The following is a 57,671-nucleotide window of genomic DNA, read 5'->3' as shown; positions in this document are numbered from 1 at the left end:
CTAGCCCAACAGTCCGTGCACAGCCCTGCGATAGAAGGGTGACGCCACCGGGCCGTCAAGCAGCGGGTCGCGCGTCTCGTGCATCCATTGCGCCAGCTTGGCTTCCAGCTCGGCCTCGATGCGTGCGTATTCCGCGTGGCCGGCCAGGTTGGACCGTTCATTGGGATCCAATTCAAGGTCGTACAGCTCAGCGGGCGCATGCACCGACGGCTCCAATCGGCCGACCAGGTCACGATAGGCGCCTCCCCCCGCAACGTCAGCCGGCACCTCGACACCCAGCCCGGCCTCGAAGTTTCGGATGTATTTCCAGCCATCGGTTCGGATGCCGCGCATGGGGTCGTAGTAGCTGTGGTAGGTCTTCTCGACGAACAGCTCGGCATGACCCGGGGACGCGCCGGCAGCCAGCGGCAGCAGCGAGGCGCCGTGCAGATAGGACGGGGCCTCCGCGCCAGTCAGCTCAATCAGCGTTGGCACGACATCCATGATGCTGGCCATGCCGTCAGGAGCAGCCCCGCCGGTCAGCGGAGTTCCCGGCAGCCGCGCGATCAGCGAGATTTCGACGCCCGGATCGTAGAGCGTGCACTTGGCGCGGGGGAAGGCGATGCCGTGGTCGCTCACGAAAAGCACCAGGGTCCCATCCAGCAACTCGCGCTCTTCCAGCGCCTTGAGGATTTGGCCGAGGTGCGCGTCGGCTCGATTGACGCAGCCTTGAAAGTCGGCCAGGTCGGCGCGCGTGCCCGGCGCATCCCGCAGGTAGGCGGGCACGGTGATCCCCCTGGCGTCGAACGGCGCGCCGCCGAAGCCGTGATCGCTCACACGGTGAGTCTCGGTAAGGCCAATCTGCACCACGAAGGGACGCTCGGGATCGGCGTCGATGAACGCGGCCACCCCGGCAATGATCGACGCAACGTCGGGACTCTCGTCGTACACGTCATTGCCGATGCGCCGGGGATCGCGCGCGGCGTGCTCCACGCCCCAATGGCCGCTGCGGTAGCCGGCCGTGCGCAGGATCTGCGGGATGGTGCGCTCGCGGGAATCCAGGTCCCAGCGATGCTCGCCGTGGGTGAGACCCATGGTGCCGTTGGCGTGGGGATAGCGGCCGGTCGTGAGGCTCGCCCGGCTCGGCGAGCACTGCGGCGCCGTGGTGTAGGCATCGAACCGCACCCCTTCAGCCGCCAGACGATTGAGATTTGGCGTCTCCACGGTTGCGACGCCATATGGCTCAACAAACCGTCCCGTGTCGTGGGTGGTGACGATCAGGACATTTGGACGCTGCATGCTCGCCAATGTAAGTGGCGGCAGACGGGCGCGCACATCGTGCGAGTTGGGCAGTTGCCGACCGCGCCCGATCCTGCACTTGGCTCACTGCTACTATCCGCACGCCAACCCAAGCGCATCCCTCTCCCCTGATCAACGCCATCAACCAACGCCAGCCGCAAGCCAGCCATCAAACGCAAGGCGCTGGTCGAACACATATCATCCCACCAATCATTTTCACGATAGCCACCCTCGTATTCACATGGCCCCTTGCATCTAATCTGACCGGACACAAGATCTATATCGGCTCGGATCCAATCCTGATACACGCCCTTATGGAATGGCAACGCTATGCAATCTTCAACGATCTACCCAATTTCTTCAATGGCAACTTCTACTACCTGACACCTGGCGCTCTTTTCTTCGGCGATCTTCTGTTGGGATCGCTTCCCGTCTACATAGTTGCCGCCTGGATCCTGGGACCCGCCGGCGGATTCAACGTCATGTACATCTCCCTCTTCGTCTTCAATGGCTGGGCCATGCACCTTCTCGTCCGGCGGATCACGGACAGCTGGGCGGCCGGCATGGTCGCAGGAACAGTCTTCAGCTTTGCAATTCTGCCGCAGCTATTCATTCCCAATCATCAATTGCTGATGGCGTGGTGGACTCCGCTCATGCTTTGGTTCTTGTTCGGAGCCCTCAAAGAAAATCCCGGCAAGAACTTCCTCGGCGCGACGATGTCATTGTTCCTGCAGTTTGCGACTTCCATCTACTGGGGGTTCTTTGCGGCTTGGATATTCCTGTTGTTCCTTCTCATAAGCCTGTTGTGGGGTCGCTTCGAGAACGGCAGATTCGGCGCCATCCGATCGTTGAGCGTGGGCGGCCTGCCGGCTCTCGTCCTGTCGGCATTGCTTGGATTCGGCTACTTGCAGTTCTATCTGTCGTGGAGCGCGATTCGACGTATCGACGAGACCGTCAATCAGTCCGGTGTGCTGCCGGAGTATTTGAGTTCATGGGGAGGCGGATGGTGGATCCGGTCGGCCTTTTGGACCGATGCCGTCTCACACCCTCCCTATTTCGTTTCCGGCCTGGCGGGCGCTGTATTCGCGGCCCTAGGTCTGGTGTATGTGATTGCGAAAACGCGACAGCGAATGGCCATTGTCCTGGCGGCGTTGATAGCCATCACATGCTTCGTGTTGTCTCTTGGTCCCATATTGCATTGGGACGGGGAGTTAACCGACACCTCGCTTCCCTATGAGTTCGTGTTCGAGCATATTCCGGGCGTTCAGTCGCTGCGGGCGGTGAATCGATGGGCCTTGGGGGCCCATCTGGGGCTCAGCATGCTGGCGGGGATTGGATTTGCGGCTATATGGGCTCTCGCCGGTCGCTTCGGACACTGGCGACTGCTCTTAGTTCCGGCAGTAGCCGTGCTCCTGGCCCTGGACGTCGGCCGGCCGTCGTTTAGCCTTCATCATCAGCCGGAAGAGAGCGAGTTAAAGGCCTTTCTTCGGACACTCCCGCGCGATCCGACAATCGTGGTCCCGATACTCAAGAATCCGGAAACGAAGTCGAGGTACATGACGTGGAGCGCGGAGAGTTCGGTTCTGCCGCTGCTGAACGGCTACAACGGCTATATTCCGCCGACTCAGGAGCACCTGGCGGGCCTGGTGAACGGGCTGAATCACACCGACGCTCCGCGAATCTACGCAGCGCTTCACGCCCTGGGAGTGCGCACGGTCATTCTCAATTCCGACGAGATGCACAAGGGCAGCCCCGAAGCTTGGACGCGGGCACTTGCGGACCTGCCGGTCGCCGGGTCGCGGACCGACGTCGGGCGGTTCGTCGTGCTCCGTTTGGGGGATCACGGATTCGCGAGCCCCGTGTCGTCCTGGGACTCGATCTCAGGGCGAGTGTTTCTGGGAGACCTTGCGGCAGGCCGGGAACTGGTCGCGCCTCTCAACCTGCTCAATGCCAACGCCGCGCCGTGGCTAAGCCCGGTCCCCCAGGGAACCTACGAGCTCGACGTGCGCTGGGAGCCAAGCTCCGGTGCAGCGCCGCTGACCCGGGTCGCTCAATTCCAGCCGCCGCCGGTGATCCAAGCAATGGGCGCGGTCGCTGTCCCCGTGAGACTCAGCGCCCCCGATGCTCCCGGTGCCTATCGGCTGGTGTTGGGATTCGAAGGATTCGAATTAGCCGAGGCGACCGTAACCGTGAGGCCGCCTGAGACCTTCGACGCCCCGGTTTGGAACCCTGTCTTGGACACCCAGGTGCAGGTGCTCGACCTTACCCAGACCGTTGTATCCGGCGAGTCTGCCCGCATCGTTGCTTCAGCGACCAACCTTGGGTCCGAACGTTGGGACGGCCATTTTCGCTTGGGATACTCGTGGGTGTTCGAAAGCGGTCCCTCCCCTTCGAGCGCCCCTCAGCAACTCGAAGACCGGCTATTCATCGACCTTGATGGATTCTCACGCTGGGACCCGGTCGTGCCCGGATCGGCGTATACCTTCGCCGGTCCCATCGATACGCCAACGCACCCCGGCAGATATTCCCTGACTATCGGCATGGTCAAGGAAGGCGTCGCATGGTTCGACGACAAGGTGTCCTTTGACGTTGAGATCGTCGAACGCGATGGCGCCTAGCCGGCCACACAGAAATGGGCGCGGGTCCTAAGCCCATCCCATCGCTGACGCGGTCAGTGCCGACGGTCGCGCCGGCCACTGCGGAGGTGCGGCTACTCCTTGGACTCCATCCGCGCCAGGATGTCACGAATCTCGGTGAGCAATTCGGTGGTTCCCGTGGCCGGCGTGGGCGCGTCTTCGTCCGGCTCAGCCCCCAGCACTCGTTGACGCTGCATGAGAATCGCATTGCGAAACTCCTCGGCGTCGACTACGCCAACCAAATCTCCCTCGCTGCTGGCGTACTGCCCGGACTGGCCCGCGGTTTCCACTCGCAAGCCGCGCACCTTGAAGCGGCGCATGATCGGGCCGTCGTGTAGACGCAGGTCGGTGACCCGGTTGAGCGGGATAGTGGATTCACGGCGATTGAACACGCCCTTCCGAATCTCGATGGCCTGTGAGGTCAGGCGGGCCGACAGGCGCCGGTGATACTCCGGGGCGTACCAGAGGCTGAAGATCAGCCAAAACGGGATCAGCGGGATCCCGACGATCGTGATGGCGAAATACAGTGAGATCAGCAACCGGTAGTAGGGAATGACCCCGCCCTCGAACTCCGCGTCGCGCAGCGTCTTGCCGGTGGCTCCGGGGTGGTCGAACGATTCTGATTTCACTCCTGGGTCCTCCTTGGACTTCCAGTCGAGCAAGCGTTGATCGTCTGCGGCAGGCTATCACTGTATACGGGCAAATCGGCGTCCGACCATTCCGCGCCGCTAGACTCCATGAGGCCACAGTCACGTCGGAGCCTTAGCCATGTCGCCTGAAAGCCGTCTTGCCGCTTTGGGGATCGAATTGCCGGACCTGCCGCCGCCGCTGCCGGACGCGCCCTACATCCCAGCCGTCGTCACGGGCGATCTGGTGTGGGTCTCGGGCCACTCGCCGGGAGGGGACTGGCGTCCGGGACAGGTGGGCACGGACTACACGGTCGCGGAAGCCAAGCAGGCGGCGCGGGCGGCGGGCATCGGATTGCTGGCCGCCGCGCGCTGGGCGGTCGGCTCGCTCGATCGCATCGATCGGGTCGTGCGCATGCTGGGTCACGTGAACGCCGCGCCGGGCATGGACCAGGCCAGCGAAGTCGTCAACGGCTGCTCGGAGCTCATGCTCGAGGTGTTTGGCCCCGAAGGCCGGGGCGTTCGCTCGGCGGTGGGCGTGGGCACCATGCCGCGCAACGTCCCGCTGTCCGTCGAGGCGGTGTTTCAGCTCAGGCGCTAGCGTGGCGTCCCCGGCGGGCGTCCTGTCCAGTACGCGACTCACGTGCCGGTCGCGCATGTATGGCTTGACTCAACCCTAATTTATGTCAAGTGACGGCGATTCGTCCGGTTCATGAGCCAGGCGAATGCCTCGCGCCTTGACGGCCCGCGCCGGCCGCCCCACCATGCCAAGCGCGCGGAATTGCCTCGCCGACCCATCCGGCGAACGCGTCGTCCAGCAAGGGGTTGACGTGTCCAGCGACAACCAGTTCGGCATTCCTGGCGTCCCATTTCCTGTCGGCGTGGAGTACTACCGCGCGCCCGTTCCCAAGCCCGAGCTGTGGGACGACGACTTTGCCCGCATTCGCGCCGGCGGCATGCGGATCATCCGCACCTTTAACTATTGGAACCATCTCGAACCTCGCCCAGGCCAATACGAGACCGACGACATCGACCTGCTCTTCGATCTGGCGCACAAGCACGACTTGCGGGTGTGGCTCGACCTCCCGCTGGCCACGCACGGCGCCTGCCCGGAGTGGTTGACGCGCGAGCACTACGACATGCGCGTGGTCAGCTACCGCAACCACGTCTCGCTGACCAGCGCCAGCCCGGCCTATCCGCAGGGCAGCCAGATTCACTGCTACGACCATCCGGCGTGGCGCGAATACGGCGAAAAGCTCTTGCGCTACATGATCGGACGATACAAGGACCACCCGGCCCTGCTGGTGTGGGGCCTTTGGGACGGCATCGCGCTCTCGGCGGCGTGGAGCAAGACCTCCGACGGCCTCCCGTGCTATTGCCCCAGCACGCTGGCCCGCTACGACGCCTGGCTGAAAGAGCGCTTCACGCTCGACGAGCTAAACGCGCGTGTGCACCGCCGCTATCGCCGCTGGGAAGACGTGCAGCCGCCGCGCTCGAACCAAAACGTCGTCGAAATGCTGCTGTACAAGCAATTCCACTACGAGAACCTGGCCGGCCATCTCCAGTGGGTCATGGACGTCGCCAACGACGTGGACCCGGTGCATGAAAAGCGCTCGCACGGCGCCTGGTATCCGCGCCCGCAGGACACCGCGTGCGCGCCGGTGGCCGACAGCTGGGGCATGTCCATGTCGTCCAACAATCTGCTGACCTCCGAAGATCCCTACAAGCTGTCGGAGCGGGCTTTCGGCTACGACTGGTCACGCAGCATTGGCAAGAACGGTCGCTGGTGGAACGAAGAGATCTACTCGGGCATGTCGCGCGGCGGCGTCACCTGGCGCAAGCAATCGGCGCCCGAGGAACCCACCATGCTGCTGTGGATGTGCCTGGCCTCGGGCGGCGCGGGCGCCATGTACTGGCAATATCGCCCCGAGTACTTCAGTTTCGAGTCCCCGGGCTACAACCTGATTGCTCTGGACGGGCAACCCACCGCCCGCTGGCAATCCACCACCGAGGCCCTATGCCAAATGGCCGGCATGGAGGACCACCTGCCGCTCAGGTGCGGTACCGCGGACGTTGCCGTCGTCTACCACGGCGAGTCCCAAGAGCTCTTTAGCTACAACGACGAAGACGACCGCTATCTGGACGACCTGCGCGGCGTCCACCGCACGCTCTGGGCCAACGGCATTCCGGTCGACATCGTGTCTCCCGGCATGGACTGGTCGCCCTACCGGCTGATCTTCCTGACCAACGCAGCGCTCATGACCGACGAGCTGCGCCAACGCATCGAGCAGACACTAGACGACAACCCCGACGTGCAGCTCGTGGCGGATGGGAGCTTTGGGCTCTACCAACCCGATGGGCAGTCGTCCTACGGGCCGCCGGAGGGATTCTCCGAACGTTTCGGCGTGCGGGTGGCGGACTTCAACGCCATCACCGAGCAGGACATCGCCGAAGGTCGAAACGTGCTCCAAGTGGCGGCTGGAGCAATCTCGATCAGCACGCCGTGCGGCTATGCCGTCCACGAGCCCAAGAACGGCGCAACGGCTATCGCCTCGCTGGAAGGCGAAACGGTGGCCGTGCGCAGCGCCGACGGGCGGTTCACCTGGTGGGGACTGTCGCTGTCAGCCGGCTTCGGCAACGCGGGCCACCCGGACCTGGTACTCCCGCCCGTGCGCGAGGCCGCCATCGAAGCGCCGCTGGCGATCGAGGACTCGGGCGTCGTGCCTGTGGTCCGCGGATCGGCCAAGAGCGGGGACGTGGCCTTTCTCTTCAATCTCGAGCGCTCCTCGGCCACCGTCACCGTCCGCCCCACGCGCGGCCCCAACACCGTGCGCAACCTGCTCACGAAGACCGAGATTCCACTCAACGACGGCGCATTCGAGATCACGATCCCGGCTTGGAAGCACGCGGTGGTGCACCTGGCGTTGGAAGGATCGCGGTGAGGCCAGGCGCCTTAGCCAATCGGTTCACCCTGGGCTCGTCCAATGGGCGTCGCACGGATCGGTCGCCGCCAATTCCTGGCAGGCGTGAATCTAAGTCACGCGAATGCGGAACCAGCGGATGTTGCGGATGCCGTCTTCCTGGCACCAAAGGACGGCAAACACGTCACCGTTGGGCAATGAGAGCATCTGTGGGAAACCGAACTGCAGATCCACCAGCTCGTCCGCACCGGCGCCTTCGCCCGCCATGCCCGACGGCGCGCCCTGCCAGACCGCCAGGTCTTCCAGATTGACCCACATTTCGCCGTCGATGCGGACCCGCTGAGCCCATAGCCCGGGACGGTCGTCGCGCCGGTAGAGCGCCAGCACCGTGCCGTCCGCCAATACGTGAAGCTTGGTGGTTTGCCCCCGCAAGCCCGTAGCCCGTGGTTCCGAGAACTTCCAGCCATCCGCCGAAATCACATAGGGCGTCGGTTCGCTGTGTCCCGAGATTTCGTCGTAGGCCCACGCGACCTGCAAAAGCCGCCCGTCGGGAAGCTCCACGACGGATTGCTCCCACGAGAACACGTGGCGGTCGTATTGGTCCAAGACATCGAAATAGGTTGGCCAGGTCGCACCGCGGTCGAACGAGACGAGCGCGATGGCCTTCATGCCATTCGGCGCGTCGCCGTCCCAGCCTTTCCAGGTCGCCGTAGGCCACAGCCAGCGGCCGTCGCGCAGCATGATCACCGCGTGGCAGATCTCGAACGACGGTCCCTCAAGGGGCGGCTCGATGGTCTCGGGGCCGCTCCACGTGTGCCCGCCGTCGGCGCTGCGTAGCACGATCAGGTCGACCGGCACGAACCCCAACGTGTCGCGGTTCACCAGGCTGTCGTCGTCGGGCCTACGGTGGGCGCGAGCACCGGTCGCGATCAACTCATCGGGCCCCACGCGGGCAATGCGTGCGAAGCTGGTCACCCGGCCTTCAACGGAGTCGTGAAACATGCGGGCCGGCGCCGACCACGTGCGCCCCTCATCGGTCGAACGAGCGATGTAGGTCGCGTAGTCCAGGCTCTCGGCATGGTCGGCGATGTCGAAGGCGGCTACCAACTCACCCGAGTCGAGCAAGACAGCCGTCGGGTGCCAGGTGTGCAGCGGCGGCGCCTGCGATTCCGGGCTGCGAAAGACGAGACCGGACTCGATGACCTCGATCACAAGCGGTCTCCGGGGGTCGCCTGTGCCGAGTATAGGCGGCCGGTATCCAGGCGGGTCGCGACTACAATCCCACCCTGCGACATCACGCGGCGGACAGCAGATTGACTCGCGTTGGCATCGACATCGGCGGCACGTTCACTGACCTGTTCGCCGTGGCGGACGACGGGCGCACCTGGTCGGCCAAAGTCCTGACCACGCCGGCCAATCCGGCGGAAGGCCTCATGGACGTGCTCGACCGTTGGCAGGCCGCCTCCAGCGTGAAGGAGATCCGCGAGATCGTCCACGCCACCACCGTCGCCACCAACGCCGTGCTGGAGGGAACCACGGCGCGGCTGGGCCTGGTGACGACCCAAGGCTTTCGCGACGTGCTGGAGATTGGGCGTCACCAGCGGCGCGACCTCTACAACCTATTTCTGGAAAAGCCTCCAGCCTTGATCCCGCGCGAGCGGCGGCTGGAGGTGCGCGAACGCATCGGCGCCCACGGTTCAATCGTCGAACCCCTCCACGTGGCCGACGTGGTGCGCGCCGCCCACCAACTGAAGGACCTGGGGGCCGAGGCGATCGTGGTGGCGTTTCTGCACAGCTACGGCTACCCGCAGCATGAGCGGGAGGCCGCCGCCGTCATTGCGGACGAGACGCGCCTGCCGGTGGTCGCCAGTCACGCCGTGTGCCGCGAGTATCGCGAGTACGAGCGCTTCAGCACGGCGGCGGTGCATGCGGCGGTTCTGCCGCGGGTTGCGACCTACATCGGCGACATCGACTCCCGGCTCACGACGCGCGGCATCAGCGCACCGCTCTCGGTCATACAATCGAGCGGCGGCATGGCGCCCGCCGCCACGGTGGCCCGCGAACCGGCCTCGATCGTCGAGTCAGGACCGGCAGCGGGGGTGATCGCCGCCGCAGAGGTCGGAAGGCGGCTGGGAGCGTCCAACGTGATCTCGTTCGACATGGGCGGCACCAGCACCAAGGCCACCCTGATCCGCGATGGTCACGTCACCATCAACAACGACTACGAGATCGGCGGGGGAGTGCACGGAGGCTTCGGCACCGGCTATCCGCTTCGCACCCCGGTGATCGATCTTGTCGAGATCGGCACCGGCGGCGGCTCGATCGCCGGCGTGGACACCGGCGGCTCGCTCTACGTGGGTCCGGCCAGCGCCGGCGCGGAGCCGGGGCCGGCCTGCTACGGCCGCGGCGGCACGCGTCCCACGACCACCGACGCCAATGCCGTGCTCGGTCGCCTGCGGCCCGATCGGTTTGCCGGCGGTCATATCCAGTTGGACGTTGACGCCGCGCGGCGGGCGGTGGCCGAACACGTCGCCGGCCCGCTGGGCATGAGCGTCGAGCCCGCGGCGGAGGGCATCCTGGCGCTTGCTGGCGCGAAAATGGGACGGGCGTTGGAGCTCGTCTCCGTGGCGCGCGGTCACGATCCGCGGGAGTTCGTGATGGTGGCGTTCGGCGGGGCCGGACCCATGCACGCGGCGGACCTCGCGCGCGAGCTTGGCTGCAACCGGGTCGTGATTCCGCCGGAGGCCGGGGTGCAGTCGGCGCGCGGCCTGCTCGTGGCCGAAGCTCGCCGCGACTTCTCCACCGCCATGCTCAGCGCCGAAACCGAGCTCGAGCTTCCCGAGGTGGAGCTTCGCTTCGCCGACATGCGCGACCAAGGCGTGCGCGAGCTGCGTGAAGCCGGATTCGAGGACCAGGCAATTGGCGCCCGTCTCGGCGTCGATGCTCGCTACACCGGCCAGGCCTACGAGGTGCCGGTGTGGCTCGACGAGCCGGCGGCGTTCGATGGCGACATGCGGCGCCAGGTGGGTCGCGAATTCCACCGAGCGCACGCACGGCTGCACGGGCATCGAGACGAAGGCGCGCCGATCGAGTGGGTCACGCTGCGCGCCAGCATCACGGCCCGGACGGTACGTCCCGGCTCGACCGAACTTGCGCTCCCGGCGGAGCCGCTGGCCCGGCGCCAACTCGGCGTTCAGCCGATGATTTGGGCCGGGGATAGCCACGACGCGCCCGTGTTTGCACGCGAGAGTCTCGGCCGCGACGACCAAATCGACGGCCCGGCCCTGATCATTCAAGACCAGACGACGCTGGTGGTGCCGCCCGCCACATCGGCCCACGTGCACGCGACGGGCGACATCGTGCTTGAGGTCGCACCGACATGAGCGCCGCCGTCGACCCGATCACGCTCGCGCTCATCCGAAACCGCCTGGTGGCCGGCGCGGAGCAGATGGCCGTCACGCTCTGGAAGAGCTCGTTTTCGACGGTGATCCGCGAGGTCCTGGACTACTCGACCGCTATCTTCGACGCGGAAGGCCGCATGGTGGCGCAGTCGTCGCAGATTCCGTTCCAGATGATGACCATGTCCGCGCCGATGGGATATCTCATCCGCACCGGCTACGACTGGCAGCCGGGCGACGTCGTGCTCCTGAACGACCCCTACGCCTGCGAGGCCCAGCACCTGCCAGACTACATCGTATTTCGGCCGGCGTTCAGCGGCGACGAGCTGATCGGATTTGCCGGCGCCATCGGCCACATGTTGGACACGGGCGGCGGCGCAGCCGGTGGGTATTTGGCCTCCGCCACCGAGATCTATCACGAAGGCTTGCGCATTCCGCCCAGCAAGATCATTCGCGGTGGTGAGCTCAATGAAGAATTGCTCCAGCTCATCCTGTTGAATGTGCGAGAGCCAGAAAAGCTCCGCGGCGACCTGACGGCCATGTGGGCCTGCACCTCGCTCGGAGAGGCGACGCTGCACGCACTAGCCGACGAGTACGGCCCCGCGACGGCCCGCGCCGCCATGGCCGAAATCCTCGACAGCACCGAGCGCCAGGTGCGGCAGCGGCTGGCGCTCATCCCCGAAGGCACCTACCGCGGCGTCGACCACGTGGACGACGACGGCATCACGGACGATCCGCTGCGCATCGAAGCCACCGTCACGCGTCGCGGCGACGCGCTTGAGGTGGACTTTGCCGGAACCTCGCCGCAACCCGCCGGACCGGTAAGCGCCACGATGGAAATGACGCGCAGCAGCGTCATGTACGTGGCCATGGCGACCATCGGCGAGGACATTCCCAAGAACGACGCCTGGCGCCGACCGATCACGGTCCGGGCGCCGGAGCGATCGCTGGTGAATGCCGGGCCGCCGGCGCCGGTTGCCAGCCGCGTCACCACCTGCCACCGGATCGTCGACGCCATGATGCAGGCGTTGGTGCAGGCGATTCCCGACCGGGTCACCGCCGGCTATTACGGCGCGAGCAACATCTGCAATATCGGCGGCTTCGACCCCGACACCGGCGCGCCCTGGGTTCACTTCGAAATCGAGGTTGGCGGCTGGGGAGCGAGGCCCACGTCAGACGGATTGGATGCTTACAGCGCCCACGTCCACAACCTGGCGACGACGCCGATCGAGGTCGTGGAGTCGAATCCGCGCCTGCGCGTCGAGCACTACTCCCTGCTCCCAGGCACCGGCGGGGCGGGAAAGTTCCGGGGCGGCTTGGGTCTGCGGCGTGACATCCGGGTGCTCGTTGAGGGCGCCCGGCTGAACCTGCTGGGCGATCACTACAAGTTCGCCCCGCTGGGCATGCTGGGCGGTGAGCCCGGCGTCTCGGGTCGCTACGTGCTGAATCCCGACACCAAAGACGAGCGCCGGCTGCCGAACAAGGTCTCCAACATGCCGATCGCCGCCGGCGAGGTGATCTCCATGCAGACCTCGGGCGGCGGCGGCTACGGCGATCCGGCCGAGCGTGACCCGGACTTCATCGAGCGAGACCGCAGGGAGGGAAAGATCTAGCTCGTCCCCGCCCGAGCACTTGGCTTGCGATGGCACCGATCTGTCATTTCGAGTGGAGCGAGAAATCTAAGAGATGGGGAGCAGGCGCAGCGTCCTCGGATTCCTCACTGCGTTTCGGTATGACACTTCCAGATCCCGGAATGGATCGCCGGTCGTCGCCCGCTGGCTAAAGCCTCGCGTCCTCGTCGAGCGGCCAGATTGGCCTTCGCAGGCGCCTGAAGGGCAGTTTGCGCGCGTCGTGCGGCTGGCAGCTGGGGAACTCGACCCGGTGAATGCTGTCCGATACCCGCGAGAACGCGGCCCGAAAATGATTGATGGACTTGAGACCGATCCAGCGAAGGGAGGCTGGGTCGAATCCCATCTGGCGAATCGGCTCCAGGTCATAGATCTGGCTGCGCTCGGTCATCACGGCCACGTGCACGCCGCCGCGCCGGAGCACCGCCGTTGGGCCGTAATCCTCGAGGATGCCGGCATGCATCGGGCCCTCGATGGTGAACCGGCCGTCCCACAGGTGCTCGACGGTCGCGGTGATGGGCACCGGCGCGCCCTGGGTAGCGATCGACTTGCCGCCCACCTCGACGGTCAGCTCAGCGCCGACTCCGGCAACCGTCGCGGCCGCCGCCACTTCGGGGTCCCACATGCAGGCCAGCAGTGCGTTCTGAAGGTCGGCCTCGAGGAACGCCCGCAGCATGCCGGTGGAGTCGCCGGGCGTTCCCGCGCCGGGGTTGTCCTGTGGGTCCGAGATCACTGCCGGCCAGCTGTCCATCGCCTGCGCGGTCTGCACGGCCTCGTCGAAGCTCACCATGTGTGCGTCGAAGTGCCCGCGCTGTGCGAACACCCACTCGCCGAGCGCGCGCGACTCGCGGTCGGCCAGCGCCTGGTCGCCGTCCGCGATGACGATCACCGAGGACCCGGCGTGCTCGATGTCGGCCCAGGTGAACCCCGGCGCCACGGAGGCCGTGAGGATGCCCGGTTGCGCCTCCAGCTCGTGAGCCCGCTCGATGATCGACTTGAACGGCTGCAGCCCCGTGAACTGCCCCGCCACCCAGAGCTGCGGCAGCTGGGTCCAGCTCATCGCGGGCTGAATCTCACCCCGCAGCGTGCGCACGATCAGGTCGGCGGCCTCGCGCCCGCGCTCGCGCAGATCGGTGTGCGGGAAGTTGTCGCACGGGATGATGACGTCGGCCATCTCGACCATCTGCGGCGTGATGTTGCAGTGGAGGTCGAGCGTCACGAAGATCGGCCGGTCGGGCCCCATGACCTCGCGGATGGCCTCTAGCAGGTCGCCTTCGGCATCCTCGACGCCCTCCGCAACCATCGCGCCGTGCAGGTCGAAGAGTCCGCCGTCGACCGGCATGGCGGCCTGCAAGCGTTCGACGAACTCGCCCTTCAGACGACTCCACGCCGACGCCTCGATTGGGCCTGATGGCTGCGTCGCGGTCCACAGCAGCCCTACGAGATCGAATCCGCGCTCCTCGGCGCTGTCCAGGTAGCCGGCAGGCTCGCGGTTGGTATCGCGGTGCGCCTCGAGGATCTCCTGCCCGCGCACGATGCCAAGGGCCGAACCTTCGGAGAATGCTTCGTAGGGGGTGGGAATCGGCGTGAAGGTGCTGGATTCGTGGGCAATGGTGCCGGTGGCGATGCGCATGGCGCCTCAAGAGTGCCGGTGATCGGATGCGATGGTACGCGAGCCGGCGGGTATCGGCCGCTGAGCCAAATGCGCCCGAATCAACACCACGCTGTCAAGACGCCGATGCCGCCTCGTGCATCAGGGCCTGATAGCGCTCCACGGCTTCCGGCACCAAGTCGCCGAGGCCCAGGCCGGGACCTTGCGGCAGCATCACGTGCCCGTCCACCAGCTCGGGCGGCGTCTCCACGAGCTCGTAGTTGGCCAGTGCCGTGGCTCGTTGCGTGATGAGGCCCTCACCGCGATAGCTGACCAGCGCCGGGTATTCGATCATGGGTTCCAGGCCCACCACGCTCAGGATCTGCGTGTGGCAGGTGACGGTGAAGACCGTCCACGGGCCGTGGGGCACGCACATCATGCCCGCGGCCTCGGCGTCGCGCGCCACCTGAAGCGTCTGCGTGATCCCCATCTGCGCGGCGTCCGGCTGGACGATATCGAGCGCGCGACGCCGGATGAATGGCTCGAACTCCTCGGTCGTGGTCAGGCTCTCGCCGGTGGCGATGTGGACGGACGTGGCCGCGGTCACCTCGGCGAAGCCGTCCACGTCCAATGGGTGCAAGGCCTCCTCGAAGAAGTACACGTCGTACGCTTCGAGCTTACGGGCGGCGGCAATGGCGTCCGCAACAGTCCAATCGGGGTCGAAGTAGGCGGGGCAGCCGAAATCGACACTCAGGCGGACATCGGGCCCCAGCGCCTCGCGGGCCGCGGCGAGCTTGGCCATTCCGTCGTCGTCAAAGTCGTCGCCCCAGCCGAACTTGACCGCCTTGAAGCACTGCTCGCGGAGCGTCGTGCACTCGCTGGCGATCTCCTCCGGCGACTTGTGCCGCAGCTCGCGCTCACGCTCCGTCTCGTCGCTCTTCTTGCTTGCGGCGTAGAACATCGTGGACGCGGAGCCATAGGCCAGCACGCGGTCCCGGCGAGCGCCGCCCAGCAGCTCGTGCACCGGCTTGCCGGCGGCCTTGCCGGCGATGTCCCACACCGCCATGTCGATGGCCCCCATGGCGTTGGCCTGCAAGCCGCTGTGATCGGCCCGTCCCCGCTGCGCCGGCCAACGTTCAACCATCCGCCGCCACAGCGCCTTGGGATCGGTAGGATCCTGTCCCACCACAAAAAGGCCCAGCCCATCGCTGGGATCTTCGATGATCGCGTCGATCATGCCCGGCGGGGACGCCGTGGACCCTAGCCCCACGATTCCCGCATCCGTGTGAACCTCAATCAGCGTCAATCGCGCGGGATGGTGAAGGAGTGAGCGGATTTCCGTTATGCGCATCGTGGGTGCCCCCAAGCGCCAGCCTCAGACTGACTCATGATTCCCGTCGAACCAGCATCACATGATCGAGCATCAGGCGCGGCCGGTCGCCAATCTCGTGGTTGAAGATTTCCAGCTGCAGCTCTTTGCCGGCGAGTTGGCGCAAGGGATAGATCACCATTTCAAAGGCCCTCCAGTTGTCACCGCGCCAAACGGCCACTTCTTCTCCATCAGCCAGCAGGCGCAGGCCCACGAAGTCATGCCGTTCCCCGGCGATGAGGAACATCAGGTATTGATCGTCTCTCGCCGTGAATACCGGCGAGTACGCCTCCCCCGTGCGCTCCCATTTTCCCGGGTAGTACGTCGTGAGAAACCCAGGGCCCACGTGCCCTTCAACGGGGTACACGCGGTCGTAGAAGGGACCCAGAATGTGATTGGTGACCGCTTTGCTCTCGCGTCGCCAGCCATCCAACCCCCGGTCCTCGAAGCGCCCGAGAAACTCCTCGCCCACGTAGCGCACGTCGTCCTTGATCACGCGATTGCCGGCCGGGTCGTCCTGCGAGAAGCGGTTTTCGGCTCGCAGACCTAAGTCGCCGAATCGGGCGTTCGCCCACGCGTGATCGTAGGCGTCAAACGGCATCCAGATTCCTGGGCCAACTTCGACCGCATAGTTGGCCCGAGCCAGTGCCTCGGCTTCGGTTGCAACGGACGAATGGAGCCGGATGTTCACCCCCCGCCGCTGCAGATAGCCCGGCGGCGGACTGCGGTCGTGAGCAACTCGCCGCTCGCTGTCGGTCGGTGTCACCGGGTTGCGGGCGACCGTCGCATCGACTAGTCCAAAGCTGTCGACCACCTCCAACGTTGGCACGAAATAGGGGGCAATCCCGACGGCTCCCATGACCGTCACCGCATCGCTGGGGATAACCTGACCGGAGAAGTCTTCGTAAGGCTTCCATTTGCGAATTCTATGGGCATGGTGGCTGCGTTGATGCGTTCGGAGGCCCACCAGCCGTTTCTCGGACTCTGAGCGCAGGTCGTTGGAGACGGCCACCAACACCGGCATACCGGGCGCGGCCAACAACCAGGCCGTGTTCTGGTTTCCAAGCGCGATCTGCAGAGATTGGCTGCCATCGAGCTTGGCCACCGCCTTGCCCTCGAATAGCAGTGCTGCCTGAAGGGCGTTGGCGTAAAAGAGCAGCGGTACGAAAAGCGCGACCGCCAGCGTCCGAGGACCGGCCCACCGCAGGCGCCGGGACAACTGCCGCAATGAGTTCGACAACCACGCACCCACCCGCACGACACCCTCCGCCGCCGGCACCGCCAGCAATGGCCAGTAGTGGTCCATCGGGCGGTATTCGAAGTAGTCGCCCCCGATCTCGAAGAGGTAGGCCATGTGCGTTCCCACCAGCAGCAGCACCAGGGCATAGATTCCATCCCGGTGCTCTCGCCACCGACCCCGCAGCGCCACCACTGCCAGCGGGATCAGCAGATACAGCCCCGTTTCCATCGCCGCGGCCCACAAATACCGAAACCCCGACTCGTACCACGGACCCACGTGCTTCGCGTAGTAGGTGTTCGGCAGCCATTCGCCGTAGTACCGATACCGCGCCAGAAAGTGCCCGCCAATCAGCACGACGAAGGGGCCGGCCAAAGCCAGCGTCCCGCGCCAGTCCCACTTTCGCGCCGTGAACCACCGGTGCGCCACGAACCAGCCGACGCAGCAAGCCGCCACGAGCAGGCCTTCGGGCCGCGTCAACGCCGCGGCGGCCAGGCTCAACGAGGCCGCCAGCAGCGCCCAGCGGTTGGCCCCGAACACGCTCAAGGCGGCCACCGCAACCAGGGCGAAGAACGTGAACTGCCGCGTCTCCAGCCCGCCGCCCGAGGTCCACACGGCGAACGTCGCGCTGCTGCCGATCAACCCCAGCGCCATCCAGGCCACCAGCCCGCGATGCCGCAGAAACGGCATCCGGGCTACCCACCACAGCATCACGGCAATCGTGCCCACGGTATAGATCACCGACAGCCACTGGGCCACGTCCTCCGGCCGGATGCCTAGCACGCGCCAGATCGCGGCGAGCTCGAGCACCCACAGGAAGTTGGTGTAGCCCTCCACGTACTCGCCGGGATTGAAGACCAAGCCATGCCCGTCGAGCAGGTTGCGCACATAACGAAAGCTGATGAAGGCGTCGTCGGTGATGAACCACCCAACGCTCGCCAGCCAGCCCAGCAGGGCCAACCAGGGAAGGAGCGCCAGCGCGATGACGAACGAGTGGGTGCGGGGATCGCGTGCCCGGCCGAGCGCGACTCTTATTGGGTCTGTACCGTCAGAGACGCGCACGGAACTCCAAGCTCCATCGTGCTCCGGCTTCATGCCTGGCGAACTCGCGCGCCGAAAGCCGCAACGACCCTCCGAGAACTTGAGGGGCAGGAAACCACATCCTAGCGAAGCGAGCGGCTGTCACAGTGTTGTCGAGGCGTGGAACAGCCGACCGCACTCACGAGACATCTGCGAACACCTCGCGAGACCTAACCCTCCATGCAGACTCTGAACAACCGCTCTGAGGTCGCAACGGCGACTCCGACGTCGTTCGGCGAAATCCTCGCACGTGAGTCGGCGCTGATCGCGCGCTGTGCAGCGTCGGTCGCCCACGCCTCCAGCCTCGTCTCGGACTCAGCCCGCGAGCGGCACGACGCGCCATAGTCGACCGGCGGGCTCCGGGTTCACCCCTTGCGGCATGTCGGCAGTGAATTCCAAGAAATACAACCCGTCGGCCAGGTAGGCCACGCCCGTAATCGGCGCCACGCCAGCGCCGACATACTTCACGAATATCGTCGGACGCCCCACGACCGCCCCAGCGGCGTCCAGCTTGATTTCCCAAATTGCCTTGCCATTGTCAACGGTCCCACGGACGAAGCTATGGGGCTCCGGCCCGAATGCGCCCACGTATAGATTGCCTTGACGGTCCGCCGGAAATGCCCCGTCGACAGCAAAGGCAACGCCAACGGGCGCAATGGCCGGTTCGAAGAACCACAATCCACGCTGCAGGAGGCTGCGGTCAGTCCCCGTGTAGCCATAGTTTTGCCCCGTCTCCACGCGCAGCAGGCGGTCAACGTGATCGCCGTTCTCTGCCGTATAGATGGCACCGTCGCCAGGGCGCTGAGCCAGCGCGACGAAGTTGCGCAGCCCCTTCGCCCACTGATAGGACACCGGCGCTGCGGGTTGCGCGGGGTCGAAATGGGGATTGTCACGCGGCGCGCTGCCGTCCCGATTCAGGCGAAGCACTTTGCCGCCAAAGTAGGCGTTGTCAAGTCCCCGGGTGGAATGAACCGCCCCGTTGCCGACCGCTACGTACAGCCGGTCATCGTGGCCGAATAGCAGCCCCTGAATCTGGTGCGAAGGTTCCGTCGCTTCGCCCTCCATGCGCAGCACGTCGACAGCGCGCGCCGCCGTGCGGCCGCCGTCGTCGCTCTCGAGGCGCACAATCTTGTTGTAAAGCTCGTCGCCGGAGCGGTACGTGGTCGTGACATAGACATCGCCAGTCTGGGGATCGACCGCGATTCCAATCGTTCCGGTTTCGCCTTCAAACTCCGTGATCGGCGCCCACGGCTGCTCACCGAGGATGTTCGACGCATACGTCCACACCGAACCGTCCCGTCCGAGCGCCTTGACTGCGCCGGCGAGCTCGGTGACGTAGGCCACGGGCGCGTCCGGGGCGTCGGATGGCGATGGCGCCGGTGCCAGCAGCACCGGCAGGTTGAATCCTTCCGCCACCAACTCGACGCGAAATCCCTCACGTACGCGCCAGGGCACCGCCGGCGCGCGGGCCTGGGAGTGGGAAAACAGCTTGGGCTCGGTGCCAGCAAGGCCCAGCGGTGTATCGTCCGCCTCAAAGTGAAACGCGCCCGTGGCCGTCGGCGCGGCAATGAGCACGGCGCCTGGATCAAGCTTGAGCCAGGGCAGCCACGCGATCCGCCGCACTCCCGTCGCGTCGAGGAACGACAGCTCCGATGCGGGGACCTCAAGGCCATCCGGGCCAGCCTCAAACCTGAAGAATACGCTGGCATAGCGCTCGGCCGGTTCGAAGTCCCGCACGACATTGCCCGTGGCGGCGCCGGAGATTTCATGCAGCCCGCTGATCGGGCTGGTGATCAGCAGCGTGGCGCCGGTCGTCAGCGCGACCGGCCTGCCGTCGTCCGCCTGCCAGCGAAGGCTGTGCGTCTGGATGTCACGCAACCGCATCGGCCGGGCAGTCGGGTTATCGTGCTTGGCCGTCACCACCATCCACAGGTCCGACCACGCCGACCACTCGCTCAGCGGGTCGCCGCTGGAATCGCGATGGCGCGCACGGATGGCATAGGTCGTCTTATGGTCGAGGCTCATTCGCCCTGCGAGGGAACCCTCGAAGACCCCGCGCTCAAGCGTCGCTTGGTCGAGAGGGTTGGCCGTCACCAGGGCGGTCCAAACCCGAGTAAAGCCGCCCAGCTCCCAGATTCCGAACTCTGTCGCCGTGTGCCGATCGTCCGGGTCCGCGTCGACAAACGGCCCCGTCTGCAGCGTGACGAAGACTGGCGAAAGTCCGTCGCGAAGCAGCACCGTCGCCGGCTCAACCAAGGCGGGCAGTTGCGGCGGCGTATTGCCGCTGGCCGCGGGCGTGAGAACCGGCGCTGATTCTGGCGGTGGTGGCGGCAATGCGACGACGGCCGACAGTGATGTGTCCGTCGGCTCCAGCGGGGTCGCGTCGGCCAGATCAATCGTGAGCTCGACATCACTGGCCAACACGCCGCGTTGGTTAAGCATGAACGCGGTGATCTGGAGATACTCGGGATCGATGAGGCCCCCGGGGCCAACGCCTCCGGCGGGCATGCGGTTGCGGATGTAGTCGTAGAGGTCGAGTGCCGTGGCATAGCGATCGGACAGCTCGGGTCCGGCAAGCGACGGGCTGATTCCTCCTTCGAGGTTTTCCCCGTGACACACGGCGCAGTGCAGCGCGTACATCCGTCTCCCCATTTCAACCATGGTTTCCGGGGGCGATGCGTCATCCGGGTCAGGCGTTGCCTCGACCGCCGGTTCCGGCGGGGGCACCGGAGTCGGCGTCGTCTCCAAGGGAACCACGGACTCGCCGCTTGGAGTGTCCACGGCAAGCACGATCAGCAGGGCAGCCAGCGCGGCAGCCACAAGCGCGATACCCGGCAACGCACGGACCAGTACTCCGTGCCTCACATCACTCCCGCAAGCGCTACGTGGACTGCCACCGTCTGGGATACGAAAGCCGCCGGGCTTGCCAGTCTATAGTCTGCGCGCGCAGCGGACTCCGGGGGCTCCGCCGTCGCGAAGCGCCATCACGGCGACCGACGGCGAGGTGCGGCAGGCCGGAAACGACGGTCGGATCAACAGGCATTCATCGACTCTCAGCCGGTGAATCGTCCGGCGCAAGAGTAGGGAGTCCGTCATGTCAGCCCCCGCGAGCCGGAGGGGGCCCACATCGGTGGGCACCGCCGTGGCGTCAATCAATGCCCCGCCGGTGTGATCACGAGCTGACCGCGGCCTCTTCCCGGACCAGCATCACGTGATCGAGCATGAGGCGCGGCCGGTCGCCAATCTCGTGGTTGAAGATCTCCAGCTGCAGCTCTTTGCCGGCGAGTTGGCGCAACGGATAGATCACCATTTCAAAGCGCCTCCAGTTGTCACCGCGCCACACGGCCACTTCTTCGCCATCGGCCAGCAGGCGCAGGCCCACCAAGTCATGCCGTTCCCCGGCGATGAGGAACATCAGGTATTGATCGTCCCTGGCCGTGAATACCGGCGAGTACGCCTCCCCCGTGCGCTCCCATTTCCCCGGGTAGTACGTCGTGAGGAACCCGGGCCCCACGCGGCCCTTCACCGGAGAGCGCCTGTCGAGGAACGGCGCCAACTCGTGGTTGGTGACCGCCTTGACCTCGCGATGCCAGCCATCCAGATCCGTTCCGTCAAAGCGCCCGAGGAATTGCTCACCCACATAGCGGACACCGTCAACGGTGAAGCGATTCCCCGTTGGATCGGTCGACGAGAATCGGTTCCTTGCGCGCAGGTCAAAATTGGCGAAGCGTTCGTTCGCCCACAGGTGATCGACAACGTCGAACGGCATCCATATTTCCGGGCCAACGTTCAGCGCGTAATTCCGTCTGACAAGCGCTTGGGCTTCGGTTGTCACCGCGTGATCGATGCGAATGTTTACCCCTCGACGCTGCAGGTAGCCCGGCGGAGGGGTGCGGTCGTGGGCAATCACTCGCTCGCTGTTCGACCTGGCAACTGGATTCCTGGCCACGGTCGCATCGACCAGCCCGAACACGTCGACAAACACCACATCGGGCAGGAAATAGGGACCAATGCCCATTGCGTCCATGGTCATTTCCGCATCGCCCGGAAGAAACCGGCTCGCCGTGTGCTCGTAGGGCTGCCACCCGCCGATGCGCCATCTGGCGGCGGCGTGATGCTCGTAGGTCCTCATCCCAACCAGATGTCGACCGGACTCAAATCGCAGGTCGTTCGAAAGGGCGACCAGCGCCGGCATCCCCGGCACCGTCAGTAGCCAGGCAGCATTCTGGTCATCAAGCGCTACCTGTGACGGAGCGGCATCTTGGGACTGAAGCATTGTCCGGCCTTCAAATAGCAGAACGCCCTGAATCGCGCTGGCGTAGAAGAGGACGGGCACGAATAGCGCGACTGCCAGGGTCCGTGGTCCGAGCCGCCGCGGGTAGTGGGACCAGCGCTTGAGCCATGCGCACAGCCCGCCGCCCACACGGGCCAGGCCCTCGGCCGCCGGGACCGCCAGCAACGGCCAGTAGTGGTCCATCGGCCGATACTCGAAGTGGTCGCCGCCAATCTCGAAGAGATAGGCCATGTGCGTCCCCACGAGGAGCAGCACCAGGGCGTAGATCCCATCGCGGTGCTCGCGCCACCGACTCCCCATCGCCACCACCGCCAGCGGGATCAGTAGATACAGCCCCGTCTCAATCGCCGCAGCCCACAAGTACCGAAACCCCGACTCGTACCACGGCCCCACGTGCTTCGCGTAGTACGTGTTCGGCAGCCATTCGCCGTAGTACCGATACCGCGCCAGAAAATGGCCGCCAATCAGCACCACGAAGGGGCCCGCCAGCGCCAACGTCCCGCGCCAATCCACCTGCCGCGCCGTGAACCACCGGTGCGCCGCGAACCAACCCACGCAGCACGCCGCCACCAGCAGGCCTTCGGGCCGTGTCAACGCCGCGGCGGCCAGGCTCAGCGAGGCTGCCGCCAACGCCCAGCGATTGCCCCCCCCCGAAATATTCCATCGAGAAATACTATTGGTCCCGTACACGCTCAAGCAGACGACCGCGACCAGCGTGAAGAACGTGAATTGCCGCGTCTCCAGCCCACCGCCTGAGGTCCACACGGCGAACGTCGCGCTGCTGCCGATCAACCCCAGCGCCATCCAGGCCACCAGCCCGCGATGCCGCAGAAACGGCATCCGGGCTACCCACCACAGCATCACGGCAATCGTGCCCACGGTATAGATCACCGACAGCCACTGGGCCACGTCCTCCGGCCGGATGCCTAGCACGCGCCAGATCGCGGCGAGCTCGAGCACCCACAGGAAGTTGGTGTAGCCCTCCACGTACTCGCCGGGATTGAAGACCAAGCCATGCCCGTCGAGCAGGTTGCGCACATAACGAAAGCTGATGAAGGCGTCGTCGGTGATGAACCACCCAACGCTCGCCAGCCAGCCCAGCAGGGCCAACCAGAGAACGAGCGCCAGCGCGGCGGCTACCCGGGGCATTCGCCGCGACGGCATCAGCCCGCGCAATGAGTTTGCGGCGCCTCGGCTTTCAATGGTCGAGAAAGCGCAGGGACGAGCAATGCATCTGGTTTCGGCGTCAAGGGGCCATTTTCCAAGATATGCTGATTTCTTCGTGAATCCTAAGGACGTGAATGCATATTTACAAACGAGCCAGACTCCAGACCTCCGCTCTACCGATACTGGGCAGCATGCCCCCGATAAGCAGGGTTCCAGACAGTCGCTGTGCGGCCGTCTACACGCGATCTCACAGGATTGGCCGCTGAATCCGAGGGTCGCTCAATCCCATCCGCACGAGCCTTGGCCCGGCAGGCCCGTTTGGGGCATCCGCAACGATTGAGATACGCGCCCGGCTCGACGCTACTGGGCCGCGCCGCGGGCCTAGAGGGTTCTCCCGCCAAGCACCTCCGCAAACGGCTCGAAGGCTGCTTCTCCGTCCTCGGCAATCCTGATCCGCACGCCCGGTATCACGGCGGCAGCGGAGAGCCCCGGCACTACGTACAACAGGAAGTTTGTGATGATGCCCCAGCGGGCAAGGCCGACTACCAGCCCCTGCGCCAGCGCCATGCGCTCGTCGTCCTACCGCAGCGCAACGCGAGCCACGGCGTAACCTCCCGCGGCTAGCACGATAAGCGCCGACGTCAGGAGCAGCAGGCCGGGAATCACAAACGGATCAACTGTCATCGATTGACTCTCGCCTGAGGCGACCATTCTCACCGCCTGACCGGGTCGGAGCGGCCCCAATCAATGCTGCACACGCGGTCATTGGCTCGTCACCGATTCCCTTCGGACCAACATCACGTGATCGAGCATGAGGCGCGGGCGGTCCCCAATCTCATTGTTGATGATTTCGAGTTGCAGCTCTCTGCCGGCAACGTCGCGCAACGGATACACCACGAGCTCAAACGCCTCCCAGTTGGCGCCCCGCCACAGGGCAACCTCTTCGCCGTCGGCCAGCAGCCGCAGGCCCACACGGTCATGCTCCTCTCCGGCAATCAGGAACACGAGGTATTGATCGTCCCGCGCCGTAAACGTCGGAGACGTCGCCCGGCCCGTCCGTTCCCATTTGCCGGGGTAGTAGGTCGTGAGGAACCCGGGCCCCACGTGGCCCCTCACCGGAAAGCGCCTGTCCCGAAACGGCGCCAACTCGTGGTTGGTGACCGCCTTGACTTCACGATGCCAGCCATCCAGATCGGTCCCGTCAAAGCGCCCGAGAAACTGCTCACCCACATACCGAACGCCGTCTTTCGCAAAGCGATTCCCGGCCGGATCAGTCTGTGAGAATCGATTGGTCGCTCGCAGATCGAAGTCGTCGAATCGCTCGTTGGCCCACGCGTGATCGAAGACGTCGAACGGCATCCAGGTTCCTGGGCCAACTCGGAGCGCATAGTTGGCCCCAGCCAGCGCCTTGGCTTCGGTGGCAACGGCCGGAGAGAGACGGATGTTCACCCCCCGGCGCTGAACATAGCCAGGCGGTGCGGAGCGGTCGTGAGCGATTCGCCGCTCACTGTTCGTCAGAGTGACCGGATTGCGGGCAATGGTGTGGTCGGCCAGCCCAAACAAATCGATCACCGTGAGGTTCGGCAGGTAGTAGGAGACGATTCCGATTGTCGACGAAGACATCACGGCATCGGCTGGAATGACCAGGCGAGAGGATTCCTCATAGGCCTGCCATCCGGGTATCGTCGGAGCGTTGTATTGGTGGTGTTGCTGGGTCCTCAGGCCGACGAAGTGCGGCTCGGAGGCTAAGCGCAAGTCATTTGAGATGGCGACGAGCGCCGGCATCCCCGGCGCAGCCTGCAACCACCCGGAGTTTGATGCGTCGAGCACGACTTGCGGAGGGACGCCCCAATCGGGACGGGGCGCTTCCTTGCTCTCGAACAGGAGTAGTGCCTGAATTGCGCCGGCATAGAAGAGCAGCGGTACGAAAAGCGCGACCGCCAGCGTCCGAGGACCGGCCCACCGCAGGCGCCGGGACAACTGCCGCAATGAGTTCGACAACCACGCACCCACCCGCACGACACCCTCCGCCGCCGGCACCGCCAGCAACGGCCAGTAGTAGTCCATCGGTCGGTATTCGTAGAGGTCGCCACCAATTTCGAGCAAATAGACCATGTGCGCCCCAACCAGGAGCAGCACCAGGGCATAGATCCCATCGCGGTGCTCTCGCCACCGACCCCGCAGCGCCACCACCGCCAGTGGGATCAGCAGATACAGCCCGGTCTCAATTGCCGCGGACCACAAATACCGAAACCCCGACTCGTACCACGGCCCCACGTGCTTCGCGTAGTACGTGTTCGGCAGCCATTCGCCGTAGTACCGATACCGCGCCAGAAAGTGCCCGCCAATCAGCACGACGAAGGGGCCGGCCAAAGCCAGCGTCCCGCGCCAGTCCCACTTTCGCGCCGTGAACCACCGGTGCGCCACGAACCAGCCGACGCAGCAAGCCGCCACGAGCAGGCCTTCGGGCCGCGTCAACGCCGCGGCGGCCAGGCTCAACGAGGCCGCCAGCAGCGCCCAGCGGTTGGCCCCGAACACGCTCAAGGCGGCCACCGCAACCAGGGCGAAGAACGTGAACTGCCGCGTCTCCAGCCCGCCGCCCGAGGTCCACACGGCAAACGTGGCGCTGCCGCAGATCAACCCCAACGCCATCCAGGCGATCAGCCCTCGGTGGCGCAGCCACGGCATCCGCGCCACCCACCACAGCATCACCGCGATCGTGCCCACGGTGTAGCCGACCGACAGCCATTGAGCCACGTCCTCCGGGCGGATCCCGAACAGGCGCCAGATCGCCGCGAGCTCGAGCACCCACAGGAAGTTGGTGTAGCCCTCCACGTACTCGCCGGGATTGAAGACCAATCCGTGACCCTCGAGCAGATTGCGCACGTAGCGAAAGCTGATGAACGCGTCGTCGGTGATGAACCAGCTCACGCTCGCCAACCAGCCCAGAAGCACGAACCAGGGGAGACACAGCAGCCCGGTGACCACCCAACCAGGCCGCGGCACTCGCGCCAGTCGTTCCAACGCGGTCAAGTGCCCGTCAGATCCAAGCCGGCGGCCACGGACATCAGGCCAGGTTCAGCGCCCGCAGCGCCTCGCGCAGGTCGGCGATCTCCTCGTCGGTGAGGTTCGGCGCCGGAGAGCGCCGCCAGCGCGGCGACACGCCATGCGCCTCACCCATGGACGCGAAGAAGCCGTTGCCGCCGACCCGACACGCCGCCACGAGTGGCCCGATGGCCAACTCGGAACGCTCGATGGTCGCCCACGCCGTGGCGCCGTCGCCCCGCTGCAACGCGTCCCAATAGGTCATCGCCGGCTCGGGATAGGAGCGCACGAACACATCCAGCCATGAGCGGCATCCGTGAGGCCACAGCAGGTGGTGGCGCTTCATGCCCCCGCCGCCGGTCATCGGCCAGCGGTCGCCCCAGCGCATCAGGACCTCATGGGCGTAGGCGAGGTCGATGTCCTCCTTGAATGCGAGCAGGTTCGGCTCGTCCTCGACCAACTCGCAGGTGCGCAGCGGCACGTCGCCCACGAACATCACGCGCGTCTGCTGCGCCACACCGCGGTACCAATCCGCCAGCGACTCGGGCGTGCCTCGCGCCCACTCGGCCGGACGGGCCATGTAGAGGTCGAAGCCCAGCCCGTCCGCATACGCCGCGAATTCGCGCGCCTTGTTGAGCCCCCACATGGCGTCGCAGGCGATGGTGACCGCGCGCCGCCCGACGTGGTCGATCACGATGCGGTGAATCTCGGCAACCTCGTCGTCGGTGAGCAGCGACACCAGCCCCTCGCCCCAGGTGAGCATGATGACCTCGACGCCGGCGTCGAGCGACACGTCAATGGTGGCGCGCATGCCGTCCGGATCGATCTCGCCGTCGGGGGTGAACTTGGTCGGCAATGGATTCACCGGCCCGCGCAGCCGGGCCCGGATTTCGTCCGCGTCGCGCCAGTGACTCACGCTCGGGCGCCGTCGGCCCTCATACCATCAGCTCCCCGCCGGTTATGTCAACCGCCGCACCGGTCATGTACCCGGCACGCTCGGACGCGAGGAACGCCACCAGCTCCGCGACTTCCTCAGGCTGACCGAGGCGCTGCAGCGGAATCGAGGGAATATAGGCTTCGATGCGTTCCCTGGGCCACGCCTCATTGATCATCTGCGTGTCGATCATGCCCGGGCACACGGAGTTGACAGTGATCCCGTGCACCGCAAGCTCCAGGGCCGAGGCGCGCGTGATGCCCAGCACCGCCGCCTTGGATGCCGTGTAGTGGGCGCCCGCAACCGTGCTGACATTCTTGCCCGCCGTCGACGAGAAGTTGACGATGCGTCCGTAGCCGTTGGCGGCCATGGGCCCCATCGCGGCTTGAATGAACGTGAACACCGCCTGCACGTTGACCGCGAACACCAACGACCACTCGTCATCGGTGATCTCGTCGATCTTCCGATGGAACGCCACGCCCGCGTTGTTGACGAGCACGTCCAGCCGTCCGTAGTGGTCGGCTACCTCCGCGACGATGGCGCGCACCCGGTCCCGATCGGAGACGTCGCCGGGCACCGCCAGAGACTCGGCTCCGCAGGCCTCGGCCGTCGCGGCCGTCGCTTCCGGGTTCAGGTCGTTCACGGCTACCCGCGCACCGCGCGCCGTCAAGAGTTCCGCTATCGCTCGTCCCATGCCTCGAGCCGCTCCCGTGACGAGGGCCACGCGACCGTCAAAATCAGCTGCCACCGTTGGCCTCCAATCCATCACCTCGGGCGATTGTGCCTCATGGCCGTGCCGCCGAAAGCCATCAATCTGGCCAAAACACGCGCTCGGCCGTGCCGTGCAACACCTGGGCAAGGTCGTTTTCGCTGAGGAAATCGGCGTGCTCGGCCAGCAGGCCTATGGAAGTCGCATAGCTGTGCGGAGACACCGTCTGCAGGGGGCTGTCGCTGGCCCACATGCACCGCTCCGGCCCGTATGCGTCCAGCACCCGGCGAAGGATCGGCAGCATGTCCAGATACGGTGGCCCGTCCCGGCTCAGCGCGCCAAATGCGCTCACTTTCACCATCGTCCGCGGGTGGCGGGCCACGGCGCATAGCGCATCCACGTCCTCCGCGGTGGCGCCCGTGGCCGGTCCAAGGCGCGCCAGGTGGTCCAGGATCACCGGCGCATCGCCGTGCCTGGCGCACATCCGATCGATCTCGAGCAAGTCAGCGGCCCCACAAAGAAAGCTGAGGGGCAGGTCGTCCGCCGCCGACATGCGGAACATCGCCTCGCACGCCGGGTGATCGAGCCATTGCTCGCCGCCGGGAACGTCCGGGCGCGTCGATTGCCCACGAACCCGAAACGCCCGAATGCCCTGCTCGGCCAGCGCTTGCATCGCGCGGTCGGGCTCCGGCAGCCCGACGTCCACGATGGCAGGTACGATCCCGGTGCCCGCGAAACGCCGTGGATCGCGCTGGATGAGGTCCACGATGTACGAGTGGTCCAGGCCGTACCAGGTCATCTGCACCAGGTTGAACCGGCCCACGCCGGCGGGCTTCCCACGGGCCGCGAGCTCCGCGCCGTCGAAGCTGGGAAACCACAGGTCGTCGGGACCAAAGCCCGGCGCAAATGGGAACCGCTCCGTGTCGGCGCTCCAGACGTGAACATGCGCGTCAATGATGTCGGGGTCAGGCATGGGTATTCATGGAGCGTTGGGCGCGAGTCTGCCAACCAGCATGGCAGGAAATGCCGCCAATTCGCCACATGCCAAGAAACCGTCCAGACTTTCCACACGTAGTGCGCTTCAATGGCGTTGGATTGACGACAAGGGATTCCCAGATTTCACCGGCTCGTCCCCTGTCCCGTGGCAGGCGCCGTCCGATCAACCGCCGCCGCCTGTTGCTGGGCGCCGCGGGCGCATCCGCGGCGCTGGCGCTCGCGGCGTGCGACGACGATTCCGCCGTAACCGAAAGCCGCCTGCCGCCGGCGCGCACGGCCGATGCTCAGCCCACGGACTCCCCGTCGCCTGAGGTCGCGCGCGTCACTCCCACACCCGAGCCGACGGCCGCCCCCGAACCGACGCCGCAACCGACCGCCACGGTGGCGCCGACACCGATCACCGACGCCCCAATCCCCGAGCCGCCGTTCGACGACGCCGATGTGGAAGTGCTGCTCTATGGGCTGCTGGACCGTCGGAACAGGCCCCGCACGAAGGCAATCGTCGACGCAATTGTGGCGTCCGGCGACCAGCGATTTGTCGCCGTGCTCGTCGAGCTCATTCGATTCAACGAATTGGCGGTCATCCAGGGACCCGGCGTCCCCGGCGTCTTGGGCGCGCTCAAGGCGCTCACCGGCCAGGTGTTCATCTATGTCTCGGGATGGGCGGAGTGGTACGCGAAGTCCGACCTGCAAGCGCCCCCCGGCTTTTCGCAGTGGAAGGGCTGGCTGCTGGGAGCCATCGACCCCGTCATGACCGAATTCTTCCAAGGTCCGGATCCCGGCAAGATTCGCTCCGAGGAAATTATCTGGGGCGGCGTACGGGTGGACGGCATCCCGCCGTTGGAGAATCCGGCGTTCCTCCCCGCGGCGGACATCGACTATCTCGAGCCTGATGACCTGCTGTTCGGCGTGTCCATCAATGGCGACCATCGGGCGTATCCGTTGCGAATCCTGGACTGGCACGAGATGGCCAACGACGTCGTGGGCGGCGTCCCCGTCTCGCTCGCCTACTGCACGCTCTGCGGCGCCGGGGTGCTGTTTGACGGGCGGGTCGCCGACACCGTGTTCACGTTTGGCACCTCCGGCCTCCTCATGCGCAGCAACAAGCTGATGTACGACCGCAACACCAGATCGTTGTGGAATCAGCTGAGCGGCGAGCCGGTGCTCGGGCCGCTCGCGACGAGCGGCATTCAGCTCAACATCCTGCCGGTCGTGGTATCGACGTGGGCCGATTGGACGGCCCAACATCCCGACACGGTGGCACTTGATTGGAAAACCGGATACGCGCGCGCCTACACGCCCGGCGCCGCGTACGGCGCATACTTTGCCAGCCCGGAGACGCGATTCCCGGTGCCGTTCGACAGCCCCGAACTCCGCACCAAGGATCGTGTGTTTGGCCTCTCCATCAACGGCATCCGGCGCGCCTACCCGACCACGCTGCTGACGGAGCACGTCGTCGTGAACGATGAGCTCGCGGGTCAACGCGTGGTGATCGTGGCGCCGCGCGGCAATCTGAAGGGTCAGGGCCGCGACCGCACGCTCGGGGCGCCTGCCATCTGGCCGGCGGGCGCCGAAGTTCGCGCCTTCGACGGCGGAAGCCTCGAGTTCAGCGCGGGCGATGACCCGCAAACGCTGCGCGACGAGAGCGGGGCCGTCTGGCAGGTCACCGAGGACGCGCTCCTCGGGCCCAGCGGCGAGCGCCTGGAACGCCTGCCGGGCCACCTCGCCTACTGGTTCGGCTGGTTCAACTTCTTCCCGGAATCCGAGGTGTATTCGGTCGAGCCATAGCGCTTTCGGGCGGGTCACCTATTCGACGACGCCAAGGACTGCGACCCTGGCGCCCCCCGACTTACACTGGGGGCCTGCGGCCAAATGGACGAGTGAGATTCGCATGGAATACGTCCCCCTCGGGCCCACCGACGAATTGATCCCGAGCATCGGGTTCGGCACCGCCCGCTACCACGGCGAGCCGGGGGTCCTGGGTCGCGCGATTGAGCTCGGCGCGAACCTCATCGACACGGCCGAGTCGTACAACGCCGTTGGCGACGAGCCCGGCGCCGCCGAGCGCATCGTCTGCCGCGAGTTGCGGGAAGCCGGCGCGTCCGCCTTCGTGGCCACCAAGATCAGCGCGCAAAACCTGCGGCATGACAGCGTGATTTCGCATGCGCTCGCCAGCCGCGAGCGACTCGGCATCGACGTCATCGATCTCTACCAGATTCACTCGCCCAGCGCGACGATTCCCATCACCGAGACCATGGCCGCGATGGAGCAGCTGGTCGCCGACGGCGTGATTCGCTACATCGGCGTGAGCAATTTCGACGTTCAACAAATGGCGGACGCCCAGGATGCCCTGGAGAGCTCGCCGCTCGTCGCGAACCAAGTCCCATACAGCGTCCTCGATCGGCGGATCGAGGCCGAAATCTTGCCGTACTGCCAGGCCAACGACATCACCGTCATCGCCTTTGCGCCGCTGGCGCTGGGACGCGTCGTTTCCGGACCCGATTCCACGGTCATCCGGCAGATCGCAAACGAGGCCGGCAAGACCCCGGCGCAAGTCGCGATCCGCTGGCTGCTGGACCACGACCGGGTAATGGCCATCCCCAAGACCGAGCGGCCCCATCGGGTGGACGAGCTGTGCGGGGCGGCAGGCTGGACGCTTTCCGCCGAGCAACAGCAGGCGCTGGACGCCATTCGTCCATGAACCAATCCCACCCACGAACCGGCAGCGTCGGGTTTGACACCAAGGACATTCGCGCAGCATGACTGGTGACTCAGGCCCGGAGACGTCTGCCGCCGAGTCTCCCTACACGGACGTCGGGATTCTCTCGGACGAGATGATCGCGGAGGCGGCGCGCCGGCCACAGCATTCAAGCCGCAAGGCCCGCATCGGATTCATTGGGGCGGGCTGGTGGGCCACCACCAACCACATGCCGCTCCTGGCCGCGCGCAGCGACGTTGAGATGGTGGCGGTGTGCGGCCTCGACGCCGCGGTGCTAGCGCGGGTGCACCAGCACTTCGGATTCGAACACGCAACACCAGACGTCCAAGAGCTCCTCAGCCACAATCTCGACGCGGTCGTCGTGGCCTCGCCGCATCGCCACCACTTCGCGCATGCCGCCGCGGCCCTGAAGGCAGGCTGCCACGTCCTCGTCGAGAAGCCCATGTGCACGCGGGCGGCAGACGCGCGTCGCCTGGTCGCGCTGGCGCGCGACGTGGGGCGTCACCTGCTGGTGTCCTATGGCTGGCACCACCGACCGCTCACCGTCCGCGCCAAGGCATTGATGGACAGCGGAGCGGTGGGTGAAGTCGAGCACGTGGCCTGTCACATGGGGTCGCCGTCGAAGGAGTTCTTCATGGGCACGGCGTTCCGCTTCGGCGAGCCTCCGCTCGTGGCGCCGGAGTTCGACAACTACACGGACCCCGGGCTTTCCCACGGGGGCTACGGCCAGGCGCAGCTCAGTCACGCGCTTGGTCTGCTCACCTGGCTCACGGATCTCGAACCCGAGGCCGTGTACGCGGCTATGGCGGACGGCGGCGCGCGAATCGATCTGCACAACGCCCTGACGGTGCACTTTCGCAGCGGCGCCCTGGCGTCGGTATCAGGCACGGCCGCGGTTCCGGTGGGCGGGCGCTTCCAGCTCGACCTGCGCGTTTTCGGCAGCGAGGGCGCGCTGCTCTATGACATCGATCGAGCGCGGCTAGCCGTTTTCCGGGACGATGGGGCCAATCAGGAATTCGATGTCGGCGTGGACGATGGGGCCTATCGCTGTGACGGGCCGCCCCATGAGCTGGTGGAACTGACGCTGGGGCTCACGGACTCAAATTCATCGCCGGGCGATGTCGGACGCCGCGCGGTTGAGATCGTGCACGCCGCCTACGAGTCACACGCCGCCGGTCGACCGGTCGCAATCGACGAGCTGGACGGATAGCCGCTAGGTTACCGAGGGCCGAGCGGAGCCGACGCGCGGCCGCAGGCGCAATTCCGGCTGCGACTCAACACTCGTGCTGACGATTCGCGGCACGATCCAGAAGCCCGTACGGCGGGCGCACTGCCGCGCCAGACGGTCGATGAACGTGGGGAGCTCCGCCGGACGCAGTCCCCGCAGCACCTCGATCCAGACGAACGCGTCCTCGCCGTCAACGCTCTCCATGTCGATCGTGACGCGCAAATCCGAATACTTGGCGCCAATGGTGTTCGCCATGCTCATGGCGGTGTCCCGGACGCGCTGCCGGCGTTGGTACGACATCCGCGTCGCAGGGCTCGGGCTCGTGCGAGGCATCGCTGCCGACCTGTCCCTCAAGTCGCCTGTGCATGCTAGCACTCCGGCACGTTACCGATGTCAAGTGGGCTTTTACTGTCGCCGTTCGCCTACACTGCATCGGCAGGCGTGGGGAGCGAGGAGACCGGTGCGGTTTCACCTCCGGATCCATGACGCGGTCGCGCGGCCGCTGCGTGTCAATCGGGACGAGTCCGGAACACTCGTCGAGATTCTTCGAACCGATTGGCCCGACATCTACGACCCGGACACGCGGGCGTTCGCGCAGACCTACTACTCGGTCACCCCGGCCGGACTGGCCCGCGACGAGGATGAATGGCACGTGCACCAGCACCAGGAGGACCGCTTCATCGTGGCAGCCGGCTCGATCGTGCTTGCCCTGTGGGACGGGCGGCCCGAATCGCCGACGCAAGGCACGCTCGACTTGCTGCCGCTCGGCGAAATCTCCGGCGATGACGCGCAGCATTGCGTCCTGATCCCGCGGCTCGTCCACCACGGCTTCATGGTCGTCGGCGACAAGCCCGCCGTCCTGCTCAACTCGCCGACGCGGCTCTACAACCCCGATGACGAAGGGCGCGACGCGTTCGCGGACGTTGGCGCCCGCTTTGACGACGGCCGCCCGTTCACGTGGCAGGCCGTGCGCGACGGCGCGACCAACTAGATCGGGCAGCCGGGCCAGGCGCCCCTACGGATAGACGCCCCGCAGCCCCGTGGCCTCGGCCACGCGGGATATGGCCAGCATGTGGGCTGCCTGGCGCAGCGTGACCCCGGCCTCCTCGGCTGTGGCGGCAACGCTCGCCAGCGCGTCGCGCATCTGGCGTCCGAGTCGTTCGTTGATCTCGGCTTCGGTCCAAAAAAACTGTTGCAGGTCCTGCACCCACTCGAAATAAGACACCGTCACGCCGCCGGCGTTGGCCAGGATGTCCGGGATGACGGTGATCCCGCGATCGGCAAACTCCAGATCCGCCGCCGGCGTCGTCGGGCCGTTGGCGCCTTCGACAATCATCGCTGCCTTGACCTGCGACGCGTTCGCGGCCGTGAGCTGCCCCTCGATGGCCGCCGGCGCCAGAATGTCCACGGGGAGCTCGAGCAACTCGCGATTGCTGATCCGGTCGGCGTCGGGCAGGTCTTTCATCAGCCCCCCGGCGGCGCCGTGACGCACCACGGCCGCGACGTCGAGCCCCGCTTCGCGCATCGCTCCACCCTCGCTGTCGCTCACGGCAACGATGGTGAATCCGGCCTCATCAAAGAGGCGCACGGCGCCCATCCCGACATTCCCCGCGCCTTGCACCGCCACCCGCAGGCCCCGTGGGTCGCGACCCTCGCGCTTCAGCATCGCCAGGGTCACTTCGAGCATGCCGCGTGACGTGGCCAACGCCCGCCCCTCCGACCCGCCGACGGCCACCGGCTTGCCCGTGACGACCGCGGGAATCGAGTGTCCGGCGTGCATGGAGATGGTGTCCATGATCCACGCCATGACCTGGGCATTGGTTCCCATGTCCGGCGCCGGGATGTCGAACTCCGGCCCGATGAGGACGGAGATTTCACTGGCATAACGTCGCGTCAGGTTTTCGAGCTCCGCCAGGCTGAGCTGGTGCGGATCGACCTCAACGCCTCCCTTGGCGCCGCCGTAGGGCAAATTCATGACGGCGCACTTCCACGTCATCCACATGGCCAGGGCGCGCACCTCGTCGAGGTCGGCCAGCGGGTGATAGCGAATGCCGCCTTTGGCGGGACCTCGCGTGATGTTGTGGTGCACGCGATATCCGCGGAACATGCGGATCCCGCCGTCGTCCATCTCCACGGGAAAGTTGACGACCAACTCACGCTTTGGGCGGCGCAGAATCTCGCGCATGTCGGCATCCAGACCGAGAAGCGCCGCCGCCTCGTCATACTGGCGCAGCGCCGTTTCGAAGGCGTTGGGTTCGGGGGCGGTCGAGTGCGTCGCGTTCATTGCGCCCATCCCCACCTCACGCGCCGCGGTCGCGGCTTAGCTCCGCGCGCAGCAACTCGGTCACCTTGCCCGGATTGGCCTGTCCGCGTGTTTGCCGCATGACCTGGCCCATCAGGAATTGAACTGCGCGATCTTTCCCTGCATGGTAGTCCGCGACCGCTTGCGGGTTGGCGGCCATGACCTCGCGGGCGATTTCCACCAACGCATCGCTATCGCTGATCTGCCGGCCGCGGGCAGCCACGACCTCTTCCAATGACTTCCCGGTAGCGAACATCTCCTCGAGCACCGTGCCGGCCATCGTGCTGCTCAGATCGCCCTGGGCTCGCAGCGCCAACAGCTGCGCCATCGCGGCCGCGGAAATGGGGATGCCGTCGGACCCCAGCTCCCGCGCATTGAGCAACCGTCGCACGTCCTGGAGCACCCACGTCACGACCTCCGCCGCCCCTCCGGCATGACGCTCGATGACGTCGAGGGTGTAGGCGGCGAGGTCACGGTCCTCGATCAGCTCGTCGGCGTCCGCTGAAGTGACGCCAAGCTCGTCCACCAGCCGCTGCCGAACGGCATCGGGAAGCTCCGGCATTTGCTTCGTCAGTCGCTGCACGCGCTCGCGCGTGATCTCGAGTGGCGGCAGATCGGGCTCCGGAAAGTAGCGGTAGTCGTGGGCATATTCCTTGGTGCGCTGGGACACGGTGCGGGCGTCGCTCTCGTCCCAACCCCGCGTTTCCTGCTCCAGCCGCTCGCCGCGCTCCAAGAGGTCTATCTGGCGTTCGATCTCGTAGTCCAGCGCCTGGCCCAGCGCCCGGAACGAGTTCATGTTCTTGACCTCGACCTTCGTATTGCCGACCTCGGCGCCGATCGGCCACACGGACACGTTGGCGTCGATCCGCAGCGCGCCGTCCTGCATGTTGGCCGTGGACACGCCCAGCCAGCGCAAGATGTTGCGCAGCTTGAGGCCGTAGGCCATCGCCTCTTCCGCGCTGGTGATGTCCGGCTCGGTGACGATCTCCATCAGCGGCACGCCGGAGCGATTCACGTCGATCAAGCTCGCCGGCTGGCCGTCGTCGCCGACCACGTGCGTCAGCTTGGCGGTGTCCTCCTCCAGGTGAACGCGGGTGATGCGGATGCGCCGGGTCTCGCCGTTGGCCGCGACTTCCAGCCAGCCGCCGACGCACAGCGGCAGGTCGTATTGCGAAATCTGGTACCACTTCATCAAATCCGGATACGCGTAGTTCTTCCGGTCAAATTTGGCGTGCGGGGGAATCTCGCTGTGCAGGGCGAGCCCCGTCATGATCGTGAGATCGACGGCGGCCGCATTGATCACCGGCAGGACGCCCGGCATGCCAAGGCATACCGGGCACACCAGGGTGTTTGGCGGCGCGGACGCATACGCCGCGCTGGTGCGGCAAAACATCTTGCTGGCCGTCTTGAGCTGCACGTGGGTCTCGAGTCCGATAACCACGCGGTAGCCGGAGGGCATCGTCATGCCTCCACCGCCTGCCGCGGCGCCGGCGTCGCCGGCCGAAGTCGCTCATAGGCGTCGGCCACGCGCAGCAGGCGCACCTCGTGCAGCGGCGGCGCGATGAGCTGCAGGCCCACCGGCAATCCGTCCACGAATCCGCACGGCACGCTGATGGCCGGAAGGCCCGCAAGCGACGCGGGCAGGGTGAGCACGTCGGCGCGATACATCGCCAACGGATCAGCGGTCCGCCCACCGAGGTCGAAGGCCGCGGTCGGCGAGGTTGGTGCGGCGATCACGTCCACCGCCTCAAAGGCCGTGTCGAAGTCCTGCTTGATAAGGGTGCGCACCTTTTGGGCGCGCAGGTAGTAGGCGTCGTAGTAGCCGGAAGAGAGCGCAAACGTTCCAAGCATGATGCGCCGCTTGACCTCGGCGCCGAAGCCCTGCGCGCGCACCGTGGCCATCATCTCGTCCACGTCGTCGGCCTGCGGGTCCGACAGCCCGTATTTGACGCCGTTGTAGCGAGCCAGGTTCGCGCTGGCCTCGGAGGGGGCGATGACGTAGTAGACCGGCAGCGCGTACTCGGTGTGAGGCAGCGTGATTTCGCAAACCTCCGCGCCGTTGGCTTCCAGGGCGCCAATCGCATCCTGAACCGCCGAGGCCACGCCCGCGTCAATGCCCTCACCGAAATACTCGGGCGCCACGCCCACGCGCAGTCCCTCGACACTGCCGTCGAGCTCCGCCGCGAAGTTGGGCACCGGCTCCGGCAGTGAGGTGGCATCGCGCGGGTCGTGTCCGGCAGTGGCCGCGAGGAGCACGGCGGCGTCGCGTACCGATTTCGTGAGCGGTCCGACCTGATCGAGCGAGGACGCGAACGCCACCAGCCCGTAGCGCGACACGCGACCGTAGGTCGGCTTGAGGCCCACGCAGCCGCACAGCGCCGCGGGCTGCCGCACGCTCCCGCCCGTATCGGAGCCAAGCGCGGCCAGACACTCGTCCGCCGCCACCGCTGCCGCGGATCCGCCGCTCGATCCCCCCGGGACCTTGGAAAGGTCCCACGGATTGCGCACCGGGTGGTACCCCGAGTTTTCATTCGACGAGCCCATGGCGAACTCGTCCATGTTCGTCTTTCCCACGAGCACGGCGCCGGCGGCCTTGAGCCGCGCGACGACCGTGGCGTCGAACGGCGGCACGAAGCCTTCGAGGATGCGCGAGGCGCAGGTGGTGGCGACCCCGTCGGTGCAGAGCACGTCCTTGATCGCCAGCGGGATGCCCAGCAGCGGTCCGGCGTCGCCGCGTGCACGCCGAGCATCCGCCGCCTCGGCTTGAGCCAGCGCGGCATCGGCCGTCACCCGCAAATAGGCGCCGGTGCGCGCGTCGACGGCGTCGATGCGGTCCAGCACGCTGCGAGTGAGTTCGACCGAGGAAGTGTCTCCGGCCGCCAGCGCGTCCCCCGCTTCGGTGACGGTGAGCCGGAAGAGATCGTTAGCCATGCGACGACTCCCTGCCGGCCCGGCAGTCAGGCACGCCCGCTACTCCTCCGGAAGCACGGCGGGAACGCGAATCTGGTCCCGCTCGACTCTCGGCGCGTTGCGCATCACGTCGTCGCGCGAGAGTGGCGCCTCGGTTTCATCCGGTCGCTCGACGGTGGCGAGCGGAATCACCTGCGCCGTTGGAGACACGTCGGAAACGTCTAGCGCATTGAGCGCCTCGAATGCCTGCAGGATCTGCTGCAGGTCGGCCTGCATGCGGTCGATCTCGGCCTCCGACAGCGCCAGACGCGCCAAGGCCGCGACATGCACCACTTGCTCGCGGTCGATCATGGGGAAATCGGGTTGGGCGAACCGAACCGAATTATAGGGGTTGGGCTGTTTAGAGCTTGTAGACGCGACCACCCGAGACCGGAAGCACGACACCCGTGATGAAGCTGGCCGCGTCCGAGGCCAGAAACACGGCCGCGCCGGCCACGTCACGAGGTTGCCCAATGCACCGCAAGTGCGTTTGGCTCAGGAAGCGTTCGAGCCGTTCGGGGTCCTGCTCCAGGGACGCCGTCGCGTCGGTGCTGATGAGTCCCGGCTGAATCGCCACCACGCGAATGCCGTCGGGCCCCCACGCTCGGGCCAGCCCCTCGGTGAATGATTCGAGCCCGGCCTTGACCGCACCGTAAACCCCCAGGCCGCGTACCGAGGCCGTCGAGCCGATGTTGATGATCACGCCGCGGCCCGCGGCCCGCATGTACGTTCCCGCCCGCTGCGCCGCGAACACCGGCGCTCGCAGGTTGACGTTCACGAGGCGCTCGAACTCCTCGACCGAGGTGTCGGTGCTGGCATCCCCGCCGTGGACCGCCGCGTTGTTGACCAGCACGTCCAGTCCGCCCAAAGCGGAGTGCGCCTGATCGACCATGTTCAAGACGGCATCAACGTCCGAGAGGTCGACGGTGATCGGGTGCGTGGCAACTCCGCACCGTCGGGCGTCGGCGGCGACATCGTTCAGCTTCCGGGAGTCGGTCGCCGCAAGGGCCACGTCGGCGCCGGCCTCGGCGAACGCCAGGGCGATCCCGCGACCGACGCCGCGGCTCGCGCCGGTGATCAGCGCCCGGCGACCGGCAAGCGAGAATGCATCGTTCACGGCTAGTAGTTCGCGCTGCGGCCGCCGTCGACGTTGAGCACGGCGCCGCTGATGAAGTCGGCCGCTTGCGAGGCGAGAAAGACCGCGGCGGCGGCGACTTCGTCCGGCTGGGCCACGCGGCGGCGCGCGGTGGTCGCGATCACCGGATCGATGCGCGCCGGGTCGGCGAGGAACTCCGCCTCCATGTCCGTGTCGATCATCCCCGGCGCGATCGCCACGCAGCGGATGTTGTCCAGCGCCCAATCGCGATCGGCGCTGCGGGTGAAGCTCTCCAGCGCCGCCTTGCTGGCGCCGTAGACGTTGGGCGAACCTTTCTCCGCGGCAACCGAGCTGATGTTGATGACCACGCCGCCGCCGCCCGCCCGCATGAGCGGTCGCGCCGCCTGCATGGCGAACACGACGGCCCGCAGGTTGACGTCGAGCACCAGTTGGAATTGCTCCGGCGTGAGGTCGTCGACGGTCGCATGGAAGTAGACCCCCGCGTTGTTCACCAGGATGTCCAGGCCGCCCAAGGCTTCGGCCGCTTTGGCGACGGCCTTTTCGACGGCCGCCACGTCGCGCACGTCGAGCGGCAGCACGACCGCGCGGCGGCCGCGCGATTCGACCGCCGCGGCAACCGTTTCGAGGTCGGGCACCGTGCGCGCGGCAAGCGCCACGTCCGCGCCCGCCTCCGCGAAGGCCTCGGCAATGGACCGCCCGATTCCACGGCTGGCGCCGGTGACCAGCGCGCGGCGGCCGTCAAGCCGAAAGCCGTCAAGAAGAGACATCTGCCGCTCCATGGCGCCGTGCGGGTCCAGCCTAGCTTGAATGCCACTCAGACCGTGGGGAGCGAACCCCATCTGTCGGGCAAGATGGAAACGCCGTCCGACGAGTCGGAGAACTACCAATGTTCATCGGAGTCCACTCACTGATCTTCACCAAGGACGCCGAGGCCGCGCGGGCCTTCTTTCGCGACGTGCTCGAGTTCCCCTGGGTCAACGCCGGCGACGGATGGCTAGTCTTCGCGCTGCCGCCCACGGAGGTCGGGCTGCATCCGGAGGATGGCGACCGCGACCACGAGTTGCACCTGCTGTGCGACGACCTTCATGCCACAGTGGCGAGGCTGCAAGCCAAGGGCGTCAAGCTGGTCGAGCCGATCCATGAGGAAGAGTGGGGCATTGCGACTCGGATCGAGGTTCCGGGCGACGCCTGGATCGGCATCTACCAGCCGAAGCATCCGCTCGTGATCGAACCGGTGGGGTAGGCGGCGGGCCATCGGGCACAACTAGGCTCCGTTCGCCCTGAGCGCAGTCGAAGGGCGCCGTCCATGGTTCGACAGGCTCACCACGAACGGCGGCCGGTCCCACGCTGCACGCAGCGCGGGCCACCGGGCGCCGAGCACTCGCGCCTCTCTCTTGTCATTTCGAGCGAAGCGAGAAATCTAGGGAGCAGGGAGAAGGCACAACGTCCTTAGATTCCTCACTGCGTTCGGAATGACATTTCCGGTGTCTCACGGCGTACGGACTTGGGCGGCGAAACGACCTCAGCCTCCGCCGGCCTTGCCCGTCTGCTGCTCGAACATGGCCCTGGCTTCGGCAACCGTGGTGGCGTCGGTGGGGTCCTTGTCCTCGCGCACGAAGTTCAGCACGCGCGGGAAGCGCAGCGCCATGCCCTGCTGGGTCTCGCTGCGACCGGCGGTGTGGGTGGGGCTCAGGGTGATTTCGTCGGCCAGCACCTCGACCACATGGGTGGGCGTGCTCCACACGTCCGGCGTCACGTGTGAGTCCACGGATGCCGGTTGCTCGGGCACCGCGTGCGCGTCCAGCATCTCGCGAATGCGGACCCATTCCTCGTCCGAGTATCCGGTGCCGATGCGCGCGATGGTCTTGAAGGTCTCGCTTTCCGGATCCCACACCGCGCTTAGCAGCGCCCCGATGCCCCAGGCGGCGCGCTTGCCGCGACCGCGCCAGTAGCCGATCAGCACGCAGTCGAGCGTGTCGTTGAGCGCCGCCGAGTAGCTGCGCTTGAGCTTGATCCAATTGAAGTTGCGCTTGCCCGCCTCGTAGGGCGCGTCCAGCCGCTTGGCGAGCACGCCTTCGAGGCCCGCGTCCACCTGCGCGCCGAAGAATCGATCGATGGCTTCCGGATCCTCGGTTTCGAGCACGTCCGACACCACGATGCCGTCGCCGGGTGCGATCAGCGCTTGCAGCCGCTGGCGGCGCTCGTTGAATGGGAGCGTGGTCACGTCTTCGCCGTCGTAGAGCACGTCGAACGCCTGCACGGTGAGGGGCATGGTGGCCGCCGCTTCTTCGATTCCGTGCTTGCGCTTGCGTGACACGGTGACCTGGAACGGCAGAAACTCTCCGCTGTCCGGGTCCACGCCCATCGCTTCGCCCTCGAAGATCGCCTGGTCGGCGCGCACCTGCGCCAGCACGGATTCCGTGACCTCGGGAAACATACCCGTCATGTCCTCCAGGTTGCGGCTGTAGATGCTGACTGTGGTCCCGTCGCGGTGAATCTGCACCCGAAAGCCGTCGTACTTGGCCTCCACCGCCGCGCGCCCGATCTTCTCGACGATTTCGGCGCCGCTGGAGAGACGCTCGGCCTGGGCCATGCGCACGGGATAGCCCACGCGCACGTCAACCGCTTCCATGGCGGCGCGACCTTCGGCGACGTAGTCGTGGGCGACCAATCCCAGGTCGCTGGTCAGGTTGTAGGCGCGCTCGATCACCTTGCGCTCGGATTTGTCACCCACCTTGGCCACTGAGAGCGCGTCCATCACCGTGGGATCGCCCACTCCAAGTCGCAGGCGACCCAGCGGAATCCGCGGCAGGTAGCGATTCGAGCGCGCGTCCAGCTCCTGGAGGATGGCGGCGATGCCCTGCACCTTGCGCTCCTGGGATCCCGGTCCCTCGGCCTCGGCCACTTCGCGCAGCCGAGCGAATACCTCGCCCACCGAAAGGTCGCCGCCCTCGTGGCTCGTCAGCCGCTCCGCCGCCGTGCCGAGATCGCCCGTCTCTCGCGACACGGACTCGACCTCCGCGTGGTCCCGGTCGAACGCCTGCGCCAGCGCCTCGATCATGAGGCGTCCGGCGACGCCGAATTCGAGATCGACGAACTTCGGCACCAGGCGGCCTTGAATCAGATAGGTCACCTGGGCCGCTTCATCCGGCCCAACAGTGCCGTAAACCTCCGCCAGGATGTCGATCATGGCGTTGCGCGCGCTGATCTCATCCAGGCGCTCGAAGATGACGGCAAGCTCGCGGAAGGTCATGTCAGCGGCGGCTCTCGCCGACCTGCGTTCGGTGTGACACCCAGGCCTGAACGTCGGCAAGACTGGCGAAGGCATGGTAAGGAATGCCCTCGGCCCGGCAATGAGCCGCGAGGCTATCCTTGGCGAAGACCACGTCGGCCTCGGTCACCGCACAACGGTCCGAGTAGCCGTCTCCCACATACACCGCACGACGCCCGCGCGCCTTTGCCCGCCGCACCGGCAGGGCCTTGCACATGCCGCAGTGCCCGCAGCCGTCCTGCTCGTAGGGAAACTCGAGCACGATGGCGCCGCGGCGCACCTCGAGACGATTCGAGTCCACCGGCAGATCGGCCAGACCGGCTGCCGCAAGCATTCGGCTGATATAGAAGCCGAAACCGTCGCTCGCGATTTGCACTTCGGCGCCGTCACTCTGAAGGCCGCGCGCCAACGCCGGAAAGGCGGGATCGACCGCCTGCCGGTCGATGAGCCGGTGCATGGCCCTGAGGTCGGGATCCACCAGATCGAACTGGGCGCGGGCCCGCACGCTGGTGGGAATCTCGCGCCGGATCCAACGGTCGTCGATGACCCTCCACTCCGGGGTTGCCAGCGCATCGAAGATGACGTGGCCCATGTCCGCCGGGCTCACCGTGCCGTCGAAGTCGAAGATGAAGGTCCACCCGGCAAACGCGCTGCTCAGTTGAGGGCCTCCAGGTTGGCCATGTTGACCGCCAGGTGCTTGAGGCCTTCGGTTTCGAACATGACCGTCACCTCTTCGTCAAAGCGCGTGACCTTGCCGGCCACGACCAGGCCGTCGCCAAACACGCGATGCCGCACCTTCTGGCCGTCCCGGAACGTGCGCTCCGTCGGCGCCTGCGGCTCGGCCTGCGAGGTCACCAGTCCGGCGGACGGAATGCCCGGCTGCTCGTTCAGGCGGCGCTCATACACCAAATGCTCCTGCGGAATGTCGTTCAGAAAGCGCGAAGGAAAGCGCACCGGCGTCCCCCACCCCGACCGAAACCGCGCATAGGACATGAAGAGGCGGTCCTGCGCCCGGGTGATGCCGACATAGGCGAGACGCCGCTCTTCCTCCATCTGGTCCGGGTCGTCCTGGGACCTGATGTGAGGAAATAGCTCCTCCTCCATACCCGTCATGAACACCACGCCAAACTCCAATCCCTTCGCGGCGTGATAGGTAAGCATGGTGATGGCCTCGGATTGCTCGGCCAGGTTGTCGACCTCGGAGACGAGCGCTGCTTCGTAGAGGAAGCGCTGCAAGCCTTCGCGGGGCTGAAACTCGTCATATTTGCCGGCGGCCGCCGCCAGTTCGACTACGTTCTCCCAACGCTCTTCCGGGCGGTCCGGGTCGTTGTCCAGCACGTCGTCGTAGCCGGTTTCTTGCACCACCGCGTTGATGAGGCTACCCACCGGAAGCTCGGATGCGAGCGCATCGAGCTTCCGCATGACGCGACCCAGTTCCGTCAGCGCGCGGCGGGCCCGGCCGCGCAGCGGCGCCTCCGCTTGCACGGCATCGGGCGCGTCGGCCTGCTGCGCGAGCCAGCGCACCAGCTCGCCGGGCGCCAGACCCGTCTGCTCGGACCACGCGCGGAGAGTCTTCAGCGTGGTGGCGCCGATCCCGCGTCGAGGCACATTGGCGATGCGCTCGAAGCTCAGCAGGTCGCGCGGATTGGCCACCGCGCGCAGGTACGCCAACACGTCGCGAACTTCCTTGCGGCTGTAGAACTCCGTCGCGCCGACCAGCTGGTAGGGCACGCCCAGGCGCACGAAGAGCTCCTCGAAGGCCCGGGACTGCGCGTTCGTGCGGTACATGATGGCGATATCGCGCCGGGCCACCTGGTGATTCGTGGTCAGCTTGCGCACGACCTCCAGGACCTGCTGCGCCTCGTCGTCCTCGTCAAGGGCCTCGATGACGCCCAACGCGTCGCCGTCGTCCCGATCGGTCCACAGCGTCTTCGGCGCGCGCGTGGCGAGCTTCGAGATCACCTGGTTCGCCGCCGCGAGAATTCGCTTCGTCGAGCGATAGTTGCGCTCCAGCCGAACCACCGACGCCGCCGGAAACTGCTGCTCGAATTCCAGGATGTTGCGAATGTCGGCGCCCCGCCACGAGTAGATGCTCTGGTCGTCGTCGCCGACCACGCACACATTGCCGTGACCGGCGGCCAGCTCACGAACGAAGTAGTACTGGGCGCGGTTCGTGTCCTGGTATTCGTCAACCAGGATGAAGCGGAAGCGGTCGTGGTAGGCGGTTCGCGCATCCGGCGACTCGCGCAGTATCCGGACCGCGTAGGCAATCATGTCGCCGAAGTCGACCGCCTGCGCGTTCCGCAGGATGCGCTGGTAGCGGTGATAGATGCTGGCGGTCGTTTCCTGAAAGAACCCGTCGGCGCGCTCCGCGTATTCGTGCGGCGTTGCCAGCTCGTCCTTGGCGCGGGAGATCTCGTTTCGCACGGCCTGCGGGCTGATGGTGTTCAGCGGCATGCCCAGGTCCGTCATGGCCTGCTTGACGGCCCGAAGCTGATCGGTCGCGTCGTAGATCGAGAAATCCGACTCCCACCCGATGCGGTGAAAGTCTCGGCGCAAAATCCGCAGGCACTGGCCGTGAAAGGTCCCGACGTTGACGCCGCCCGCCGAGACCCCAACCAGGTCGATGATGCGTTCACGCATCTCGTTGGCCGCCTTGTTGGTGAACGTGACCGCCAGGATGTGCCAGGGGGCCACGCCGTGCGTGATGAGCTTGGCCACGCGATGCGTGATGACGCGCGTCTTGCCGGTGCCGGCGCCGGCAAAGACGAGCAGCGGGCCGACCAGGTGCTCCACCGCCGTCCGCTGCTGCGGATTCAGTCCGTCAGTCGACGGCTCGTTGGGGTCTGAACGCTCGTCGGGGTGCGGCGGCCGCTGCATGTCCAATTCTACGAATCGAGGGCTGTTTGCCCGGGGATGAGCGCGCGGCGCTCGTCATCCGGCTCCGCGGGGCCGGACTTGCACCTCGACCTCGATGTGGCTCTCGCCGCCGCCGCGAAAGATGCCGCTCGTCGGTGCCACGTCGCGATAGTCGCGTCCGACCGCCAGCCGGATATGCCCAAGACCGGCCGGGCGGTCGTTGGTGGCGTCAAAGCCCACCCACCCAAGCTTGGGCAGCAGACACTCGACCCAGGCATGGCTCGCTGACTGCGGCGCGTCGCCCCCGTCGGGATCGTCGATATGAAGATAGCCGGACACGTACCGCGTCGGCACGCCCCAGGAACGCGCGATGGCGATCATGGCATGGGCGTAGTCCTGGCAGACGCCGCGGCTCGTTTCCAGGATGTGGTCGACCGGCGATATCGCCGTCGTGCTTCCCGGCACGTAGTCAAGGTTTCGGTAGAGCAGATTCGACAGCCGTTGCACGGCGTGGAGCGGATCCTCCGCCGGTTCAATGCCGAGTCGATCCGTGAAGGCCGAGAGGGCCGGCGAGGGCCGGGTCAGCACGCTGGGCCGGGTGAAGTCCCAGAGCGTGAAGGAGTCCTGCCACCCACCAATCTCCTCCCAGGCGTCCGCACCAAGCGATTCCGGAAGCGGGGGCGCCGGCGTCTGTTCAACCGTGGCACGGGCAGTGATCGCGAGGGCGCGGTGCTCCCGGTGGACGTTGAGCACGCGCTTGGTGTTGCCGAAGCTGTCCGCCTCGGCGTTCATGGGGGCCGGGGGGTCGGTTTCGATGTCGAAGCGCAGCAGGCGCTGGCCGGCGTCCTGCCGTGGCTCGAGGCACAGCGACATCACGCATCCGCTGACGGGCGAGGAGTAGCGGTAGCGAGTGACGTGCTCGATGTCGTAGGCGGCCGGGCCAGCCATCGGATCAGTTCGAGGGAGCGTCTTCGATCTCATAGTCGAAATACGCCGCCGTCACCCGATCGTGAAGCTCGTAGCAGTGCGTACGCACCTGCTCTAGGAGCGCCCGGCAGTCGTCATGGTCGGGCCACTGGTAGTGGATCACGCCGCCGATTCGACCGGCCAGGCGCTGCAGCGCGCCGCTGGACGCCGGGTCGGGACCCGGGCCGATCGCAGCGATTTCCTCCGCGGCACGGTCGATCGATCGGCCCAGCGAGTCCGGCAGACGCGGGTCAGTGACGAGCAGGTCCAGCACCTGGCGCGGCTGCACGGCGACGCTGTAGCGGCGGTTGTAGACCTCGAACGCGTGGCAGAGGCGCAGCAAGCCGGTCCAGTCCACGTCGGAGGCCTCTTCGACATGCTGCCCGGCATCGAGCTGCGCCAAGAGCAGTGCGGCAAGGAGTTGCGCCCGTTCCACAAATCGACCGAGCTCCATGAAGCGCCAGCCTTCGCCGCGGTACATCGTGGCCGCGGCCACGCCCACGAAGGTGTCGATCTGCGCCACCGTGTCGGCGTAGAAGCTCTCGGGCGAGACCGCCCAAATGTCCGGCATCTCCAACTGCTGCAGGCGCAGGTAGGCCAGATTCAACTGGGTCCACATCGGCGTGCTGATGGATTGACGAATCTGGCGGGCATTTTCCCGGCCCTGGTCGAAACAGCTCCACACCGAGTCGGGATTGGAGCGCTCGAAGGTCAAGTCGCCGGCCAGGGTGTAGGAGTCGGCCAGGGTGTAGTCGTCGCTGCCGAGCAGCTCGATTCGCCCCGCCGGCGGATCACGATTGACGCTGGCATAGATCCGACTCCAGCCGAAGTGAATCTCTCGAGTGGGTCGGTCGACCAGCGACTCCGTTTGCAGCTGCAGCAACCGGCAGAGTCGCCGGGCGCGCTCCAGGTAGCGGCTCATCCAGTAGAGACCCTGAGCGCTGCGCACCAACATGCGATTCAGACCAAATTCGCCGCGATGAAGTCACCGCAGCCGGCCGGCGCCCGCCGCTGCGTGCGACGGGCGCCCAACCGGGCTAGTCCTCGTCGAACTCCTCCGGCATGAGGACGAATTCTGGGTAGGCCTCGATTCCCAACTCGCCGGCGTCCTGGCCCAGTTGCTCGACTTGGCGCGACACGCGGACCTTGATCGTCAGGTCTATGAGGCGCCACACGAGGTAAGAAACCACGAACACGAAGGCGCCAACCGCCAGCACGCCGACGACCTGCACGCCGAAGCTGGCACCACCGGCAATTGCCGCGGCCAAGGTTCCCCAAATGCCGGCGAAGAGGTGGGCGGGAACGGCCCCGACCACATCGTCCAGCTTGAGCTTCTCTAGCAGCTTGAGCCCGAGAGTGCACAGAATCGCGCCAATGGCGCCGATGATGATGGCCCAGTAGTGATCCACGATATCAGGGCCCGCGGTAATCGAAACCAGCCCCGCGATCGCGCCGTTGAGTCCGACGAAGAGGTCCGTGCGCCCCATGATCGAGCGTGAGATCGCGATGGCGGCCACGACGCCCGCCGCCGCCGCCAAGTTGGTGTTGACGAGCACGTGGCTCATGGCGACCGCGTCGAAGGCACTACCCAAGGCCAGCTGCGAGCCGCCGTTGAATCCAAACCATCCGAGCCAAAGGATAAACACGCCGAGCGTGACGACCAGGATGTTCGACGGCGGCGTGGGTCGGGCGGTGCCATCCTTGCGGAACTTGCCCAGCCGCGGCCCGACGACCAGGATTCCGGCAAGAGCCGCCCAGCCGCCCACACTGTGGACGATGGTCGAGCCGGCGAAGTCCTGGAATCCCATCTCGGACAGCCAGCCCCCGCCCCAGGTCCATGCCCCGACGATGGGGTAGATGAACGCCGTGAGCAGGAGCGTGAACAGAAAGAACGACCACATCTTGACCCGTTCGGCCAGCGCGCCCGACACGATTGACGCGGCGGTGGCCACGAAGACCATCTGGAAGAACCAGTCGGACATCGAGGAGTAGCCGTTGGCGACGACGCTGGAGAGCGCGGCGTCATCTCCGCCCAGCAGATCGAGCTCGGCGCTCGACGGTCCGTAGAGGAAGTTAAACGAACCGATCACCGAGCCGACATCCACGTACATGAGGTTGTAGCCGATGATGAAGTACGCGAGGCCGGCGATGGAGTAGATGCCGATGTTCTTGAGGCAGATCATGGAGGCGTTCTTGGTGCGCACCGACCCGGACTCCAGCATGGTGAAGCCGGCGCACATGAACATCACCAGGGCTCCCCAAATCAGGAACGCAAACGTGTTGAAGACAAAGGTCGCCTCTTCCGACACCGCGGCGCGTGCCACGTTGGGTATCAACAGCGGGATGGCGAGTGCCAACAGCAGAATGAGGACGAGGCGTCGCGGAAACGGTCTGGTCATGGAACTCACGACAGCACGCATGGCGGTCCTTCGGCTAGGGACGGCTGGCGGGGCGAGTGTAGTTATTGCTACTGAATATTTCTAACGGCACTGTTGGACTGCGACCTCAGTTTGCCTGGTCGTTGAGTACCCAAAGGTCTTTTCCGCCGCCGCCTTGGCTGGAGTTCACCACCAGGCTGCCCCGGCGCAGGGCCACGCGGCAGAACGCCCCGGGAACGATGCGCGTCTGGCGGCCATTGAGCACGAAGGGCCGAAGGTCGACGTGCCGCGGTTCGAAGCGGCCGTCGATGAGACACGGCGCGCGGGAAAGCGCGAGCACCGGCTGCGCGATGAAATCCGCCGGATTGGCCCGCAGCTCTTCCGCATAGGCCGCGCGCTCCGCGGGTGTCGCGTGAGGACCCACGAGCATGCCGTAGCCCCCAGACTCGCCCACGCGCTTGACGACCAGGTTCTCCAGGTTGTCGAGCGTGTACTCGAGGCTCTCCGGACGGCGGCAGAGGTGCGTTTCAACGTTCGCCAGGATCGGCTCGTCCCCCAGGTAGTAGCGAATCATGTCGGGCACGTAGGCGTAGACACTCTTGTCGTCCGCAACGCCGGTTCCGGGCGCATTCACCAGGGAAACGCTGCCGCGCTTGCAAGCGTGCAGCAGCCCGGGCACGCCGAGCAACGAGTCCGGCCGGAAGACCAGCGGATCGAGGAAATCGTCGTCAATGCGCCGGTAGATCACGTCGACCCGACGCAGCCCGGCGGTCGTGCGCATATAGACGGTGCCGTCGTTGACGACCAGGTCGCGACCCTCCACCAGCTCCGCGCCGATTTCCCCCGCCAAGAACATGTGCTCGTAGAAGGCCGCGTTGTAGACCCCGGGCGTCAGCAGGGCAATGCAGGGGTCGGAGCGACCGGAGGGCGCCAGTTCACGCAGCGTCGTCTGCAGCAGGCGCCCATAGTGCTCCACCTCGCGCACCCTGGCGCCGCGATAGATCCGCCGCAAGCCAGACTTGATCACCTTGCGATTGGCAATCATGTAGGAAACGCCGGACGGGACGCGCAGGTTGTCTTCGAGCACATGAAACCCGTCGTTGGTCCGCACGATGTCGGTGCCGCAGATTCCCACCCAGACGCCGTGCGGCGGTGAGAAGCCGCGCATTTCAATGCGGTATTGCGGGCAGCCGCGGATGACGTCCGCGGGGATCACCCCGTCGGCGACGATTCGGGCCTCGTTGTAGACGTCTTGCAGGAATCGATTGAGGGCGGTGAGCCGCTGCGCGAGGCCCGACTCGATCAGCCGCCAATCGGCGCCGGAAAGCAGCCGCGGCAGGCAATCGATGGGAATGATTCGCTCCTGGGCTTCGGCCTCGCCATAGACCGTGAACGAAATGCCCTCATGCGAAAAGGAGCGGGTCGCGCGTTCCTGGACGCCGCTGAGTTCCTCGGAGGACATTCGGCGCAGGGCGTCGTAGAGCGGCCGGCAGTGGTCTCGGGGGGCGCCGTCGGGCAACAGCATCTCGTCGTAGACGGCCGGATCGAGTTCGTAGGTGTCGAAATCCACGATGACGCCTTATCCGTGACGCAGACCCGATGAGCCACGGTCGGTGCGGATCCACGGCCACTCTCTCATCTTGCCACTCCGTCGGGCTGCGATGCTTGGGCCGGTCGCGCCTACCAGGCCAACCCGACGGCGGTGGTCAGGAACTCCATGAAGGGCGACGCCGTGCGGCATGCGTCCGCATAGCGTTCGATGAAGTCGGGCGACGTGGCGTCCTCCTGCGTGAAGTCCGTCGACGCTACGAAGTCCTTGCGCTTCAGGTCGTCGATTTGCGGATGGCCGGCGTCGTAGCCTCGCGGAGGCCGCTTGAGCGACTCACCTTCCAGCGCAAACGCCTCGGCAAATCCCTTGTCCGAGATTGCCTCCGTCCACTTCGTCGGGTGGGCCACGATGGCATCCCGAATCTTGGTCAGCGTCTCCGAGGCCGGGCGCCAAATCCCCACACCCGCGTAGACCTCCCCCGGCGCCAGGTGCAGATAGAAGCCTGGGCCGTGAACTTCGCGGCCCGTCTCGTGGCGGAAGTGCAGCGCGGCGTGAGTCTTGTAGGGGCTCTTGTCCTTTGAGAACCGAACGTCGCGGTAGATGCGAAAGATCGAGCCGCCATGTGTGCGCGGATCCGCCACGAAGTGCGGGCTGATATCCGGCAGGTAGGCGCCGAAATCGGCCACGAAGTCCGCCATCGGCCGCAGCACGACGGATTGGTATCTCACCTTCTGCGCCTGAAACCAATCCCGATTGTTGTTCAACCGCAGCTCGTACAAGAACTCGAACAGCTCGTCGCTGAAGTGCGCGTGTGTCATCGAAGGCTCGCCTCCCACCATGGTCTTCGTGCGTCGTCTCCTGGGCCGGACGCTTGCAATCGACGCGCGCATTCAACCGCCAGACACCGACTGGTGCGTGTCGGCGAGCCTATACGGATGTCGCCTCGGTCGCGGCGCCGTCTCCATCGGCGGCTCCGGCCAGCGCGGCCGCCGGCGGTTCCAAGGGCAGCTCAACGATCATCTCGGTGCCTTCGCCCGGCTCGGATTCGACCCGGATATTGCCCCCGTGCTGACGCACGATATCGCTGGATATGGCAAGACCGAGCCCGGTGCCCTGGTCAGTCGGTTTGGTCGTAAAGAACGGGTTGAAGATTTTGTCGATGATGTCGGCAGGCATTCCCATGCCGTTGTCTTTGATCCGGACCTCAATGTGCTCGTCGCCACGGCGGGTCACGAGCCACAGCGTGGGGAAGTAGCGCTCGCCGTCGGCGTCGGCGCCGCTGCGGCGTTTCTCGTCGGTGGCGTAGCAGGCGTTGCTCACCATGTTGAGGAACACCCGGCCGAGATCCTGCGGCACGACCTCGAGTTCGCCGACCTCCGGGTCCATGTCTTGCTTCAGGTCGAGCTGGAATTCCGTGTCCGTCGCCCGCGCGCTGTGATAGGCGAGCCGCGCGTGTTCGTCGAGCAGCCGGTTGATATCCGTGGCCTGCCGGTCGCCCGAGCCCCGGCCCATCATCAACATGTCGTGGACGATGTGATTGGCCCTTTCGCCGTGGGATCGAATGCGCCCGAGATTGTCGGTGAGGTCGCCGGCGATTTCATCGATGTATTCGCGTTGGTCCTCGCTAATGCTCTCGGCTTCTTCTTCAAGCACCTCTTTCAACTCCACGATGAGCTCCTCGGACACTTCCGAGAAGTTCTTGACGAAGTTCAGCGGGTTCTTGATCTCGTGGGCCACGCCGGCGGTCAATTCACCCAGCGCCGCCAGCTTCTGCTGCGAGACGATTTGGTCCTGGGCGCGTTGCAGGTCGCCGAGCGCCGTTTCGAGCTGATCGTTCTTGCTCTGGAGCTCGTTGGCCAGCTTTTCCACCAGGTTCAGGCGCTGAATCTCCAGCGCGTGCTGCCGAAATACCTCGAGGGCGGCCGCCATTTCCGCAATCTCATCGCGACCGCTGAGTTCCACGGTCGTCTCCAGGTCGCCGCCGGCGAGGCGCCGCATCCAGTCGGAGAGCCGCTGCAGCCGGCTCGAAATGAAGCGACCGACGAAGAGCCAAGCAATTAGAACGGCGCCGGTGACGCTGACCGCACTAATGGCCAGCAGGAGGACGCGGCCGGTGAAGATCGCCTGCGTTGACGCGCCAGTGGCTTCCTCGACACTGGCCTGGGCGGCGCTCACCAGTCCATTGACCTCCGCGATCAGATCAACCGTGATCTCCTGGTTGCTTGCCAGAAGATCGCGCTGTCGAGCAACCAACTCCAGCTCGGCGGCAAGGAGATCGAAGCCAGTCTCCCCGCCGATGCCAAGCTCGAGCAGTTGGTCGAAGACCGGCGCAACTTCGGCGCGCAGCGCGTCCGATTCAAGCGCCGCCAGGTTGCGCTGGATGCGGCGGGCGGCAGCCTCGAAACGCTCGCGCAACGCTTCCAGCAAGGCGGGCTCCGACAGAATCGAGGCGGAGGCCAGCAGCTGCTCGGCGATGCTGGCATCGGCTTGCATCTCAGCCAAGCGCCGATAGCTGCTGAATTCGGTTTCCGAGAAGTGCTCATTTCGCGGCGCCGGCGGCTCGCCCAGGTTGCGATAGCCCGTCATGGCGTAGAAAAACTGGTCGTCGATGGCGGGAATGACGACGCTATCCAGACGGAAGCGCAGGTCGGCAAGCTCGAGTCGCAGGGCGGCGCTGCGCTGGGTGAGGTCGAAGTAGTAGGCCATATCCGCCTCGATGGACTCGATGTTGGCGATCAAGGAGTCGGCGTGGGCGCGAATCCGCTGGACGCGCTCATCTTCGGCGGCGCCGCGCTCGAGCACGGCCAGCTGCGCCTCGAGTGCGCCATAGGCCTCGTCGATGCTGACGGCGACGCGCGCCACGTCGTCGAGTGTGGGGGACGTGGTGAGCCGCGGGGCGGCCGCAACGAGCGTGCTGCTGTAGTCGGCCACGCCGAAGGCGGCAGCCAGCTCGGGCACGCTGCCCTCGTTGACGCGGCTCTGCTCGTCACCGACTCGATTAAAGGAAAACCAGCCGACCAATCCCGCGGCGACCGTCAGCGCGACGGCGCCCCAGATGCCAAGGAGCAATTGGGTGGAGATTCGATAGCGGCTTGCCAGGCGGCGCTGGATCCACGCGTTCATCGGGGCACGTCCCGCAGCGTTTCGGCCGGGTGATAGTTGGCGTCAGGGCCGAGGACGGTGAGAAACACCTGGTCCGAGCCTTGATTGTCGCCGGCGCCGTAGCTCAGAGGAAAGCCCTCGATGTCGTAGGGCTCGGAGCTGCGGAAGCTTTCGAACAGGCACGCTCGGCTCACGTTGCGGCCGCAGCGTTCGAGCCCCGCAACCGCCAGCCGTCCCGCCAGATAGCCTTCGAAGGACACGAAGCCGGGAATGGCGTCGGGATCGTAGTCCGCGAGCGCTCGGTGATAGGCCCGGACAACCGGCAGGGAATCATCCGTTGGGAAGGGGACGACCTGGGTCACGAAGACGCCGGCCCCGCCCGCGCCCAGCTCCTCGGCCAGCGCGTTGCTGCCGACGAATGACACGGTCATGAAGATGGGATCGAAGCCGGTCTCACGTCCCCAGGCGATCATGGCGGCGACGGGCTGATAGGCCCCAATGATGATCACCGCTTCAGGGTTGCCTTGGCGAAGGTCGAGCAGCGCCCGCTTTACGGCGGTGGTGTTGCGCGTGTAGATGCCGAGCGCGGCCATCTCCATGCCGCGGCGTTCCAGCGCCAGCCGCACCCCGTTGAATCCGGCCAGGCCGTAGGAGTCGTCCTGGTAGAGCACGGCGATGCGCGTCACCCCCAGGTCGGTGGTGAGGCGATTCACCATCTCCTCGGTTTCCTGGTAGTACGACGCGCGCATGTTGATTACGTTGTCCAAGGTTGCGGCGTCGCGCAGGAATTCAGCGCCGGTGAAGGGTCCGATATAGGGCACCCCGGCGGCTTTCGCCACCGGAGTTGCCGAGCGGGATGTCGGCGTGCCCACGGCGCCGATGAGCGCAAAGACGTTTTGCTCGTTGATGAGCTCAAGCGTGTTGGTGGCGGCAGCCTCCGGTTCGTATGAGTCGTCGAGCCAGGTCAAGTCAATCTGGCGTCCATGAACGCCGCCCTGCTGGTTCGCTTCGTGAAACGCGGCCAATATGCCGAGCCGCATATTGAGACCCAGCTCCTGGGCAGGCCCGCGGAACGCCGCCGATTGGCCGAAGAGAATGCGGTCGCCGGAGACGCCGGGCTCCCCGGCCGGCACGGCCGCGGTACCTGGCCCGGTTTCAGGCGTCGCCTCGCTCGTCGGACGCTGAACGTCGTCCGAGGACGTTGTGGGGTCGCAGCCGGCGAGCACCACCCCGAGCAAGAGCGCGGCGATGCCCAGAATTCCGGTGAGGGTCGCGCGTGCCACTCGCGTACGCGTTGCCGGTCGGCGCGTCACGCGGGTTCCGCGCGGCCGAACCAAGGCGACGGGTTGGCTGCAATTCCGATCAGCGCCCCGGTCGGCCCGGCGCGAGGTTGGCGTGCTGGTTGAGGAGTCCGACATCGTCAATTCGGCGGTGAGTCGACAGTGCCCCGCCCGCGTGCGTCGTTCGCGTCAGACCGGCCGAGTATCGCTGCTCCAGTCAACGTCGATCATCTGCGCGACACGAGGGTGAGGTGATTCTTGCCGTCCTCGCGCCGATAGTGCATCTCATCCATCATCTCGCGCACAAAGTAGATGCCGAGCCCGCCGATCGGTCGATCTTCAATCGCCGCGCCCACATCGGGCTGCTTGGCGTCATGCAGCGGATCGAATGGCCGGCCATCGTCGACGATCTCGATTGTCAGCGTATCGTCCTCGGAGGTGAGCGTGATATCGAATTCGTGAAGCCCCGCGTCATAGCCGTGATTCATGATGTTCATGCCCAGCTCCTCGAGCGCCAGGTTCACGCGAAAGACGAGGTCCGGCGGCCATTCCTCCTGCTCGCCGAAGTCCTCCACGGCGGCGGTGATTCGCGCCAGCTCCTCGGCCTGTGTCTTAACCGTGAGCGACAACCGGGCGCTCATGACGCAGCCTCACGAGGTCGGAATACCAGGCAGGTGACGTCGTCGGACTGCGGCGTATCGCCGGCGAACGCCTGAACGGCTTCGAACACGGTCCGATTGGCCTGCTGAGAGTCTTGAGGGGGGCTTGCGGCAAAGGTCTCCTGAAGCCGCTCGACCCCAAACTCCTCGCCGTCCGCGTTCATGGCCTCGGTCACGCCGTCGGTATAGAGCACCACGGTGTCATCGAGGGCCAGGGTCACGGCCCCCTGGTCGTACGGCAACTCCGGCACCACGCCCAGGGCAACGCCGCCGGTAAGGGGCAGCTCGGTCGAACTGCCGTCGGCGTGCACCACGAGCGGAGTGTTGTGACCGCCGTTCGCATAGATGAATTCTCGGGTCGCCGGGTCATACACGCCGTAGAGGACCGTGACGAACATCGCGGACTCGTTGCTCTCGTTCAGCAAGTCATTGACCTCGCGCAGCACCTCGCCTGGGCCTTCGTGGCCAATGGCCGCGCCCTTCAGCAGCGTACGCGTCGACATCATGAATAGCGCGGCCGGCACGCCCTTGTCCGAAACGTCCGCCACGGCCAGACCGATTCGACCGTCATCCAGTTGCAGCAGGTCATAGAAGTCCCCGCCAACGTTACGCGCCGGCGCCATGTTGGCGAAGACTTCGTAGTCGTCGCGCACGGGAAATTTCCTGGGGAGGATTGACTGCTGCATCTTGCTCGCGACGTCGAGCTCGTTTTGCAGCGAGACCAGCTTGTCACGGGCCGCCAACGCGGCACGCCATTCGTTCATGTGCTGCAGCGTCCGATCAATCGTCACTTGCAAATCGTTAAAGTCGACCGGCTTGGTCACAAAGTCGAACGCACCGCGATTCATCGCGGTGCGGATGTTCTTCATGTCGCCGTAGGCGGAAATGATCACCGAGCGGATGTTGGGATTGACCTTGGGAATCTGGTCAAGCAGCGTCAACCCGTCCATCTGCGGCATGTTGATGTCCGAGAGGACCATGTCGATTTCGTCGTCCTCGTTCAGACGCTCGAGCGCCTCCACTCCGTTGTGGGCAAAGACAAACTCGTATTTGCCACGCCGGATACTGCGACGCATACGCTGCAGCACGAGCGGCTCGAGGTCCGGCTCGTCGTCGACGACGAGGATTTTGCATGGGCGATCCGTCATGCCCAATTCCCGATCTGACTACCTTGCACTACCAATGCGGTTTCGGATGAACGCGCCCGGAGAAGCGCGACGATCAATCAGGCGGTGACGGCGGCGATTGCCTCGGCCTGCGTCGAATGAACGGGGATGATCTGATCGAACCCGCTGATCTTGAACACTTCGAGGATTGAACCCGCCAGCGAGCAGACGGCGAACTGCTTGTCTTGCTTGCGGAGCTCCTTGGCGGCCAGCAGGACGACCCGAAGACCGGCACTGCTGATGTAGGACAACTGCTCGAAGTCGAGGATCACGGCGCTTTCGCTCGCCTTGATCACGGCTTCCAGCGCTTCCTGAAACTCATGGGCATTGGCACCGTCGACGCGGCCGTCGACCGTGGCAACAATTGCGCCGTCGTGCGATTCCCAATTCGTGTTCATTCCCTCTGATCCTATCCGGGTGGCCTGGAAGAGCGTTCGCCGCGACCCTTTCCACTGGGTGTCCACGTCCATCGAGGTAGTCCCCTTCTCCTCAAGCTTCCGTCAAGCACTCGCCGCGCCCGGTATGTCGACCGCCCTCCGACCCAACGAGATGCCCGACCGGTCAGCCTGAGTCCGCCAACGGATAACGGCCTGCGATGCTCAAACATCTAAAATGACGCCTCTCCGCCAGCCTGCGCGGATGGTAGCACTTCACCCATCCGTTTCGAGGGTCATCACACGGGCGCAGGGAACCGTCTACGGTTGCTCCATGGCCGCAATGCGGCGAGTGACTTCATCCATGTCGACATCCTCGACGTGGCTGGCAATGGTCCAGTGGTTGCCCCAGGGATCCACGACGCGGGCGGCGCGGTCGCCGTAAAACTGGTCGGCGGGCTCGGCCAGGGAGGTCGCGCCAGCCCTCATCGCCTGGGCATAGGCGCTGTCCACATCCTCGACATAGAGGTGAAGCTTCGACGAGCCAGCCGGAAACTCCGGCGGCATGGCGTCGGACAGCATCAGCACCGCGCCATCGATCTCCACCTCGGCATGGCCGATGCCGCCCTGAGGCATCGCGAGACGCATCCGCTCGGCCGCTCCGAACGCCCGCGTGAGAAAATCGATCAGCGCAGCCGCATTCTCAACGATCAGGTAGGGCGTAATCGCGGTGTAGCCGTCGGGGATGGGCTTCACGCCGGACATCGGGGCTCCTTCTGGCTGGTGAATGGTGGGCCAGAGCGTACCGAACTACGAACGTTCCGGTGGGAGCTCGACCTGTAA

At 65.9% G+C, this 57,671-nt stretch carries 44 protein-coding genes; 10 read left to right on the top strand and 34 right to left on the bottom strand.

Features of this window, described 5'->3' with window-relative positions; translation table 11 throughout:
* A complete protein-coding gene (locus OXG79_13785) occupies positions 1-1,278 on the bottom strand; it encodes a sulfatase (GenBank protein ID MCY3784834.1) in 1,278 nt (425 codons plus the stop codon).
* A 314-nt stretch (positions 1,279-1,592) separates the two neighbouring features.
* On the opposite strand from OXG79_13785, the gene OXG79_13780 reads away from it, so the two are divergent.
* Positions 1,593-3,896 carry a hypothetical protein gene (locus OXG79_13780; protein MCY3784833.1) on the top strand — a complete coding sequence of 768 codons (2,304 nt, stop codon included), beginning with the start codon at positions 1,593-1,595 and terminating at the stop codon, positions 3,894-3,896.
* A 92-nt stretch (positions 3,897-3,988) separates the two neighbouring features.
* Here OXG79_13780 and OXG79_13775 read toward each other — a convergent pair whose 3' ends face one another.
* Positions 3,989-4,543, bottom strand: a complete 555-nt coding sequence (locus tag OXG79_13775; protein MCY3784832.1) for a PH domain-containing protein — start codon at positions 4,541-4,543, stop codon at positions 3,989-3,991.
* Positions 4,544-4,682: 139 nt separating this feature from the next.
* On the opposite strand from OXG79_13775, the gene OXG79_13770 reads away from it, so the two are divergent.
* Positions 4,683-5,141: a RidA family protein gene (locus OXG79_13770; GenBank protein MCY3784831.1), complete on the top strand. Its 459-nt coding sequence runs from the start codon at positions 4,683-4,685 to the stop codon at positions 5,139-5,141.
* Between the two features lie 124 nt (positions 5,142-5,265).
* Positions 5,266-7,482 (top strand): beta-galactosidase, encoded by a 2,217-nt coding sequence (locus OXG79_13765; GenBank protein ID MCY3784830.1) that lies wholly within the window; start codon positions 5,266-5,268, stop codon positions 7,480-7,482.
* Positions 7,483-7,572: 90 nt separating this feature from the next.
* Here OXG79_13765 and OXG79_13760 read toward each other — a convergent pair whose 3' ends face one another.
* Positions 7,573-8,673 (bottom strand): exo-alpha-sialidase, encoded by a 1,101-nt coding sequence (locus OXG79_13760; protein ID MCY3784829.1) that lies wholly within the window; start codon positions 8,671-8,673, stop codon positions 7,573-7,575.
* A 101-nt stretch (positions 8,674-8,774) separates the two neighbouring features.
* Here OXG79_13760 and OXG79_13755 point away from each other — a divergent pair, with 101 nt between their 5' ends.
* A complete protein-coding gene (locus OXG79_13755; protein MCY3784828.1) occupies positions 8,775-10,844 on the top strand; it encodes a hydantoinase/oxoprolinase family protein in 2,070 nt (689 codons plus the stop codon).
* Positions 10,841-12,472 (top strand): hydantoinase B/oxoprolinase family protein, encoded by a 1,632-nt coding sequence (locus tag OXG79_13750; GenBank protein MCY3784827.1) that lies wholly within the window; start codon positions 10,841-10,843, stop codon positions 12,470-12,472. Before OXG79_13755 ends, OXG79_13750 begins: the two co-directional genes overlap by 4 nt.
* A gap of 166 nt (positions 12,473-12,638) precedes the next feature.
* Here the strand turns inward: OXG79_13750 and OXG79_13745 are convergent, their stop codons facing one another.
* The 10 genes from OXG79_13745 to OXG79_13700 form a co-directional block, all read right to left on the bottom strand.
* Entirely contained in the window at positions 12,639-14,120 is a 1,482-nt protein-coding gene (locus OXG79_13745) for a M81 family metallopeptidase (protein ID MCY3784826.1), read from the bottom strand.
* Positions 14,121-14,214: 94 nt separating this feature from the next.
* Positions 14,215-15,384, bottom strand: coding sequence for a mandelate racemase/muconate lactonizing enzyme family protein (locus tag OXG79_13740; GenBank protein ID MCY3784825.1), 1,170 nt, complete (start codon positions 15,382-15,384; stop codon positions 14,215-14,217).
* A 79-nt stretch (positions 15,385-15,463) separates the two neighbouring features.
* The gene (locus OXG79_13735; GenBank protein ID MCY3784824.1) at positions 15,464-17,746 is read right to left on the bottom strand and encodes a hypothetical protein; all 2,283 of its coding nucleotides are present in this window, start codon (positions 17,744-17,746) and stop codon (positions 15,464-15,466) included.
* A 333-nt stretch (positions 17,747-18,079) separates the two neighbouring features.
* The gene (locus tag OXG79_13730; protein ID MCY3784823.1) at positions 18,080-20,584 is read right to left on the bottom strand and encodes a PQQ-dependent sugar dehydrogenase; all 2,505 of its coding nucleotides are present in this window, start codon (positions 20,582-20,584) and stop codon (positions 18,080-18,082) included.
* A gap of 352 nt (positions 20,585-20,936) precedes the next feature.
* Positions 20,937-23,222 carry a hypothetical protein gene (locus OXG79_13725; GenBank protein ID MCY3784822.1) on the bottom strand — a complete coding sequence of 762 codons (2,286 nt, stop codon included), beginning with the start codon at positions 23,220-23,222 and terminating at the stop codon, positions 20,937-20,939.
* A gap of 384 nt (positions 23,223-23,606) precedes the next feature.
* Positions 23,607-23,792 (bottom strand): hypothetical protein, encoded by a 186-nt coding sequence (locus tag OXG79_13720; protein ID MCY3784821.1) that lies wholly within the window; start codon positions 23,790-23,792, stop codon positions 23,607-23,609.
* A 195-nt stretch (positions 23,793-23,987) separates the two neighbouring features.
* The gene (locus tag OXG79_13715; protein ID MCY3784820.1) at positions 23,988-26,231 is read right to left on the bottom strand and encodes a hypothetical protein; all 2,244 of its coding nucleotides are present in this window, start codon (positions 26,229-26,231) and stop codon (positions 23,988-23,990) included.
* Positions 26,232-26,292: 61 nt separating this feature from the next.
* The gene (locus OXG79_13710) at positions 26,293-27,186 is read right to left on the bottom strand and encodes a dihydrodipicolinate synthase family protein (protein MCY3784819.1); all 894 of its coding nucleotides are present in this window, start codon (positions 27,184-27,186) and stop codon (positions 26,293-26,295) included.
* Between the two features lie 19 nt (positions 27,187-27,205).
* Complete coding sequence (locus tag OXG79_13705; protein MCY3784818.1) at positions 27,206-27,952, bottom strand: SDR family NAD(P)-dependent oxidoreductase; 747 nt, start codon at positions 27,950-27,952, stop codon at positions 27,206-27,208.
* A gap of 61 nt (positions 27,953-28,013) precedes the next feature.
* Complete coding sequence (locus OXG79_13700) at positions 28,014-28,886, bottom strand: amidohydrolase family protein (GenBank protein ID MCY3784817.1); 873 nt, start codon at positions 28,884-28,886, stop codon at positions 28,014-28,016.
* Positions 28,887-29,008: 122 nt separating this feature from the next.
* On the opposite strand from OXG79_13700, the gene OXG79_13695 reads away from it, so the two are divergent.
* The 3 genes from OXG79_13695 to OXG79_13685 all read left to right on the top strand — a co-directional run bounded on the left by OXG79_13695 (position 29,009) and on the right by OXG79_13685 (position 32,838).
* A complete protein-coding gene (locus OXG79_13695) occupies positions 29,009-30,697 on the top strand; it encodes a DUF3179 domain-containing (seleno)protein (GenBank protein ID MCY3784816.1) in 1,689 nt (562 codons plus the stop codon).
* A 103-nt stretch (positions 30,698-30,800) separates the two neighbouring features.
* On the top strand, positions 30,801-31,610 hold the full coding sequence (locus tag OXG79_13690) for an aldo/keto reductase (GenBank protein ID MCY3784815.1): 810 nt from the start codon (positions 30,801-30,803) through the stop codon (positions 31,608-31,610).
* 58 nt (positions 31,611-31,668) lie between these two features.
* Positions 31,669-32,838, top strand: coding sequence for a Gfo/Idh/MocA family oxidoreductase (locus tag OXG79_13685; GenBank protein ID MCY3784814.1), 1,170 nt, complete (start codon positions 31,669-31,671; stop codon positions 32,836-32,838).
* 3 nt (positions 32,839-32,841) lie between these two features.
* Here OXG79_13685 and OXG79_13680 read toward each other — a convergent pair whose 3' ends face one another.
* A complete protein-coding gene (locus tag OXG79_13680; GenBank protein ID MCY3784813.1) occupies positions 32,842-33,156 on the bottom strand; it encodes a hypothetical protein in 315 nt (104 codons plus the stop codon).
* A 160-nt stretch (positions 33,157-33,316) separates the two neighbouring features.
* On the opposite strand from OXG79_13680, the gene OXG79_13675 reads away from it, so the two are divergent.
* Positions 33,317-33,847 carry a dTDP-4-dehydrorhamnose 3,5-epimerase family protein gene (locus OXG79_13675; protein ID MCY3784812.1) on the top strand — a complete coding sequence of 177 codons (531 nt, stop codon included), beginning with the start codon at positions 33,317-33,319 and terminating at the stop codon, positions 33,845-33,847.
* Between the two features lie 24 nt (positions 33,848-33,871).
* Here OXG79_13675 and OXG79_13670 read toward each other — a convergent pair whose 3' ends face one another.
* Genes OXG79_13670 through OXG79_13645 form a run of 6 tightly spaced genes read right to left on the bottom strand, consistent with a single transcriptional unit; the run spans position 33,872 to position 39,991 of the window.
* Positions 33,872-35,140: a Glu/Leu/Phe/Val dehydrogenase gene (locus OXG79_13670; GenBank protein MCY3784811.1), complete on the bottom strand. Its 1,269-nt coding sequence runs from the start codon at positions 35,138-35,140 to the stop codon at positions 33,872-33,874.
* 16 nt (positions 35,141-35,156) lie between these two features.
* On the bottom strand, positions 35,157-36,623 hold the full coding sequence (gene gatB, locus OXG79_13665) for an Asp-tRNA(Asn)/Glu-tRNA(Gln) amidotransferase subunit GatB (protein MCY3784810.1): 1,467 nt from the start codon (positions 36,621-36,623) through the stop codon (positions 35,157-35,159).
* Positions 36,620-38,089, bottom strand: coding sequence for an Asp-tRNA(Asn)/Glu-tRNA(Gln) amidotransferase subunit GatA (gatA, locus tag OXG79_13660; GenBank protein MCY3784809.1), 1,470 nt, complete (start codon positions 38,087-38,089; stop codon positions 36,620-36,622). Before gatA ends, gatB begins: the two co-directional genes overlap by 4 nt.
* Before the next feature lie 39 nt (positions 38,090-38,128).
* Complete coding sequence (gene gatC, locus OXG79_13655) at positions 38,129-38,419, bottom strand: Asp-tRNA(Asn)/Glu-tRNA(Gln) amidotransferase subunit GatC (protein MCY3784808.1); 291 nt, start codon at positions 38,417-38,419, stop codon at positions 38,129-38,131.
* Positions 38,420-38,468: 49 nt separating this feature from the next.
* Positions 38,469-39,224, bottom strand: a complete 756-nt coding sequence (locus tag OXG79_13650; protein MCY3784807.1) for an SDR family oxidoreductase — start codon at positions 39,222-39,224, stop codon at positions 38,469-38,471.
* 2 nt (positions 39,225-39,226) lie between these two features.
* Entirely contained in the window at positions 39,227-39,991 is a 765-nt protein-coding gene (locus tag OXG79_13645; protein ID MCY3784806.1) for an SDR family NAD(P)-dependent oxidoreductase, read from the bottom strand.
* A gap of 119 nt (positions 39,992-40,110) precedes the next feature.
* On the opposite strand from OXG79_13645, the gene OXG79_13640 reads away from it, so the two are divergent.
* Positions 40,111-40,467, top strand: a complete 357-nt coding sequence (locus OXG79_13640; GenBank protein ID MCY3784805.1) for an extradiol dioxygenase — start codon at positions 40,111-40,113, stop codon at positions 40,465-40,467.
* Between the two features lie 279 nt (positions 40,468-40,746).
* On the opposite strand, the gene OXG79_13635 is transcribed toward OXG79_13640, so the two are convergent.
* The 14 genes from OXG79_13635 to OXG79_13570 form a co-directional block, all read right to left on the bottom strand.
* Positions 40,747-42,477 (bottom strand): ATP-dependent DNA ligase, encoded by a 1,731-nt coding sequence (locus OXG79_13635; protein MCY3784804.1) that lies wholly within the window; start codon positions 42,475-42,477, stop codon positions 40,747-40,749.
* A gap of 1 nt (position 42,478) precedes the next feature.
* Positions 42,479-43,123, bottom strand: a complete 645-nt coding sequence (locus tag OXG79_13630) for an MtnX-like HAD-IB family phosphatase (GenBank protein ID MCY3784803.1) — start codon at positions 43,121-43,123, stop codon at positions 42,479-42,481.
* A gap of 26 nt (positions 43,124-43,149) precedes the next feature.
* Positions 43,150-45,375: a UvrD-helicase domain-containing protein gene (locus tag OXG79_13625; protein MCY3784802.1), complete on the bottom strand. Its 2,226-nt coding sequence runs from the start codon at positions 45,373-45,375 to the stop codon at positions 43,150-43,152.
* Between the two features lie 54 nt (positions 45,376-45,429).
* Positions 45,430-46,302 (bottom strand): transglutaminase family protein, encoded by an 873-nt coding sequence (locus tag OXG79_13620; GenBank protein ID MCY3784801.1) that lies wholly within the window; start codon positions 46,300-46,302, stop codon positions 45,430-45,432.
* Between the two features lie 4 nt (positions 46,303-46,306).
* The gene (locus OXG79_13615; protein MCY3784800.1) at positions 46,307-47,275 is read right to left on the bottom strand and encodes an alpha-E domain-containing protein; all 969 of its coding nucleotides are present in this window, start codon (positions 47,273-47,275) and stop codon (positions 46,307-46,309) included.
* An 82-nt stretch (positions 47,276-47,357) separates the two neighbouring features.
* Positions 47,358-48,719 (bottom strand): ammonium transporter, encoded by a 1,362-nt coding sequence (locus tag OXG79_13610; protein MCY3784799.1) that lies wholly within the window; start codon positions 48,717-48,719, stop codon positions 47,358-47,360.
* A gap of 106 nt (positions 48,720-48,825) precedes the next feature.
* On the bottom strand, positions 48,826-50,223 hold the full coding sequence (locus OXG79_13605) for a circularly permuted type 2 ATP-grasp protein (protein MCY3784798.1): 1,398 nt from the start codon (positions 50,221-50,223) through the stop codon (positions 48,826-48,828).
* A gap of 155 nt (positions 50,224-50,378) precedes the next feature.
* Positions 50,379-51,065: a DUF2461 domain-containing protein gene (locus OXG79_13600; protein ID MCY3784797.1), complete on the bottom strand. Its 687-nt coding sequence runs from the start codon at positions 51,063-51,065 to the stop codon at positions 50,379-50,381.
* A 109-nt stretch (positions 51,066-51,174) separates the two neighbouring features.
* Entirely contained in the window at positions 51,175-53,370 is a 2,196-nt protein-coding gene (locus OXG79_13595) for an ATP-binding protein (protein ID MCY3784796.1), read from the bottom strand.
* Positions 53,367-54,632, bottom strand: a complete 1,266-nt coding sequence (locus OXG79_13590) for an ABC transporter substrate-binding protein (GenBank protein MCY3784795.1) — start codon at positions 54,630-54,632, stop codon at positions 53,367-53,369. The genes OXG79_13595 and OXG79_13590 overlap by 4 nt, the downstream gene beginning before the upstream one ends.
* Positions 54,633-54,856: 224 nt before the next feature.
* Positions 54,857-55,270: an ATP-binding protein gene (locus OXG79_13585; protein ID MCY3784794.1), complete on the bottom strand. Its 414-nt coding sequence runs from the start codon at positions 55,268-55,270 to the stop codon at positions 54,857-54,859.
* A complete protein-coding gene (locus tag OXG79_13580; GenBank protein MCY3784793.1) occupies positions 55,267-56,436 on the bottom strand; it encodes a SpoIIE family protein phosphatase in 1,170 nt (389 codons plus the stop codon). Before OXG79_13580 ends, OXG79_13585 begins: the two co-directional genes overlap by 4 nt.
* 77 nt (positions 56,437-56,513) lie before the next feature.
* On the bottom strand, positions 56,514-56,924 hold the full coding sequence (locus OXG79_13575) for an STAS domain-containing protein (protein MCY3784792.1): 411 nt from the start codon (positions 56,922-56,924) through the stop codon (positions 56,514-56,516).
* Between the two features lie 225 nt (positions 56,925-57,149).
* Positions 57,150-57,593: a VOC family protein gene (locus OXG79_13570; protein ID MCY3784791.1), complete on the bottom strand. Its 444-nt coding sequence runs from the start codon at positions 57,591-57,593 to the stop codon at positions 57,150-57,152.
* Between the last annotated feature and the right edge of the window lie 78 nt (positions 57,594-57,671).

This window comes from Chloroflexota bacterium (assembly GCA_026706485.1).
Taxonomy (GTDB): Bacteria; Chloroflexota; UBA11872; order UBA11872; family UBA11872; genus JAJECS01.
This window is presented reverse-complemented; position numbering and strand designations above follow the sequence as displayed.

Bases quoted from the DNA above. Each gene is read 5' to 3' on its own strand.
- OXG79_13580 (MCY3784793.1), bottom strand. From the start codon at position 56,436: ATGACGGATCGCCCATGCAAAATCCTCGTCGTCGACGACGAGCCGGAC.
- OXG79_13670 (MCY3784811.1), bottom strand. From the start codon at position 35,140: ATGAACGCGACGCACTCGACCGCCCCCGAACCCAACGCCTTCGAAACG.
- OXG79_13645 (MCY3784806.1), bottom strand. From the start codon at position 39,991: ATGTCTCTTCTTGACGGCTTTCGGCTTGACGGCCGCCGCGCGCTGGTC.
- gatB (MCY3784810.1), bottom strand. From the start codon at position 36,623: ATGACGATGCCCTCCGGCTACCGCGTGGTTATCGGACTCGAGACCCAC.
- OXG79_13685 (MCY3784814.1), top strand. From the start codon at position 31,669: ATGACTGGTGACTCAGGCCCGGAGACGTCTGCCGCCGAGTCTCCCTAC.
- OXG79_13770 (MCY3784831.1), top strand. From the start codon at position 4,683: ATGTCGCCTGAAAGCCGTCTTGCCGCTTTGGGGATCGAATTGCCGGAC.
- OXG79_13745 (MCY3784826.1), bottom strand. From the start codon at position 14,120: ATGCGCATCGCCACCGGCACCATTGCCCACGAATCCAGCACCTTCACG.
- OXG79_13640 (MCY3784805.1), top strand. From the start codon at position 40,111: ATGTTCATCGGAGTCCACTCACTGATCTTCACCAAGGACGCCGAGGCC.
- OXG79_13575 (MCY3784792.1), bottom strand. From the start codon at position 56,924: ATGGACGTGGACACCCAGTGGAAAGGGTCGCGGCGAACGCTCTTCCAG.
- OXG79_13625 (MCY3784802.1), bottom strand. From the start codon at position 45,375: ATGCAGCGGCCGCCGCACCCCGACGAGCGTTCAGACCCCAACGAGCCG.
- OXG79_13570 (MCY3784791.1), bottom strand. From the start codon at position 57,593: ATGTCCGGCGTGAAGCCCATCCCCGACGGCTACACCGCGATTACGCCC.
- gatA (MCY3784809.1), bottom strand. From the start codon at position 38,089: ATGGCTAACGATCTCTTCCGGCTCACCGTCACCGAAGCGGGGGACGCG.
- OXG79_13595 (MCY3784796.1), bottom strand. From the start codon at position 53,370: ATGAACGCGTGGATCCAGCGCCGCCTGGCAAGCCGCTATCGAATCTCC.
- OXG79_13780 (MCY3784833.1), top strand. From the start codon at position 1,593: ATGGAATGGCAACGCTATGCAATCTTCAACGATCTACCCAATTTCTTC.
- OXG79_13700 (MCY3784817.1), bottom strand. From the start codon at position 28,886: ATGCCTGACCCCGACATCATTGACGCGCATGTTCACGTCTGGAGCGCC.
- gatC (MCY3784808.1), bottom strand. From the start codon at position 38,419: ATGATCGACCGCGAGCAAGTGGTGCATGTCGCGGCCTTGGCGCGTCTG.
- OXG79_13620 (MCY3784801.1), bottom strand. From the start codon at position 46,302: ATGGCTGGCCCGGCCGCCTACGACATCGAGCACGTCACTCGCTACCGC.
- OXG79_13750 (MCY3784827.1), top strand. From the start codon at position 10,841: ATGAGCGCCGCCGTCGACCCGATCACGCTCGCGCTCATCCGAAACCGC.
- OXG79_13690 (MCY3784815.1), top strand. From the start codon at position 30,801: ATGGAATACGTCCCCCTCGGGCCCACCGACGAATTGATCCCGAGCATC.
- OXG79_13600 (MCY3784797.1), bottom strand. From the start codon at position 51,065: ATGACACACGCGCACTTCAGCGACGAGCTGTTCGAGTTCTTGTACGAG.
- OXG79_13725 (MCY3784822.1), bottom strand. From the start codon at position 23,222: ATGCCGTCGCGGCGAATGCCCCGGGTAGCCGCCGCGCTGGCGCTCGTT.
- OXG79_13605 (MCY3784798.1), bottom strand. From the start codon at position 50,223: ATGCTGTTGCCCGACGGCGCCCCCCGAGACCACTGCCGGCCGCTCTAC.
- OXG79_13615 (MCY3784800.1), bottom strand. From the start codon at position 47,275: ATGTTGGTGCGCAGCGCTCAGGGTCTCTACTGGATGAGCCGCTACCTG.
- OXG79_13585 (MCY3784794.1), bottom strand. From the start codon at position 55,270: ATGAGCGCCCGGTTGTCGCTCACGGTTAAGACACAGGCCGAGGAGCTG.
- OXG79_13610 (MCY3784799.1), bottom strand. From the start codon at position 48,719: ATGACCAGACCGTTTCCGCGACGCCTCGTCCTCATTCTGCTGTTGGCA.
- OXG79_13635 (MCY3784804.1), bottom strand. From the start codon at position 42,477: ATGACCTTCCGCGAGCTTGCCGTCATCTTCGAGCGCCTGGATGAGATC.
- OXG79_13765 (MCY3784830.1), top strand. From the start codon at position 5,266: ATGCCTCGCGCCTTGACGGCCCGCGCCGGCCGCCCCACCATGCCAAGC.
- OXG79_13680 (MCY3784813.1), bottom strand. From the start codon at position 33,156: ATGTCGTACCAACGCCGGCAGCGCGTCCGGGACACCGCCATGAGCATG.
- OXG79_13785 (MCY3784834.1), bottom strand. From the start codon at position 1,278: ATGCAGCGTCCAAATGTCCTGATCGTCACCACCCACGACACGGGACGG.
- OXG79_13720 (MCY3784821.1), bottom strand. From the start codon at position 23,792: ATGGCGCTGGCGCAGGGGCTGGTAGTCGGCCTTGCCCGCTGGGGCATC.